At 70.2% G+C, this 56,670-nt stretch carries 54 protein-coding genes and 1 tRNA gene (2 of these 55 cut by a window edge); 26 read left to right on the top strand and 29 right to left on the bottom strand.

Going from position 1 to position 56,670, the window contains the following annotated elements; translation table 11 throughout:
- Both AB0M01_RS16185 and AB0M01_RS16180 read left to right on the top strand, forming a co-directional pair.
- On the top strand, window positions 1-13 hold the end of the coding sequence (locus AB0M01_RS16185) for an anhydro-N-acetylmuramic acid kinase (RefSeq protein WP_363669944.1). 1,151 nt of this gene lie to the left of the window's left edge; the window shows 13 of its 1,164 coding nt (coding positions 1,152-1,164); its start codon lies off the left edge, out of view; the stop codon is at window positions 11-13.
- 55 nt (window positions 14-68) lie between these two features.
- Entirely contained in the window at window positions 69-971 is a 903-nt protein-coding gene (locus AB0M01_RS16180; protein ID WP_363669942.1) for an alpha/beta hydrolase, read from the top strand.
- Here the strand turns inward: AB0M01_RS16180 and AB0M01_RS16175 are convergent, their stop codons facing one another.
- Window positions 972-1,445: an AAA family ATPase gene (locus tag AB0M01_RS16175; RefSeq protein WP_363669940.1), complete on the bottom strand. Its 474-nt coding sequence runs from the start codon at window positions 1,443-1,445 to the stop codon at window positions 972-974.
- 52 nt (window positions 1,446-1,497) lie between these two features.
- Between AB0M01_RS16175 and AB0M01_RS16170 the strand changes: the two genes are divergently transcribed.
- Window positions 1,498-2,535: a MerR family transcriptional regulator gene (locus AB0M01_RS16170; RefSeq protein ID WP_363669938.1), complete on the top strand. Its 1,038-nt coding sequence runs from the start codon at window positions 1,498-1,500 to the stop codon at window positions 2,533-2,535.
- Here the strand turns inward: AB0M01_RS16170 and AB0M01_RS16165 are convergent.
- Together AB0M01_RS16165 and AB0M01_RS16160 are read right to left on the bottom strand one after the other, a co-directional pair.
- Window positions 2,532-3,281: a type II CAAX endopeptidase family protein gene (locus AB0M01_RS16165; RefSeq protein ID WP_363669936.1), complete on the bottom strand. Its 750-nt coding sequence runs from the start codon at window positions 3,279-3,281 to the stop codon at window positions 2,532-2,534. The two genes, AB0M01_RS16170 and AB0M01_RS16165, sit on opposite strands and share 4 nt — an antisense overlap.
- 1 nt (window position 3,282) lies before the next feature.
- The gene (locus AB0M01_RS16160; protein WP_363669934.1) at window positions 3,283-3,873 is read right to left on the bottom strand and encodes a TetR family transcriptional regulator; all 591 of its coding nucleotides are present in this window, start codon (window positions 3,871-3,873) and stop codon (window positions 3,283-3,285) included.
- Between the two features lie 171 nt (window positions 3,874-4,044).
- Here AB0M01_RS16160 and AB0M01_RS16155 point away from each other — a divergent pair, with 171 nt between their 5' ends.
- Both AB0M01_RS16155 and AB0M01_RS16150 read left to right on the top strand, forming a co-directional pair.
- Window positions 4,045-5,880 (top strand): hypothetical protein, encoded by a 1,836-nt coding sequence (locus AB0M01_RS16155; RefSeq protein WP_363669932.1) that lies wholly within the window; start codon window positions 4,045-4,047, stop codon window positions 5,878-5,880.
- A 54-nt stretch (window positions 5,881-5,934) separates the two neighbouring features.
- The gene (locus AB0M01_RS16150; protein WP_363669930.1) at window positions 5,935-6,357 is read left to right on the top strand and encodes a hypothetical protein; all 423 of its coding nucleotides are present in this window, start codon (window positions 5,935-5,937) and stop codon (window positions 6,355-6,357) included.
- Here the strand turns inward: AB0M01_RS16150 and AB0M01_RS16145 are convergent.
- On the bottom strand, window positions 6,354-8,849 hold the full coding sequence (locus AB0M01_RS16145; protein WP_363669928.1) for a polysaccharide lyase family 8 super-sandwich domain-containing protein: 2,496 nt from the start codon (window positions 8,847-8,849) through the stop codon (window positions 6,354-6,356). The two genes, AB0M01_RS16150 and AB0M01_RS16145, sit on opposite strands and share 4 nt — an antisense overlap.
- A gap of 180 nt (window positions 8,850-9,029) precedes the next feature.
- Here AB0M01_RS16145 and AB0M01_RS16140 point away from each other — a divergent pair, with 180 nt between their 5' ends.
- The gene (locus AB0M01_RS16140; protein ID WP_363669926.1) at window positions 9,030-9,716 is read left to right on the top strand and encodes an SDR family oxidoreductase; all 687 of its coding nucleotides are present in this window, start codon (window positions 9,030-9,032) and stop codon (window positions 9,714-9,716) included.
- On the opposite strand, the gene AB0M01_RS16135 is transcribed toward AB0M01_RS16140, so the two are convergent.
- Window positions 9,713-10,942 (bottom strand): DUF6652 family protein, encoded by a 1,230-nt coding sequence (locus AB0M01_RS16135; protein ID WP_363669924.1) that lies wholly within the window; start codon window positions 10,940-10,942, stop codon window positions 9,713-9,715. The genes AB0M01_RS16140 and AB0M01_RS16135 overlap by 4 nt on opposite strands.
- A gap of 225 nt (window positions 10,943-11,167) precedes the next feature.
- Window positions 11,168-11,241 (bottom strand) — tRNA-Gly (locus AB0M01_RS16130).
- A gap of 224 nt (window positions 11,242-11,465) precedes the next feature.
- On the opposite strand from AB0M01_RS16130, the gene AB0M01_RS16125 reads away from it, so the two are divergent.
- Both AB0M01_RS16125 and dcd read left to right on the top strand, forming a co-directional pair.
- Window positions 11,466-11,903, top strand: a complete 438-nt coding sequence (locus AB0M01_RS16125) for a MarR family transcriptional regulator (protein WP_237771578.1) — start codon at window positions 11,466-11,468, stop codon at window positions 11,901-11,903.
- A 214-nt stretch (window positions 11,904-12,117) separates the two neighbouring features.
- Entirely contained in the window at window positions 12,118-12,693 is a 576-nt protein-coding gene (gene dcd, locus AB0M01_RS16120) for a dCTP deaminase (RefSeq protein WP_363669922.1), read from the top strand.
- Between the two features lie 141 nt (window positions 12,694-12,834).
- On the opposite strand, the gene AB0M01_RS16115 is transcribed toward dcd, so the two are convergent.
- From AB0M01_RS16115 to AB0M01_RS16090, 6 genes are all read right to left on the bottom strand, one after another.
- Entirely contained in the window at window positions 12,835-14,310 is a 1,476-nt protein-coding gene (locus tag AB0M01_RS16115) for a hypothetical protein (protein WP_363669920.1), read from the bottom strand.
- Between the two features lie 20 nt (window positions 14,311-14,330).
- Entirely contained in the window at window positions 14,331-15,848 is a 1,518-nt protein-coding gene (locus AB0M01_RS16110; protein WP_363669918.1) for a hypothetical protein, read from the bottom strand.
- Between the two features lie 104 nt (window positions 15,849-15,952).
- A complete protein-coding gene (locus tag AB0M01_RS16105; protein ID WP_363669916.1) occupies window positions 15,953-16,306 on the bottom strand; it encodes a HopJ type III effector protein in 354 nt (117 codons plus the stop codon).
- 4 nt (window positions 16,307-16,310) lie between these two features.
- Entirely contained in the window at window positions 16,311-16,529 is a 219-nt protein-coding gene (locus AB0M01_RS16100; RefSeq protein ID WP_363669914.1) for a hypothetical protein, read from the bottom strand.
- Window positions 16,530-16,572: 43 nt separating this feature from the next.
- Window positions 16,573-17,403, bottom strand: a complete 831-nt coding sequence (locus AB0M01_RS16095) for a DUF4097 family beta strand repeat-containing protein (protein WP_363669912.1) — start codon at window positions 17,401-17,403, stop codon at window positions 16,573-16,575.
- Window positions 17,400-18,179 carry a hypothetical protein gene (locus AB0M01_RS16090; RefSeq protein WP_363669910.1) on the bottom strand — a complete coding sequence of 260 codons (780 nt, stop codon included), beginning with the start codon at window positions 18,177-18,179 and terminating at the stop codon, window positions 17,400-17,402. Before AB0M01_RS16090 ends, AB0M01_RS16095 begins: the two co-directional genes overlap by 4 nt.
- A 111-nt stretch (window positions 18,180-18,290) precedes the next feature.
- Between AB0M01_RS16090 and AB0M01_RS16085 the strand changes: the two genes are divergently transcribed.
- Complete coding sequence (locus tag AB0M01_RS16085; protein ID WP_363669908.1) at window positions 18,291-19,085, top strand: SDR family oxidoreductase; 795 nt, start codon at window positions 18,291-18,293, stop codon at window positions 19,083-19,085.
- A 165-nt stretch (window positions 19,086-19,250) separates the two neighbouring features.
- On the opposite strand, the gene AB0M01_RS16080 is transcribed toward AB0M01_RS16085, so the two are convergent.
- The 5 genes from AB0M01_RS16080 to AB0M01_RS16060 form a co-directional block, all read right to left on the bottom strand.
- Window positions 19,251-20,060 carry a hypothetical protein gene (locus AB0M01_RS16080; RefSeq protein ID WP_363669906.1) on the bottom strand — a complete coding sequence of 270 codons (810 nt, stop codon included), beginning with the start codon at window positions 20,058-20,060 and terminating at the stop codon, window positions 19,251-19,253.
- Window positions 20,061-20,191: 131 nt separating this feature from the next.
- Window positions 20,192-22,342 carry a (Fe-S)-binding protein gene (locus tag AB0M01_RS16075; protein WP_363669904.1) on the bottom strand — a complete coding sequence of 717 codons (2,151 nt, stop codon included), beginning with the start codon at window positions 22,340-22,342 and terminating at the stop codon, window positions 20,192-20,194.
- 72 nt (window positions 22,343-22,414) lie between these two features.
- Entirely contained in the window at window positions 22,415-22,753 is a 339-nt protein-coding gene (locus AB0M01_RS16070) for a DUF6204 family protein (protein WP_363669902.1), read from the bottom strand.
- Window positions 22,754-22,983: 230 nt separating this feature from the next.
- Window positions 22,984-25,845, bottom strand: a complete 2,862-nt coding sequence (locus AB0M01_RS16065) for a M36 family metallopeptidase (RefSeq protein ID WP_363669900.1) — start codon at window positions 25,843-25,845, stop codon at window positions 22,984-22,986.
- Between the two features lie 149 nt (window positions 25,846-25,994).
- On the bottom strand, window positions 25,995-26,978 hold the full coding sequence (locus AB0M01_RS16060) for a hypothetical protein (RefSeq protein ID WP_363669898.1): 984 nt from the start codon (window positions 26,976-26,978) through the stop codon (window positions 25,995-25,997).
- A gap of 126 nt (window positions 26,979-27,104) precedes the next feature.
- Here AB0M01_RS16060 and AB0M01_RS16055 point away from each other — a divergent pair, with 126 nt between their 5' ends.
- Window positions 27,105-27,518 (top strand): RbsD/FucU family protein, encoded by a 414-nt coding sequence (locus AB0M01_RS16055; protein ID WP_363669896.1) that lies wholly within the window; start codon window positions 27,105-27,107, stop codon window positions 27,516-27,518.
- A 45-nt stretch (window positions 27,519-27,563) separates the two neighbouring features.
- On the opposite strand, the gene AB0M01_RS16050 is transcribed toward AB0M01_RS16055, so the two are convergent.
- Together AB0M01_RS16050 and adh are read right to left on the bottom strand one after the other, a co-directional pair.
- A complete protein-coding gene (locus AB0M01_RS16050; RefSeq protein ID WP_363669894.1) occupies window positions 27,564-27,941 on the bottom strand; it encodes a DUF779 domain-containing protein in 378 nt (125 codons plus the stop codon).
- Between the two features lie 3 nt (window positions 27,942-27,944).
- Window positions 27,945-29,468 (bottom strand): aldehyde dehydrogenase, encoded by a 1,524-nt coding sequence (adh, locus tag AB0M01_RS16045; protein WP_363669892.1) that lies wholly within the window; start codon window positions 29,466-29,468, stop codon window positions 27,945-27,947.
- Between the two features lie 108 nt (window positions 29,469-29,576).
- Between adh and AB0M01_RS16040 the strand changes: the two genes are divergently transcribed.
- Complete coding sequence (locus AB0M01_RS16040; RefSeq protein WP_363669890.1) at window positions 29,577-31,022, top strand: GAF domain-containing protein; 1,446 nt, start codon at window positions 29,577-29,579, stop codon at window positions 31,020-31,022.
- A gap of 114 nt (window positions 31,023-31,136) precedes the next feature.
- Here AB0M01_RS16040 and AB0M01_RS16035 read toward each other — a convergent pair whose 3' ends face one another.
- Window positions 31,137-32,150: a LacI family DNA-binding transcriptional regulator gene (locus tag AB0M01_RS16035; RefSeq protein WP_363669888.1), complete on the bottom strand. Its 1,014-nt coding sequence runs from the start codon at window positions 32,148-32,150 to the stop codon at window positions 31,137-31,139.
- A gap of 125 nt (window positions 32,151-32,275) precedes the next feature.
- Here AB0M01_RS16035 and AB0M01_RS16030 point away from each other — a divergent pair, with 125 nt between their 5' ends.
- The gene (locus AB0M01_RS16030; RefSeq protein ID WP_363669886.1) at window positions 32,276-33,253 is read left to right on the top strand and encodes an amidohydrolase; all 978 of its coding nucleotides are present in this window, start codon (window positions 32,276-32,278) and stop codon (window positions 33,251-33,253) included.
- 118 nt (window positions 33,254-33,371) lie between these two features.
- Window positions 33,372-33,935, top strand: a complete 564-nt coding sequence (locus AB0M01_RS16025; RefSeq protein WP_363669884.1) for a cysteine dioxygenase family protein — start codon at window positions 33,372-33,374, stop codon at window positions 33,933-33,935.
- A gap of 134 nt (window positions 33,936-34,069) precedes the next feature.
- Here the strand turns inward: AB0M01_RS16025 and AB0M01_RS16020 are convergent, their stop codons facing one another.
- Entirely contained in the window at window positions 34,070-35,182 is a 1,113-nt protein-coding gene (locus tag AB0M01_RS16020) for a TIGR03118 family protein (protein WP_363669882.1), read from the bottom strand.
- 88 nt (window positions 35,183-35,270) lie between these two features.
- Here AB0M01_RS16020 and AB0M01_RS16015 point away from each other — a divergent pair, with 88 nt between their 5' ends.
- Window positions 35,271-35,666 (top strand): RidA family protein, encoded by a 396-nt coding sequence (locus tag AB0M01_RS16015; protein ID WP_363669880.1) that lies wholly within the window; start codon window positions 35,271-35,273, stop codon window positions 35,664-35,666.
- Window positions 35,667-35,824: 158 nt separating this feature from the next.
- Here AB0M01_RS16015 and AB0M01_RS16010 read toward each other — a convergent pair whose 3' ends face one another.
- Window positions 35,825-36,463 carry a hypothetical protein gene (locus AB0M01_RS16010; protein WP_363669878.1) on the bottom strand — a complete coding sequence of 213 codons (639 nt, stop codon included), beginning with the start codon at window positions 36,461-36,463 and terminating at the stop codon, window positions 35,825-35,827.
- Window positions 36,464-36,742: 279 nt separating this feature from the next.
- Between AB0M01_RS16010 and kdpF the strand changes: the two genes are divergently transcribed.
- The 8 genes from kdpF to AB0M01_RS15970 are packed head-to-tail and all read left to right on the top strand — an operon-like array spanning window position 36,743 to window position 46,619.
- Entirely contained in the window at window positions 36,743-36,832 is a 90-nt protein-coding gene (kdpF, locus tag AB0M01_RS16005; RefSeq protein WP_363669876.1) for a K(+)-transporting ATPase subunit F, read from the top strand.
- On the top strand, window positions 36,832-38,493 hold the full coding sequence (kdpA, locus tag AB0M01_RS16000) for a potassium-transporting ATPase subunit KdpA (protein WP_363669874.1): 1,662 nt from the start codon (window positions 36,832-36,834) through the stop codon (window positions 38,491-38,493). Before kdpF ends, kdpA begins: the two co-directional genes overlap by 1 nt.
- 38 nt (window positions 38,494-38,531) lie before the next feature.
- The gene (gene kdpB / locus AB0M01_RS15995) at window positions 38,532-40,571 is read left to right on the top strand and encodes a potassium-transporting ATPase subunit KdpB (protein WP_363670572.1); all 2,040 of its coding nucleotides are present in this window, start codon (window positions 38,532-38,534) and stop codon (window positions 40,569-40,571) included.
- A 12-nt stretch (window positions 40,572-40,583) separates the two neighbouring features.
- Window positions 40,584-41,204 carry a potassium-transporting ATPase subunit KdpC gene (kdpC, locus tag AB0M01_RS15990; protein ID WP_363669871.1) on the top strand — a complete coding sequence of 207 codons (621 nt, stop codon included), beginning with the start codon at window positions 40,584-40,586 and terminating at the stop codon, window positions 41,202-41,204.
- A gap of 13 nt (window positions 41,205-41,217) precedes the next feature.
- Window positions 41,218-43,761 (top strand): DUF4118 domain-containing protein, encoded by a 2,544-nt coding sequence (locus tag AB0M01_RS15985; RefSeq protein WP_363669869.1) that lies wholly within the window; start codon window positions 41,218-41,220, stop codon window positions 43,759-43,761.
- Window positions 43,758-44,435, top strand: coding sequence for a response regulator (locus AB0M01_RS15980; RefSeq protein WP_363669867.1), 678 nt, complete (start codon window positions 43,758-43,760; stop codon window positions 44,433-44,435). Before AB0M01_RS15985 ends, AB0M01_RS15980 begins: the two co-directional genes overlap by 4 nt.
- Window positions 44,436-44,481: 46 nt before the next feature.
- Window positions 44,482-45,333 (top strand): hypothetical protein, encoded by an 852-nt coding sequence (locus tag AB0M01_RS15975; RefSeq protein WP_363669865.1) that lies wholly within the window; start codon window positions 44,482-44,484, stop codon window positions 45,331-45,333.
- 50 nt (window positions 45,334-45,383) lie between these two features.
- Window positions 45,384-46,619: an SGNH/GDSL hydrolase family protein gene (locus tag AB0M01_RS15970; RefSeq protein WP_363669863.1), complete on the top strand. Its 1,236-nt coding sequence runs from the start codon at window positions 45,384-45,386 to the stop codon at window positions 46,617-46,619.
- 6 nt (window positions 46,620-46,625) lie between these two features.
- Here AB0M01_RS15970 and AB0M01_RS15965 read toward each other — a convergent pair whose 3' ends face one another.
- The 3 genes from AB0M01_RS15965 to AB0M01_RS15955 all read right to left on the bottom strand — a co-directional run bounded on the left by AB0M01_RS15965 (window position 46,626) and on the right by AB0M01_RS15955 (window position 49,568).
- Window positions 46,626-48,047, bottom strand: coding sequence for an aromatic amino acid lyase (locus AB0M01_RS15965; RefSeq protein ID WP_363669861.1), 1,422 nt, complete (start codon window positions 48,045-48,047; stop codon window positions 46,626-46,628).
- A gap of 175 nt (window positions 48,048-48,222) precedes the next feature.
- On the bottom strand, window positions 48,223-48,468 hold the full coding sequence (locus tag AB0M01_RS15960) for a type B 50S ribosomal protein L31 (RefSeq protein ID WP_077018606.1): 246 nt from the start codon (window positions 48,466-48,468) through the stop codon (window positions 48,223-48,225).
- Window positions 48,465-49,568, bottom strand: coding sequence for a GTP-binding protein (locus AB0M01_RS15955; protein ID WP_363669859.1), 1,104 nt, complete (start codon window positions 49,566-49,568; stop codon window positions 48,465-48,467). The genes AB0M01_RS15960 and AB0M01_RS15955 overlap by 4 nt, the downstream gene beginning before the upstream one ends.
- A gap of 139 nt (window positions 49,569-49,707) precedes the next feature.
- Between AB0M01_RS15955 and rpmG the strand changes: the two genes are divergently transcribed.
- Together rpmG and rpsN are read left to right on the top strand one after the other, a co-directional pair.
- The gene (gene rpmG, locus AB0M01_RS15950) at window positions 49,708-49,875 is read left to right on the top strand and encodes a 50S ribosomal protein L33 (protein ID WP_184800145.1); all 168 of its coding nucleotides are present in this window, start codon (window positions 49,708-49,710) and stop codon (window positions 49,873-49,875) included.
- A 4-nt stretch (window positions 49,876-49,879) separates the two neighbouring features.
- The gene (rpsN, locus tag AB0M01_RS15945) at window positions 49,880-50,185 is read left to right on the top strand and encodes a 30S ribosomal protein S14 (RefSeq protein WP_363669856.1); all 306 of its coding nucleotides are present in this window, start codon (window positions 49,880-49,882) and stop codon (window positions 50,183-50,185) included.
- A 57-nt stretch (window positions 50,186-50,242) separates the two neighbouring features.
- Here rpsN and AB0M01_RS15940 read toward each other — a convergent pair whose 3' ends face one another.
- The 4 genes from AB0M01_RS15940 to AB0M01_RS15925 form a co-directional block, all read right to left on the bottom strand.
- On the bottom strand, window positions 50,243-51,730 hold the full coding sequence (locus AB0M01_RS15940) for a carboxylesterase family protein (protein ID WP_363669854.1): 1,488 nt from the start codon (window positions 51,728-51,730) through the stop codon (window positions 50,243-50,245).
- 93 nt (window positions 51,731-51,823) lie between these two features.
- A complete protein-coding gene (locus tag AB0M01_RS15935; RefSeq protein ID WP_363669852.1) occupies window positions 51,824-52,582 on the bottom strand; it encodes an IclR family transcriptional regulator in 759 nt (252 codons plus the stop codon).
- Window positions 52,583-52,606: 24 nt separating this feature from the next.
- A complete protein-coding gene (locus AB0M01_RS15930) occupies window positions 52,607-52,804 on the bottom strand; it encodes a hypothetical protein (RefSeq protein WP_363669849.1) in 198 nt (65 codons plus the stop codon).
- Complete coding sequence (locus tag AB0M01_RS15925; protein WP_363669847.1) at window positions 52,801-53,694, bottom strand: GNAT family N-acetyltransferase; 894 nt, start codon at window positions 53,692-53,694, stop codon at window positions 52,801-52,803. The genes AB0M01_RS15930 and AB0M01_RS15925 overlap by 4 nt, the downstream gene beginning before the upstream one ends.
- A gap of 106 nt (window positions 53,695-53,800) precedes the next feature.
- On the opposite strand from AB0M01_RS15925, the gene hutH reads away from it, so the two are divergent.
- Window positions 53,801-55,345: a histidine ammonia-lyase gene (gene hutH, locus AB0M01_RS15920; protein ID WP_363669845.1), complete on the top strand. Its 1,545-nt coding sequence runs from the start codon at window positions 53,801-53,803 to the stop codon at window positions 55,343-55,345.
- A gap of 16 nt (window positions 55,346-55,361) precedes the next feature.
- On the top strand, window positions 55,362-56,670 hold the 5' portion of the coding sequence (gene hutU / locus AB0M01_RS15915) for a urocanate hydratase (protein WP_363669843.1). It continues 347 nt past the right edge of the window; the window shows 1,309 of its 1,656 coding nt (coding positions 1-1,309); it begins with the start codon at window positions 55,362-55,364; its stop codon lies beyond the right edge, outside the window.

Raw genomic sequence — 56,670 nt, 5'->3', positions numbered from 1 at the left:
GCGGCTGACCTGAGCCGCCGCCGACGGCTGCCCTGCGCTTGACCTGAGCGCGTGTGATCATCCGGCGCATGATCGTGTCGTCGGAGGTCGAGGTGGACGGTCGGCGCGGGTTGCTGACTGTTCCTGGTGATCAGGTGGTCCGCGGCGGGGTGGTCGCGCTGCACGGGTCGAGCAGTTCGTCGTACCGGCAGGTGATCTTCGAGCACCTCGCCGCGACGGTCGCGCCGCTCGGGATCGCGGTCCTGAGCTTCGAGCGAGCCGCTTGGCCGCGGGACGACGTGGACATCCCGTTCAGCGTTCAGGCTTCCGGCGCGGTGGCGGCGTACGACGTGCTGCGCGGTCTGTACGACGTACCGATCGCGTTCTGGGGCGTCAGCCAGGGGACGTGGATCGCCGCGCTGGCCGCGCAGGAGCGCGTCGCGGAGTCGCTGGTGCTGCTCGGGTGCTCGGGGGTGAGTCCGGCTGAGCAGATGCGGCACGCGACGGCGGAGGCGGTGCGACGGGCCGGGTACGGCGAGGAGGCGGTGGGGCAGGCCGTCAGGATTCGCGACGCCGTGGCCGACCTGCTGCGCAGCAGCGCAGAGCCGGAGGCGCCGGCGAGCGCGGAGCGAGCTGCGGTGGTGGAGTTGCTGCAGCGGTCCGCGGGAGAGCCGTGGTTCGACCTGGTCGGACTGACCGCCGACGACCTCACCGGCGACCTCCCCGTCTGGCACGAGCTCGACTTCGCCTCCGAACCCCTCTACGCGACCGTCCGCTGCCCGGTCCTCCTCATCCACGGCGCCGACGAGGCCAACCTCCCGGTCCCGCAGACCCTCGAGGTCTGGCGCCGAGCCGCCGCCACCGCGGGCAACGACCGCGTCGAGCACGTCCTCGTCCCCGACGCCGGCCACTGGCCCGGCACCCCCGACCGCACCCTGGACGGCATCAGCCCGGCGTACACGGAAATCCTCCGCGACTGGTTCCGCGCCTGACTACTCCTGGACCCAGGTGAGGATCTCGTTGGCGGAGTCCTCCGGGGTGCCGTCGCCGGTGACGGAGCGGGGGACGAGCTTGCGGATCTCGACGGCGTCCAGGAGGGCGTCGTCGATCTCGTCCGCGGACCAGCCGCGGGCGGCCAGGCGTTCGCGGCGTACGGCGTCCGGGCAGTCGAGGTGGAGCCAGCGGCCTTCGGGGAGCTGGCTGGGGGTGATCGGGCCGAGGAGGAGCACCGAGACGCCCGAGCGGCGGATGAGTTCGGTGATGCGGAGCCAGAGCGCGTTGTACGCCGGCCAGTGCGGCGCCGCGGCCTGCTCGTCGATCTTGATGCCGAGCAGGCGGCCCTCGTCGTCGAGCAGCTCGTCCATGTCGAGGACGACCAGCCGCTCGCCGCTGAGCCGGAGCAGCTCGGGCACGACGGTGGACTTCCCTGCCCCGGGCGCACCGGTCACGACGTACAACCTGGTCACGGAACCATTGTCCCCGCCGGGGCCCGGCGGCGCGCGTTGACCTTCGAGTGGGGTGAAGGTGTTGGATCAGGGGGTGGTGGACGACCTGCTGAGCATCAGCGCCTTCGCGCGGCGCGTCGGCCTGACCCCGAGCGCGCTGCGCTTCTACGACGACTGCGCGGTACTGCGGCCGGCCGTGGTCGACGAGGGGAACGGGTACCGGTACTACGCGCCCTCGCAGGAGCCGCGCGCCCGGTTGTTGCGCGACCTTCGGGAGATCGACCTGCCGCTGCCCGAGGTGCGCCGGGTGCTCGACGGTGCGCCCGAGGCCGCGGCGGCGGTAGTCGAGGCGCATCTTCGGACGGTCGAACAGAAGGCGGTCAGCACCCGCCAGGCGGCCCAGAGAATCCTCGCCGACCTCACCAGCGCGCCGCCGCGCGTCACCCTCGGTGGCCCGGAGTTGGCGAGCGCAATCCGCCAGGTCACGCCCTCAGCGGCAACTGATCAACTCCTGCCGGCTCTGACCTGCGTACGGATCGAGCTCACCGAAACCGAAGTCACCCTCGTTGCCACCGACCGCTACCGGCTCGCCGTCCGCAAGCTCCATCCCCAGTCCTTCGAAGGCACCCCGGCCGCGATCCTCGTCCCCGCCCCCGACCTCACCAACCTCTCCCGTTGGCTCGCCGCCGCCGACACCGTCGACCTGCAGGCCGGCGCCGCCCTCACCCTCACCACGCCCACCGAGTCCCGCAGCCTCACAGCGGTCGACGCCGAGTACCCCGCCTACCAAGCAATTCTGGAGGGCCTCGAACCACCCGTCACCCGCGTCATCGTCGACCGCACCAGCCTCGCCGACCACCTCGGCACGGATGAGACAGTTGCCCTGAGCATCAACCCTCAGGCCCTCAGCATCGACACCACGTCGATAGACGCGATCACCACCGGCCCTGCGCTCGAGATCACCTTCACCACCCGCCTGCTCGCCGAGGCCCTCGCCACCGGCGTCGGCCCCGACGTCCTGCTCGAGATCCACGCCCCCGACCGCCCCGTCGTCATCCGCTCCGCCGACCAGGGCACCTTCACCACCCTCGTGATGCCCCACGCCCGCTAACCCGGCAGCGTGGTCAGCGGGCGGGCGACCGGCGCCGGGCGCAGCGCCCGGTGCGTGACGACCGCGGCCGCCGCCCAGGCGAGGCCCATCACGACCATCGGGAAAGCATGGCCCGTCTCCTCGTCGAACAGCGCGAACATGGCGAGGTTGACCGCGGTGTGGGCAACCGTCGCGATCGCGAGGTTCGTGCCGCGGGCGGTCTGCAGGACGGCGCCGAGGACGACCGACAGCGAGATCGTCATCAGCAGGAACGCGCCCATGAAGACCGGGCCGTTCGCGAAGCCGCCGACGTGCCAGACGCCCCAGAGGACGCCGACGGTCAGCGACGAGCGCAGTACGCCGTACCGGGTCTGCAGGTAGGGCTGCAGGTACGCGCGCCAGCCGAGCTCCTCCCCGGCGGAGCCGATCAGCATGGTCAGGGTCAGGGCCCAGAACGGGTACTTCTGCTCGTCGAAGTGCAGCGGCTGCCCGGCGATCACGTGGACGAGGACCGAGACGGCGATCGCCGCGGCCACGATGCCGACCACCAGCGCCGACTTCCGCGCGACCACGGCGGCCGGGGTGAAGCGCGCCGCGACGGACGTCGTACGGCGGAACAGCAGGAACATCACCCCGACACCCAGCGCCGGCGCGAACTGCACCAGCTCCAGCAGGTCGGGATCGAGTCCGACGCCGCCCTGGAGCGCGATCATCACGCCGGACAGCAGCAGCGTGGCGACGTAGAACACGGTGACGCGTAGGAACATCTCACTCCTCGTTCAGGTACGGCGCGAGCAGCAGATCGAGCTGGTCGCGCAGGAAATCGGTCAGCGTGCCCCACCCGTTCACGGCCCAGACCTGCAGCGCGCCGTTGAAGCAGACCAGCGTCAGCCGGGCCAGCGCGTCGACGTCGGCGGCCGAAACCAGCTCCCCGGCCTCCTGGGCGGCGCTGAGCATCCGGCGCGTGGTGTCGATGATCGCCGTCGAGTGTGCGAGCGCGTGCGCGCGGAACTCGGGGTCGGCGACGTCGAGCTGGACGAAGCCGAGTCCGTTGCCGAGCTGCTCGCGGCGCTCGATGTGGGCGACGCTCGACAGCGCGAAGTCGCGCAGCGCGGCCAGCGGCGACGTGTTGCGCGCCTCGGCCTCCTCGGCCGCCCGGAGCACCATCAGCGGCGACCGCGCCGCGGACGCGAGCAGCAGCCCGCGCTTGGAGCCGAACCGCTGGATCAGCGTCGGCGCGGACAGCCCGGCCCGCGCTCCGACGGCCGCCAGGGTCAGCTTCAGCGGGCCGAGCTCGGCCAGGACGACGCGGGTCGCGTCGAGGACGGCGTCGTCGTCGATCAGGCGCGGGCGGGCCACGGCGTACTCCCCGGGTAGTTTGTAAACGGCGATTCACTAACTCGGAGACAGTAACAGATCGCTGCCCGATCAGTTATTCGTCAACGACGGCCGACCTCCGCCCTGTGGTTGGGTCTGTGCCGGTCGGTCCTCCGCCCTGGACCTGACATGTCGTCAACGGGAGCCCCACTCATGCGTTTCGCCCGCGTCACCCTCGGCCTGCCGCTCGCCCTGGTGGGGGTGGTCGCCACGCTCGCCGGGGCCGCCTCCGCGTTCTGGCTGGTCGGCCCGGACAGCACCGTCGAGACCGGTGAGCAGCGGCTGGCCGGTCCCGGTCTCGCCGTCGCCACCGCGCCCGACCTGCTCGACCGGCACGGCTTCACGCTGCACGTGACCGCGTCGGGGGAGCGGCCGGTGTTCGTCGGGGTCGGGCACGACCTGGACGTCAGCAGCTACCTCGGCGGGTCGGCGTACACGCGGGTGGTGCGCTTCGACCTGCCGTCGAAGCTCGGGACGCAGGAGATGAAGGGCGGCGTCGAGCGGCTGAACGCGCCGACCGGGCTGGACTGGTGGGTCGCGGACGCGAGCGGCGCCGGGAAGCAGACCGCCGAGTGGGAGACGCAGGACGGCCGGTACGACGTGGTGGTGATGAACGCGGACGGGACGCCCGGGGTGGATGCGGTGGTGACGTTCGGGGTCGAGGTGAAGGGGCTGTTCGGGATCTGTCTGGTGGTGCTGGGGGTCGGGCTGATTCTGGTGTTCCTGGGGGTTTGGTTGCTGATGCCGCGCAGGCGGAAGCCCGAGATCGTCGAGGAACCTCGGGTCGTACCGGCGCCGTTTGTCGTTCCGCCGCTTCCTGCGCGTTCTGCGCCTGCTCCTGAACCTGAAGAGGTCCCCGAAGCGGAGCCCGAGCCTGAACCGGCCCCGACGCCCGCGCCGGCCTCGAAGCCTGCGCCGGCTCCTGAGCCCGAGCCAGAGCCCGAGAAGCGTCCGGCGCCCGTGCCGGGGATCCCCCCGCAGTACCAGGCCCCGGCGTACTCCCCGCCCCGGCTGAAGCGTACGGCGACCGCCCTCACCGGTGGCCTGTTGTTGCTCACAGCAACCAGTTGTGTCGCCGTACCGGAGCAGAACACCAGCACCGGCCCCGCGACCCGCGCCGCCGTCACCGTCGCGGACGGCGTGGCCGTCGTCGAGCACTACAACACCGTCAACAACCAGGCGAACCAGGCCCGCAACGAGAAACTCTCCGAGTCGATCGAGGCCGACCCCACCCTCGCGATGACCCGCGCCGGCTACCAGATCGCCCGCAAGACCGAAGATCCCGGCCAGGCCAAGCCGTTCACCTACACGGATCCCGCGATCGCCGCCCCGCAGTACGGCACGTACCCCATGCGCTTCGTCGTGGCCTCCGGCGTCTCCAACAGCCCGGAAAGCAAGCAGCTGGGCGTCTGGGAACGCACCACCGCAGGCGACCCGTGGGTCCTCAAGTACTCCGTCTACCCCCGGGCATCGGTCAAACTCCCATCCCTGGAAGGCCTCCGGGCTCCCACCAAGACCGACATGAACAAGCTCGCCAGCCTCCCCCAGTCAGCCGCCGCGAACCTCGCCGACTACCTCACCGCCGGCCCCACGTCCCCCAAGGCCGCCCTCTTCACCCCGTCCCCCGGCACGACGGCCCTCCTCACCCAACGCGCCAAGGACAAGATCACCGACACCAAGAAGCCCTACATCGCCACCGCCACCGACACCTTCCGTCCGTCGGGCGACCCCCTCACCTTCATCACCACCGACGGCCACGCCCTGGTCTTCCTGGCCCTCACCGAGCAGTACCTCCAACACATCGAGCCCGGCTCCAACGCCTACTGGACCAGCGGCCCACCCACCGCCTTCAGCAGCTACGTCAAGTACACCCAAACCCTCCACCAGGACTACCTGCACCAGCTCGCGATAGTCATCCCGCCGAAGGGCCAAGGCAAACTCCAAATCCTCTCCCTGGACGGCCAACTCGTCGGAGCCGGCGGCAGCTGAGATCTCGGGTCGCGAGGTCTTGTGGCCCCCGCACCGCAGGACGAAGGTGTGGGGATGGGTGGGAGATGGATCGTTGGACTGGTGGGATTGGCGCTCGCGGTCGGGGGATGCGCGAGCGAGGGGACGCAGAAGGCCGGGACGATGGCGCCGATCGGCGGCCCGGTGAGCCGGGCGCCGGTGAGTGGAGCTCCGCCGAGTCAGACGCCGACCAGTACGCCGTCGACCGCGCCTACGCAGCCGGTGCGGGTGACGCCGGTGACCGAGGTGACGGCGGTCGGGACGAAGACCGCTGAGCAGGACGACGGTGGGTGCGACCCGAACTACAGCGGTGCCTGCGTGCCGATCGCCAGCGACGTGGACTGCTCCAGCGGGAAGGGCAACGGGCCCGAGTATGTGGTCGGGCCCGTTCAGGTCGTCGGCGAGGACATCTACGGGCTCGACGCCAACAATGACGGTGTGGGCTGCGAGAACGGCTAGCGCAGGTCGGCTCGCACCGTTGCGCCGTGCAAGTGGTGGGTGGTGAACGTCAGGCGGGTGCCCAGCAGCGTGTGGGTCAGGCGGACGGCTGGGTTGGGGGTTGTCAGCGTGAGCCAGCGGCCGGGGACCAGCACAGGGATTGTTGTGCGGGTGAAGGTGGGGTCGGAGACGGCGACGGTGAGTTGGCGGCCGTGTGAGCGGGTCAGGACGGAGGTCGGGCCGTCGAGGATCAGGCCGGGGAGTAGGTGGGGGCCTGACGCGAAGGTGTTGGCGGCGGTGAGGGTGCCGGACTGGATCGCCTGGGCTCGGCGGGTGTTGGTGAGGATGCGCACCGGGCGGTGGCCGGCGAGTTGGGTGCGGGTGGCGTTGGGGAGGAGCGAGTAGGCGTGCGACGTCAGCTCGCCGGCGGCGTGGTCGAGGGTCAGGGAGAAGACGTTGCGGGTGACCGCGGTGTCCGGGTTCGAGGTACGGATGACTCGGCGGCTGCGGGTGATCTGGTCCTGGGCGACGCGGGTCCTCAGAGAACCGTGGAAGTAGTAGCCGACTGACTGGGTGCCGTTGGAGTAGTGGAGCCAGCGCAGGTCGGCAACCCCGGGGCCCGTCCAGCGGCGGCCGTTGCGGAGGACGCCTTCGACAGCCGCCGGTACGACGGAAGGCCGCGCGTCAACAGTCGTCGTCGCCGCCCGCGAAGCGTCACCGACGCCCGCGGCGAGGACGACGATCTGGTCGTCGAGCAGGAACCACGACTTCGTCGCGGACGCGTTCCGGTAGGTCACGAAGTCGTCGGGCAGCTCGGCGCGGTGCGCGTACGCGTAGTCGTCGGACTGCACCCACCCGACCGCCCCCAGCGCGTCCAGCGTCGCGCCGCCGGAGTGCCGGTTCGTGCCGACCGGGAAGTACACGTAGGTGTTCTGCGACTCCGACGACGCGGTGAAGTTCAGCGGGTGCGTCGGGTTGTCGTAGTACGCCGTCCCGTACAGCGCCGGCACCGACTGGCGCATCTCGACCGGCGCGGTCACACCCGCGAGCCCGTACGGCGACACGGTGGTGAAGTAGTCGACGCCGTACGCCTGCGTCTGGTCCTGCCCGCTCAGGTAGAGGTAGTACGCGCCGTCGCCCTGGAACCACGGCAGCAGGTTCTCGCCGCTCATGTACTCGTACTTGCTGATCCGCTCCGAGCTCCGCGCCAGCGCGAACGCGTAGCCGGGTCGCCGGTGCACCGTCTTGTCCATCGCGTTGAACGCCACCGACGACGCCGCCGGGTTGAGGTCCGCGGCCACGATCGAAGAATCTGCGACGATCTCCGCGAACCGCCCGACGCTGACCGGTGACACGAAGCTGTTCGGGTTCAGCGTCGGCCGCGCGGTGAACTTCACGTACGACCGCAGTCGCGCAGCATCCGCCGCCGAGGCGTAGTCGGCGAGGTCGACGACCGCCTCGATCACCACCGCGACGTCGTCGTACCCGGTCCCGGGCCGCGAGACCGCGCGGCCCTTGACGATCTCCATCATCCAGCCCTCGAAGATCAGCGGCGCGAACCCGGTCTCGACCCAGCCCTGCACGACCTTCACCAGGTCCCCACTCGTCGCGTACGCCGTACCGTCGAGCAGCTTGACGGTCTGGACGACGCGGCTGAGCAGGCCCTTGCCGTACGAGCCGGTGTACGCGACCGAGCTGTGCTGGATGAACGACCCGTCCGCGTAGTACCCGTCGGTGACCCCGTGCCGCAGGTCGTACGGATCGATCGTCGCGAACACGGTGAACTGGTCCTGCAGCGCCTTCCGGATCCGCGCGTCGTCGCCGAGCAGCGCGCCCTGGACGATCCGGTTGGTGGTGATGTCGGCGAGGTTGGCGCCGGTGTGGAAGCGCGAGTCGAGGTTCACGTCGCCGTTGGTGCCGTTGCGCAGGTACGCGTCCATCGAGGCGACGTACGTCGTGACCAGGTCCTGCGGCGCGTCGAGCAGCGCGAGGGTCTTGCCGGCGAAGCCGGAGATGCCGATCTCCCAGGTGAACCAGTTGCCGTAGTACCCCTTCGCCTGGTCGCCGTAGTAGTTCGCGTGCAGCCAGGTCAGCTTTTCGAGCACCCTGGCCCGGATCGCCGCGTTGCCCTGCAGCTCGGAGGCCGGCCCGGGGCGGCGTACGGCGAGCGCGATCTCGTACAGGTGCTGGTACGACGCGCTGAGGTTCGGGTCGCTGGTCCCGAGCGGGAGCCCGGCGAACGCCTCGGTCGCGCCCGCGCGGTCCATCGCGGACAGCCAGGTGCGGGCGGTCTGGTCCATCGCGGCGAGCTTCGCGGCGACCGCGGGCCGGGCGTTGGACTCGGCGGTCCCGGTGAAGATGCCGGCCAGGTTGGTCAGCAACTGCTCCGGACCGGCGTCGGCAGCCTCACCGGCGACGACGGGATCAGCTGCGGACGCGACCGCGGGATGGACCGCGGTCAGCAGCGTGGCGGCGGGGACGAACGACAGCAGGCGGCGGCGACTGAGTTCCACAACGACTCCCGGGCGAAAGGGAAGAACCTCACGCGCTGAGTCAACCAGCCGAAACTATCTTCCGGCAACCGTTTACCGCCGACTTTCCGCCGCAGTGGAACACATTCGTCGTACCGGAGGTTGCTGTTGGGCGGAAGCCGAGGCGATGGGCGCCGCGGCGACAGAGCGAAGGTGGGCGCAGTGGCCGAGGTGCTGGTGGTCGGGGGCAGCGGGGGACTGGGGTTGGCGATCGCCCGGAAGTACGCCGGGCAGGGCGACTCCGTGGTGGTGACGAGCCGGACCAAGACCGGTGCCGACGAGGCGGCCGCGCTGGTCGGTGGCGCGACCCGCGGGATCGCGGTCGACCTGGCGCAGCCGGAGACGATCGAGTCGGCGCTGGCCGAGATCACCGCGGTCGACCACCTGGTCGTCACCGCGATCGCGCAGAGCGGCAACACGCTGGCCGCCTTCGACCTCACCGACGCGGTGACGGCGGCCACGGTCAAGCTCGTCGGGTACGCCGAGGTGGTGCGGGTGCTCACCGACCGGTTCCGGCCGGGCGCGTCCGTCGTGCTGCTCGGTGGGCTCGCGAAGTACCGGCCCTACCCGGGGTCGACGATGGTGACCGCGACCAACGGCGGTGTCTCCGCGCTGGCCCGCACGCTGGCCGTCGAGGCCGCGCCGGTGCGAGTCAACGTGCTGCACCCGGGGGTCGTCGGCGACAGCCCGAAGTGGAGCGGCACGGACACGGCGCACGTCGCGGCCCGGACGCCGATCGGCCGCACGGTCACGGTCGAGGAGGTCGTCGACGCCGTCGACTTCCTGCTCCGCAACGGCGCCGTCAACGCGGTCGACCTGGAGCTCGACGGCGGGATGCGGGTTCTCTAGACCCGAGAAGGAACAGTGGCGGCCGCACGGCCGCCACTGAAGACGGCCAGCGCACTCACGATGTCCGCCACGAACACCAGATGCAGCACCGTGTTCACCACGCCGTACCGCGGACTCACTGCGCGCCGCCGGATCATCAGCGCCAGACAAGCGATCCCGAAGATCGACGTCGGCAGCAACATCAGGTAGGTCCCGATCACCGTCGGCACCAGCCCGGCCGATGTGAACGCCGCGACGAACGCGATCCCGCCCGGCCCGCCGAAGAAGATGATCGCCCCGCGCGTCACCACGATCGGCAGCAACGTCAGCCCGAGCACGAGCACCGCGCTCAGGACGAAGTTCTGCACGAACAGCGGGATCATCACCAGCTTCACCGTCCGCGCCGACCGCCGCAGCGCCTCGAGATCCCCGGCCAGGAATTGCCGCACAGCAGTCCGGAACGCGATCAGCGGAACCACCGGCAGCACCACGAGCAGCACGAACTCGGCCGGCGGAACGAGCGCCAGCCAGAACACCCCGGCCGCGAAGAACGTCCCCGGCGGATTCCACAGATAGATCACCGCGACGAACAGCAACCACACCGTCGCCAGCCCCGAGCCGACAGCGAGGACCCCGGTCAAAAGATTCCGCGAAACCCTGCCCGGCTCCCGCGCGACCCCGAGGAAATGCCGCGCCGTCTCGACCACGACGATCGTGCCCAGCACGTCGACGACGAAAAGAAACTGCAGCGTCAGATTGACTCCGAAGAACACCGGCCCGGCCGCGTCGTTCTTCCGCAGCACCGCCAAACACCCGACGCCGTACGCCGACGTCGGCAGGAACGCCAGATACGTCAGGACGACGAACAGCACCGCCAGCACGAACCCGTCGAGCCCGAGCCGGTCCAGGTCGTCGGCGCCCTGCACGACCACCGCCCCGGCGAGCGCGACGAAGTTCAGCAGAAAGAACGGCACCGACACGAGCTTCACGAAGTTCGCGGCGCGCTGCAGCGCGTCCAGGTCGCGCTGCCGGGTCAGCCGGGAGGCGTCGGCGACGACGACGATGCCGAGCACCAGGTGCACCGCGAGCCAGCACCCCAGTACGGCGTACGCGACGTGCAGGTCACCAGGATCGGAGATCCGGAACGGCCGCTTCAGCACGATGCCCGCGGCCACGACGCCGGTCAGGATCGCGCCGAGAACCAGCCATCCGCCGAGCACCCGGGCCGGCCCGGTCGTCCGCGTCATCTTCTCGCCCCCAGTGGTCGCGGCCGGTGCGCCGCCTGGACATCCTCGCGCCGGCGTGGGTCATCACCCGGGTGGTTGCCGGGGGCTACCCGCTGTGGGTGTGATCAAACCCGGTGGTCAGTTGATGTTCGAATAGGCCGTGTCGCGGGCCACCGGCAAAGTGAAAAGGCGCCTCCCGGATTCGGGAAGCGCCTGGAGGTGCTGGTCAGGACATGAGCCCTGGGATGGAGCGGGTGACGGGAATCGAACCCGCACTGTCAGCTTGGGAAGCTGATGTTCTGCCATTGAACTACACCCGCACGCCTGCAACGCAGTGGATCATACCCGGTTCCCAGGGCGGTTTGCACAGGGGGTGGGTTGGGGAGTTTTCCACAAAGCAGTGCCCAAGGGCTGGGCAGAGCGCCCGAACTCTGGCAGATTAGAACGCGTTGCCGGGGGCAACAATGGACGCAACGTGAGGATGCGGTCCTGACCAGGACCGGACAAGATGGTTGCGGGGCAACTGCAAAGAAGGGGTGAAGAGGTGGCAACTGACACTAACGACGCACTGGACAACCTGGAACGGGAGCTCGTCACGATGGCGCGCCGGCTGCGAGGTCTGCAGCGGACGCTGTCCGACGAGGCACACCCGGACCTGGAGCCGGCCCAGTACGCGTTGCTGAACCACGTCGAGGAACTGGCACCGGTGCGGATGGCCGACCTGGTGGCAGCACTCGAGGTGGACAAGGGGCCGGTCAGCCGGGCCTGCGCACGGCTGGAGGAGGAAGGCCTGCTCAAGCGGGCGGCGGACAAGTCCGACGCGCGTGCGACGCTGCTGACGCTGACCGCGAGTGGCAAGCGCAAGCTCGCCGCGGCCCGCAAGAAGCGGCACAAGGTGATCGAGGACCTGCTCAAGGACTGGTCCCCGACGCAGGTGAAGACCTTCGCCAACCAGGTCTCGAAGTTCAACAAGCTGGCCTGAGGCCGGTCCGACGAGCCGCCCGGCCCACCAGGTCGTGGCGGAGGCTGTTGCCGACGGCCCGTTCGGGTGCCGTGTTCCGGAGAGCTGAGGGGTCCGGACCGGGGTGTACCCGAGTCGACGGGGAGCGACCAGGGCCGTCGCCAGTACGTTGTTGTGAGCGGCACGGAGGTGTCCGGCCTGCCCTGTCCGGGCCGGCCTGCGCTACTGTGCCTGCGTGCTGCTCTCCGACCGCGACATCCTGGCCGAGCTCGAGGCGAAGCGGGTCCAGCTGGACCCGTTCGACGCTGCGATGGTCCAGCCGTCCAGCGTCGACGTACGCCTGGACCGGTACTTCCGGGTCTTCGAGAACCACAAGTACCCGCACATCGACCCGGCCGAGGAACAGCCCGACCTGACCCGCACGGTCGAGCCGATCGGCGACGAGCCGTTCATCCTGCACCCGGGCGAGTTCGTGCTCGGTTCGACGTACGAGCTGGTCACGCTGCCCGACGACGTCGCCGCGCGGCTGGAGGGCAAGTCCTCGCTGGGCCGCCTCGGCCTGCTCACGCACTCCACGGCGGGCTTCATCGACCCGGGCTTCTCCGGGCACGTCACGCTGGAGCTGTCGAACGTCGCGACGCTGCCGATCAAGCTCTGGCCGGGGATGAAGATCGGCCAGCTGTGCTTCTTCCGGCTCTCCTCACCGGCCGAGCACCCGTACGGCTCCACGAAGTACGGCTCGCGCTACCAGGGGCAACGCGGGCCGACACCTTCGCGGTCACACCAGAATTTCCATCGAACCGAGATCTGAGTTTTTGGCGTCGACTTCGTCGCCGCGGGTTTTGGGGCTTGATCGCCCGGTCTTCCCTCGTCGGTCGGTCGCTGCGCTCCCTCCCTCCTCAGTCCAGACCGGGCGGCCCCAAAACCTTTCCCGCCAGCCCTGTCTCAGCCGTCAGCCCACGGCCTTCGAGACGACCAGCACCTTCTCGGTGTTCCGCGGGGCCTTGTTGCCGGGGTCCAGCAGATAGACGCTGCCGTACTTCGAGACCATCGCCGGTGACTTCGGCTCGCCGTAGATCAGCGAGGTGTCACCCCAGCCGCCGAGGTTCCCGGACCCGTACGTCGGGGCGCCGCTGTCGGTCGGCGTCGACCCCTCGGTCGGCGTCGACCCCTCGGTCGGCGTCGCACCCTCGCTCGGTGTCGCGCTCGGGACGGCGACGTCCTGGCCGGTCTTCGCGTCCAGCAGGATCGCCTGCTCGTCGGCCGTCCCGTAGACCATCCCGTTGTAGATCGCGGTCACCTCGGGGACGATCCGGTTCGCGGTGGCGTCGTACTTCCACGCCACCTGGCCGGTGCTGTCGTCGAAGCCGACGATGCCCTTCTGGCCGTTGATCGGGCGGTTGCAGACCACCGCGGCGACGTGGTCCGAGAAGCATGCACCGCCGTCGGTCCGCTCCTTGGAGTCCGGCAGCTTCGACTCGACCACCGCACCGGTCGCGATGTCGACGGCGTAGAACGAGCTGATGTAGTGGTCCTTCACGTACCCGGTGCCTGTGAAGTAGGCGTGCTTGCCCCCCGACCCCTGCCCGCTCAGGTAGTTGATCGCCGGCACCGGCACGGTCTTCTTGACCGCCCCGGTGAGCGCGTCGACCTGGACGATCTGGTTGGTGCTGACGCCCTCGCCGACCTGGCCCTTCGCGGCCACGATCGTGCCGTTCAGGACCCCCGCCGCCCGGATGTCCGGGATCGTGGTCGCCTTCTTCGTCGCCGGGTCGGCGAACACGGTGAACTCGCGGATCTTCGCCGACCGGTCCGGTGACGACACCGTGACCCCGACCGCGATCTGCCCGGTCGCCGCGTCGTACGCCGGCCGGTAGAAGTCGGCGCCGCTGTTGCCCGGCCCGAGCAGCGTGCTCAGGTCGGCGACCGCGGTGGCGAGCACGTCACCCTCGGACGGGTCGATCCACTGGACCGTCACCTGCCCGTGCGACTTCTGCGTCCCGCTGCCCTGCACGATCTGCGTGTACGCCGTGGCGACGGCCTCCTTGCCGTTCACCTGCACGGCCAGCGGCGCGATGAAGTCGTTGGTCGTCGTGGTCGGTACGTCGGACGCCGGGACCTCCCAGCTGTTCGCGCTCAGCGTCCGCGCGGTCAGGCCGCTGCGCAGCGCGTACAGGGACGCCTCGCCGACCATGCCGGCCGCGATGCTGAACATGTTCGACTGGCCGGTGTTGCCCTGCGCCAGCGCCGACACCGGCGCGAACGCCTTCGGCGGGTCGAAGGTGGCCAGGTCCGGGCCGGTCGGCGTCGACGAGGCGGACGGCGTACCGTCGCTCGCGGAGGGCTGGTCGGTGGACTTGGAGTCGCCGCCGCTGCAGCCGGCCAGCAGCGTGGCGGCAACAGTTGCCATGATCAACGGACGCAACATTCGCTTGTCTCCCATGGCGTTCAGCCGATCGCTTTCAGGATCTGCAGGGTGCCGGCGATGTCGCTCGACAGCTCGCCCTCGCGCAGGTAGGCGGCGCCGTACTCGGAGACGCCGACCGGCGACATCAGCTCGAGGTCAGGAGTGGCCGGGAGCAAGCCCGCGCCCGGCGTGGCCGACGGGGTGTCGGTGGGCGTCGGCGTGTCGGTGGGCGTATGGTCGCCGCCCGGGGTGCTGCTGGCGTCGGGGGAGGCGGTGTCGCTCGGCGTACCGGTCGGGGTCGGCAGCGCGACGTCCTGGCCGGTAAGGGCGTTGATCAGGATCGGCTTCTGCTGGACGGTCGCGTAGACCATCCCGTGGAAGGCCGCGGTGACCTGCGGGACGACCCGGCCGGGGCTCTTCGCCGTGTAGCCCCACGTCTTCTTGCCGGTGCTGTCGTCGAAGCCGACGATCTCTTCCTCGCTCGCGCCGTCCTCGGTGTCGCAGACGACCGCGCTCCGGCCGTCGGCGTGGCAGTCGTAGCCGTACAGGTAGCGGGTCTCCTTCACCGCGGACTTGCTCTGTACGACGGTCCCGGTGGCCGGGTCGACCGCGTAGATGCTGCCGACGTACTCACCGAGGCCGTAGGCGCCGATGCCCTTGGTGTACTTCTGCCCGTACAGGTAGGCGTACTTGCTGCCCAGGGCGCCGGTCGGTTCGAGGCCCTCCAGCCCGGGCAGCAGCCCGGACTTGGTCACCTTGCCGGTGGCGGCGTCGACCAGGGCGAGCGTCCGCCGGGTGTTGTCCTTGCCCTGGGCACCGACCAGGACGCCCTTGCCGAGCCCGGCCGGCTTCATGAACGGGACCGCGACGCCCTTCTTCGTGCCCGGGTCGGCGATCACCGTGATCACGCCGGACTTGGCGCCGATCAGGCTGGCCGGGGCGACGCCGACCGCGACCTGCCCGGTGGTCGCGTCGACCGCCAGGTCGGTGAAGCCGCCGGGAAGGTTGCTGTTCACCTCGGCGTCGCCGAGCAGCGGGGTCACGTCGACGGTGGCCTCGGAGATCGGCTTGCCGTCGGCCGGGTCGAGCCAGCGGAACAGCGCCTGGACGCTGGGCTTCTGCGTCCCGCCGCCCTTCACCCGCTGGTAGTACGCGACCGCGACGGCGGACTTGCCGTCCAGCTGGACGGCGGCCGGCTCGGTGGCGTCGTTGGTGAGGACGCTCTCGTCGGTGGTCTCGCTGGTCGGCGTCTGCCAGGGCTTCTCGCCGGTGTTCAGGCTCTGGCCGTACGCCGCGCTGAGGCTGTTCGCGACGGCCGTCGTACCGATCATCGCGACCTGCGGAGCGAACGAGCTGCGGCCCTTCTCCTCGGCCAGCGACGAGGCCGCGACGGCCTGGAAGGCCTTCGGCGGGTCGAACGCCGTGGGGGCCGGCGGCGTCGGCGTACCAGTGGTCTGTCCGCCGCCGTCCTGCGGGGTGTCGGTCGACTTGTCGTCACCGCCGCTGCACCCGGCCAGCAGTGCGGCTGCGGCTGTGACGGCGAATACCTGACGCAACATCTTTCGTTCTCCCCGGGCCGTTACCGGCGGAACGCGAGTGTCCCGCCGCGCTCACGGAACGCTAGCAGCGCGACCGGTTCCCCGGAGGGGGTGCAGCGCACCGATCAGATTGCATCTTCCTGCAACCTGCGCAGCGGCAGCTCCTCGAACGCCACCGCCGCCAGCCCGCTGACCATCAGCCGCCGGATGTTCCCGTGCGCTTCACCTCCGGAATCGGCCAGCACGTCCCGGTAGTGCTCCCCGAAGGCCAGCAACGCCTGCTCGTCGCTGAGCCCTTCGAGCTTCGCCAGACCGAGCACCTTGCACGATCCCTCGTTCTGCCCCGCGGCGTTGTGCAGGTCGGCGTTGGTGAACGCCTGGGGCCGGTAGTCGTAGTGCTGGGCAACGAAGTCCAGCGTGCCGGCGAACTCGTGCTCGCCCGACTCGACACTGTTCAGGAAGTCCTTCAGGTTCGTCATGGGGTCAGCGGACCACAGACAGACCGGGCCTGCGGTGGCGGGGCTGGGGTTCGAGACGGTCGGCCAGCCGGCGCAGGGCGCCGGCCAGCTCGCGTCGCGGGGCGTTGACGCCGTACTGGCGCTCGTGGTCGGCGCGGTTCTGCTTGCGCAGGGCCCGCAGTTCGGCCTGACGGAGCTGTTCGGCGACCTGGTGGCGCGCGATTTCCTGGTGCTCGGTGATCATCGTGCTTGTCCCCTCGGTAGTCCCCGTGTGTCGATTTGTTGCCTCAGGCCCGTACGACGGTGATGTCGCCGGACACGGTGCGGGCTCGCAGGACCAGCGAGCGCTCTCCCTCGGCCGGCTGCTCGCTCGGCTCCAGGTCGCACTGGATCTGGCCGGTGACCGTCTTCAGGTCCAGGTACGTCGGCACGCCGTCCGGTACGCCGATCTGCACGTCCCCGCGGGCGGTCTCGGCCCGGACGCTCGGCCCGTCGGCCAGCTCGACCCGGACGTCACCGGAGCCGGAGGTGGCGACCGAGTGGTCGCGGATCCGCTCGATGGTGATGTCGCCCGAGCCGACCTTCACGGTGGTCGGAGCGGCCGCGTCACCGACCCGGACGTCACCGGACCCGGTGGACAGCGCGAGCTGGCCGTCGGCCTGCTCGATGTCGATCGACCCCGACCCGGTGTTCGCCCGGACGGCGCCCGCCGCCTGCTCGATCCGGATCTCGCCGCTGCCGGTGCCGGCCGCGAGCGTGCCCTCGACCCGCTCCAGCCGGATGTCACCCGACCCCGTCGACAGCCGGGACTCGCCCAGCGCCGCGCGGGCCGTGATGTCGCCCGACCCGGTCTTGATCCGCGCCGCCAGCACGTCCGGGGTCTGGATCACCACGTGCACCTCCGGCCCGCGCCGGTGGTTCTTGGTGGTCTCGACGACCAGCTCGCTGCCGGACAGCTTGTAGCGGATGTCGTCCTCGGTGCCGTGCTCGACGTCGATCTGGACCTGGGTCCGGTCACCGTCGACGGGCACGATCTCGACCCGTCCGGCCCCGATCTCGATCCGGACCCGGTCGACCTCGCCGGGCTCACCGACCAGTTGCGTGCTGAAGTCGCTCACTGCGCCCACCCCGTCATCCGCTGTCCCGGTCCGCGCCCACCGCGGCCCTGGTGGTTGCCCCGGCCCCGGTCACCGCGGTCGCGGCGGTCGCCACGCTCGCCGCGACGCTCACCGCGGTCGCCGCGCCGTCCGTCGCCGAACACGCCGTCCGGGCCGAACGGTCCGTCCGGACCGAGCACGCCGTCGGGGCCGAAGACCCCGTCCGGACCCAGCGGTCCGTCGGGCCCGAGCGGGCCGTCGGGTCCGAAGATCCCGCCGCGCGGTGCCCGCGGGGGCCGGGGCGGCCGGGGGCCACCGCGGCGGCCGCGGTCGCCGGTCAGGGCGGTCATCACGGTCCGCATCAGCCACGCGTTCGAGGAGATGCCCTCGGCGGTCGCGGCCTCGTCGACCTTGTTCTTCACCGACATCGGCAGCCGCAGGGTGATCCGCGCGGTCGGCTCGTCGGCGTCCAGGGCGAGGTCGGTCGCCGTGGACTGGTTGTCGTTGTCGTCGGTCTCGTCGTCCAGGTCGTCGTCCGCGCCGGTCAGCTGACTCGGGGCGGGGGTGACGACGAACTCGGGACGGCCGCCGGCCATCCGGAGCTCCACCGAACCGGGGGACAGCTCGCGGCTGATCTCCCCGGCGGCGTCGGACAGGGCTGAGATGAGGGCCAGGCGGCCCGCGTCATCCAGCGTGGCTCCGAGGCGCTGGGCCACGGAGCGGGTCTGGTCGTCGGCCAACGCGGTGGCGTTCTCCACGCTACGGCGGACCGACTCGAGGTAGTGGTCAAGTTCCATGACACAAGAGTGACGTCAAAGTGACGTCACTGTCAACCCCCTCTGATGTCACCCTGTCGTCGTGATGGCGTCGCGGGCAGAATGAGGGCCTGCCAACGAGAGGGGACCAGGGTGTCCAGAGGAGTGCTCGTCACCGGGGCGTCACGCGGCGTCGGGGCCGAGGTGGCCAAGGTGTTCGCAGCGGCCGGCGACCGGGTCGTGCTGCACTGCCGCGGCGCGGTCGACCAGGCTCGGGCGATCCTCGAGCAGCTGCCCGGCGAGGGTCATGGCGTGGTGGTGGCCGACCTCGGCGACCCGGCCGCGATCCCTGCCCTGGTTGAGGAATCGGCCGCCGTCCTGGGCCGGATCGACGTCCTGGTGAACAACGCCGCCCTGTACGTCGAGGAGCCGGTCGCCGGCTCCCGGCGGATCGGGCACCCGATCGCGGAGACGCCGTACGACGAGTGGGTCGCGGCCTGGCGGCGGACCCTCGCGGTCAACCTGGAAGGGGCCGCGCACCTGACCTGGTGCGTGGCGCGGCAGATGATCGACACCGGGCCCGCGGACGGCGTCCGGCGGGGCGCGATCGTGAACGTCGGCTCCCGCGGCGCGTCGCGCGGCGAGCCCGACGTACCGGCGTACGGGGCCTCGAAGGCGGGATTGCAGGCCTTCGGTCAGTCGATGGCGGTCGCGCTGGCGCCGCATGACATCACCGTGACGTCAATCGCGCCCGGTTTCATCGGGACCGACATGGTCGCGCAGCGCCTGAACGGCGCCGAGGGCGACGCGCTCCGGGCGCAGAGCCCGTTCAACCGGATCGCGACCGCCGAAGAGGTGGCCGCGGCGGTGCACTGGCTGGCGTCGCCCGGAGCGGGCTGGTCCTCAGGCGCCGTCCTCGACTTCAACGGCGCCTCGTACCTGCATTAGGGCGTGTCTCCCGATTCCCGCCTACTGCGCGGCACTCGGCACGGCACCTCGGAGCACTGGAGCAAAGACCACGATGGAAAAACATCGAGGCCTTCACTCCAGCACTCCGAGCTACCGCACCGAGCACCTGCTCGCTACGGCGGGAATCGGGAGACACGCCCTCGATCAGTTGACGATGTTCTTCTTGGCCGGCGCCTTGATCGTGACCGGGGCGCTGGTCGGGTCCATCGTCATCAGCATGCTGACACCCTGGAGATCGAACGAGAACCGGCGGGCCATCTTGCCGGCATCCAGCCACATCGAGTAGATCATCGTCTTCGGTACTCCGGCAGGGATCTTCTTCTTCTGCGCCTTGAGGACCGCGACGGTGTCGACGGTCAGGTCGTACCGGTCCAGCTTCAGCCCGCCGAGCGTCTCGGACTTCACGAACTTCACCTGGTGCAGCGCGCTCCCGAACGCCTTGAACGTCCTGGTCGGATCGCCGGTGCTGGCCAGTTCGCTGAGCTGCCCCATCGACGCGTCGGAGGCGTCGAGCTTGCGGTACTTGCCGGCCGGCATCGCCCCCGGGACCGACACGTACAGCTTCTCGCCGACCAGGACGATCTTCGCCGTCTTGCCCTGGAACGCCAGACCGGTCATCGACATCGACATCGCCAGCGGCTTGGTCTGCTGGACCGCGGTGATCGACATCAGCACCTCACCGCCCGCCGTCATCTTGCCCGAGGTGCGGTAACTGGTTTGCTTGGCCAGGGCGCTGTTCATCGCCGGCAGGAACGTGGCGCGGTTCAGGTGAGCGACGGCCGGCGCCTTGAGCGGAGCCGGCGTCGGCGTACTGGCCGGTGTGTTCGACGTGGTCGACGTCGTGGTGGACGGCTGGTCGCCGGCCTTCGGCTCCTCGCCGCCACCGCAGGCGGCGACCCCCAGAACCAGCGGTACCACGGCGAGCGCGGCAGCCGCTCGTGTACGAACCCTCACAGTGCGTTTCCCCTCCCAGGTGGATCGAACGCCGGATCCTATGGGCCCGGAGCCCTGCCTGGGAAGGGAAATTGCAGCTTGTTGCAACGCGCCCGGCGCGTCGTCCGCGCCGGGGCGTCAGTTCAGCGTGATCAGCTCTCGCCGCGCTTGACCGACGCGAGCAGCAGCTGCGCGACGTCGGAGACCTCGACCTCCTCGCGGGCCGAGCCGTCGGCCTGCTTCGCGGTCAGCCCGTCGGACAGCATCACCCGGCAGAACGGGCAGCCGGTGGCGATCTTGTCCGCGCCGGTCTCGACGGCCTCCGTGGTCCGGTTCACGTTGATCCGGGAGCCGATCTTCTCCTCCATCCACATCCGCGCACCGCCCGCGCCGCAGCAGAACGACTTCGTCTTGTTGCGCGGCATCTCGGCGTACTCGGCACCGGGGATGATCTCGAGCAGCTCGCGCGGGGCGTCGTACACCTGGTTGTGGCGACCGAGGTAGCAGGGGTCGTGGTAGGTGATCTTCTGCCCGTTCAGCGTGCTGTCCGCGGGAGCGACCGGGGTCAGCTTCTTCTCCCGGACCAGGCGGTTCAGCAGCTGGGTGTGGTGGATGACGTCGAGCTCGACACCGAGCTGGGAGTACTCGTTCTTCAGCGTGTTGAAGCAGTGCGCGCAGGTCGAGACGACCTTCTTCGCGCCGGTCTCCTTGAACACCTCGGCGTTCTGCATCGCCAGCTGCTGGAAGACGAACTCGTTACCGGCGCGCCGCGCCGGGTCGCCGGTGCAGGTCTCGCCGTCACCCAGTACGGCGAAGCTGACGCCCGCGATGTTCAGCAGCTCCGCGACCGCCTGCGTGGTCTTCTTCGCGCGGTCCTCGAAGGCGCCGGCGCAACCGACCCAGAACAGGTACTCGACCTCGGCCAGCGTCTCGACGTCGGTGCCGACCTGCTTCACCTCGAACGGCAGGTCCTTGGCCCAGTCCATCCGGCCGGACGGGTTCATGTTCCACGGGTTGCCCTTGTTCTCCAGGCCCTTGAACAGCCCGTTGAGCTCGGACGGGAACGACGACTCGATCAGCACCTGGTAGCGGCGCATGTCCATGATCGCGTCCACGTGCTCGATGTCGACCGGGCACTGCTGCACGCACGCGCCGCACGACGTACAGGCCCACAGCGCCTCCTCGTCGATGACGGCGACGTCGGCCGCGCCGACCAACGGCTTCTCCTGCTCGTCGAGCACCAGCTGCGACAGCGACTTGCGGTCGTCCTCGGCCGCCAGCAGGTACGGCGCCTTGGCGTACGCGTGCTCGCGCAGGTTCATCATGATCAGCTTCGGCGACAGCGGCTTCTCGGTGTTCCAGGCCGGGCACTGCGACTGGCACCGGCCGCACTCGGTGCAGGTGGTGAAGTCGAGCAGCCCCTTCCAGGTGAAGTCCTCGACCTTGCCGACGCCGAGCGCGGCGTCCTCGTCGAGCTCCTCGATGTTCTCGAAGTCGATCGGCGCGCCGTTGACCATGATCGGCTGCAGCGCGCCCAGCGCCGTACCGCCGTCGGCCTTGCGCTTGAACCAGATGTTCGGCCACGCGGTGAACCGGTGCCAGGCGACACCCATGGTCGCGTTCAGCGAGATGGTGATCATCCACGCGAACGAGATCAGGATCTTCACCATCGCGACCAGGTAGACGGTGTTCTCGAGCTGGTGCTCGGAGAGGTTCCCGAACAGGCCTTGGCCGACGAAGAACGTGCTCGGGAAGTGGAACTTGCTGCCCGCGCCGAGCTGGTACTCCAGCCCCCGCAGCAGCAGGATGCAGACCAGCACCCCGAGGATCGTGTACTCCACGTAGTACGCCTGCCAGGCCCGCGACCCGAAGAACCGGCTGTACCGCCCCTTCTCACCCTTCGGCAGGTTCGCCAGCCGGATCGCCATCAGCCCGATGATCGACACCAGCCCGGTCCAGGTCAGGAACTCACTGACCCACTCGAACACGAACCAGTGCCCGATCACCGGCAACGCGAAGTGCGCGTCGAACAGCTGCCCGAACGCCGTCACCAGACTCAGGAACAACCCGATGAACCCGAACGCCACGAACCAGTGCAGCACCCCGATGTGACTCCACTGCAGCATCCGCGTGTGCAGCAACGACTCCTTGGCCAGCGTCACCGTCCGCTGCCCCGGCGCATCCGTCCGCCGCACCGGCTGCCCGAGCCGAACCACCGACACCATGTGCCCGATCGTCTTGCCGAACAAGGCAACCCCGACCAGCGCCACCACCAGCGAAACCACGACCGCAAAGATCTGCATACCAGCGATGCTATTGGCTGGTTACCGACCAGTCATGTCGATGAGCCCCGCATCACGCTGGCGTGTTGTGTCTCACTTCCCGCGGCGGTTGATCTTCACGTCCTCGAGACAGCTGGCGGTGGTCCGCAGCCGATGGTGGTCCAGACCAGCCGCGTCCAGCAGCTCCAGCGCCACCAACGCACCGGTATCAGCAGCCTCCTGGTCAGCCCGACCGGCCGGCTGCACCACCAAGCACCGAATGGTGAAGGGCCGCAGCTCGGCGTCGTAGCTGAGGGTCCCGGTCTCGGTGTAGGCCGCGAGCAGAAGGTCGTGCTGGTCGAGCTCGTCGCGGAGCTTGGTCCGCTGGTCGTCCGACAGGTTCTGGAACTCGCCACGGGTGACGACGCGGTAGGTGCGGACCTCTGAACTCATGCCCGGGACCCTAGCCGGACGGACTGCTCAGCGCCTCTGAATTCACCACAGGCGACGGTCAGCTCAGAACCGGCCTTAGCCAGCCGCCGACCTCACTATATTTTCTGTTCTCTGTCTTTCTTTCTCTTGTTTCTTCTTGCTCTTGTCTGTCTGTCCTTCCCTGCTTTTGTCCCTGTACGACGAAGGGCCCGGCCGATGGATCGGCCGGGCCCTTCGGTTCTAGCTTGCTGTTACTTCGTGCCGAAGACCTGGAGTTCGGTCATGTCGGTGAACTGGCAGCCGCCGAAGGCGCCGGCCGGGCAGTTCGTCGCGAAGTCGGGGACCTGGGGGCTGAGCATCCAGAAGCGCACGTACTGGACGTTCGCCGTCGCCGCCGACGGGGTGAGCTCGGTGTACTTGCCGCGGTTCGCGGCGGTGAACTCGCCCTCCTGGGCGGTCGCCCAGGTGGTGCCGTCGGTGGACGTCTCGATCCGGTACTTGCCGGTCGAGCTGCTGCCCGGGTCACCACAGGTGTTCGACGGGTCGACCGAGAACTTCGACACCGTGACCGGGTTCGGCAGCTTGATGTCGATGTGCTTCGGGATCATCACACCGGCCGGCGTGCCGTTGTCGTCGCCGGTGGTGCTGCCCCAGCCGGTGCCCTGGCTGGAGTCGATCGCGTACGCCGGCCCGCACTGCGGGCTGAAGTCCGGACCGTTGAAGTCGACCACGGAGCCGCCGCCGGAGGCCGCGGCCCAGTTGCGCCGCGGCGCGAAGTTCGCCGTGGTGCCGCCGGCCTTGACCTTCAGCGCGTTGCCGAGGATCTCGTAGCCCGCGCCGGAGACCACGAACTTGCCGTAGGTCCCGGGGAAGACGTTGTCGATCGAGTAGGTGCCGTCGGCCTTGGTGACGGCCGAGTAGTCACCGGCGTACCCGGAGGCGTGACCGCCGATGAAGACCAGCGCGCCCGCGACCGGAGCCTTGGTGTCGGAGTCGGTCACCTTGCCGCTGATCGTCGTGGTGGCGCCGGTCGGCGGGATGTGGAAGTCCTCGACCGGGGTGGAGTCGCCGCCGTCCAGGACACCGGCGTACCAGCCCATGCCGCGGTTGGCGAAGACCTGCCAGATGATGCCGGCGTTCTTGCCGCCGGAGGCGACCAGGTCGGCCTGCACGATCGCGTTGCGCATGTCGAGCATGGTCGGGTCGGCCGCGGACAGCTCCATCGCGCGGGTGATGATGCTGACGGCGTACGACCGGCCGAAGCGCTCACGCAGGTCCCAGAGGGTCTGCGCCCAGACCTCGCCGGAGGAGTGCACCTCGGGCGCGCCGCCGATGGTCGGGAAGTCGCCGTAGGTGTAGCCGCCCTGCGAGCCGTCGATGCCGACGCAGGCCGCTTCCTTGGCCTTGACCCGGCAGTCGTTCGGCATCGTCCGGATGGTGCCGCCGGCGGTGTCGTACTTGCCGATCCGCATCTCGCCGTTGGCGGTGGTGTCCTTCTCCAGGTTGTGCGAGGCCAGGTAGTCGAGCGCGTAGAAGTCGCTCCACGCCTCACCCATCGAGCCGGCCTGGATGCTGTTCAGCGTCGAGTTGCCGGTCGCGTCGACGACGAGCCGGTTCGACAGGCCGTGGGTGTACTCGTGGTACAGGATCTCGGCCGAGTTCGACGAGCTGCTCGGGACGGTGGCGTCGTCACCGGGCGAGCCGAACAGGTACATCTGCATGGTCGGCGGGGTGCCGTCCGGCGGGGTGTTCATGTTCGCGTTGTTGATGTGGTTCGCGTCCGGGCCGCCGTTGGCCGCGGTCGCGGCGCCGTCCAGCGCGTTCAGCAGGACCGGGTCGCCGCCGTCGGCGTCGAACGAGCCGGCCGCCTTGGTGAAGCTGATCGGCGGCTTGGCCAGCCAGTCGTGGAAGTTGCTGGCCAGGTAGAACCCGTTGGTGACGTCCTGGTTCATGTTCGTCTTCCAGGAGTCCGGCTTGGCCGGGTCCCAGGTGCAGACGAAGCTCGCGGAGCACAGCGGGTTCGACTGGAACGGAACCAGCTTGTACTGCGAGGAGGTGGCGGTGCCCGGCGCGTTGACGGTCTCGCCGGGGTTCGGCTGGTTGTCGTCGTTGACGTCGGCGAACGCCGCCACCGACGTGCCCTCGAGCAGCGTCTTGGCCTTCTTCGGCAGCCACTTGTTGTAGATCAGGTTCTCGGTGCGCTGCACGCCGCCCATCGGGGCGCCCGGGTAGTTGTCCTGGACGAGCGCGTCGCCGATGCCCTCGGTCGCCTTGCTGGACAGGTCGCGCCGGTACAGCAGCGCGCCGGTCTGGGCGTCGATGACGTGGGTGTAGATCAGCGAGCCGCCGCCGTTGGTGTACGTCGACCAGCCCTTGCGCAGCCCGTCGGCGGTGTGGAACCAGACCTCCTTGGCCCAGTCGCCGTTGGTCCAGGTGGTCGTCGTACCGGCGGTCTTCGCGGTCGCGTTCTTCGCGGCGCCGCCGACGTCCTCGGTCGCGGCGCTGCGCGCGGCGGCCGGGCTCAGCTTGGCGGCCGCCGTCCGGGCCTTGGCCAGGCCGACCAGGCCGGCCACCGGCGCACCCTGGACGGAGATCAGCTTGCCGTCCTTGGTGACGTTGGCCTTGACGCCGTTGCCGAAGACCTCGAGGCCGTCCACGACCTGCACCCACGAGATGTGGTGCGTGCCGAGGTCGTCGACGTAGTCCTTGCGGAGCTTGAGGGTGCCCAGGTCGGAGTCGGTCAGCTTGAAGACCTCGGGGTGCGCCTTGATGTAGTCGAGCGCGACCTGGGTGGCCTTCTTGGTGCTCGCGGCGGTGAGGAAGCCGTTGAGCTTGGTCACCTGCGCCGGGGTCCCGGTGTTCTCGTCCATGCCGACGATGCCCTGCGGGCCGAGGGAGTCGCGGAACTTCTCCGCGGCCGCGGTGTCCTTGCCGACCACCTTCGCGGCCCGGGCGAAGCTGGTCCGGGCGCTCGGGGTGCGGGCGTCGAAGTTGCCCTTGCGCTCCTTCGCGCCGACCGACGGGCTGTGCTCGCCGCCGGCGTCCGGAGTGGCTGCTACGGCGGCCGAAGCTCCACCGCCGGCAGCTACGGCCAGTAGGGCGGTCGCGGACACGGCAGAGACTGCCAGGAGCCCCCGCCCTTTGCCTGAAACTTTCACAAACGCTCCATGAAGTTGTGTGCGCGAGTCGCCCTCCACGACCCGTCCGGGCCGACACTAAGCCTGCGTCCGGCCCGGCGGAAGAGAATTCGGCACAAATATGTCTAGTCGAGGGTTGTCCTTCGTGCACGCTGGAAAACGGTCAGTGACAGCACTATGGTCGCGCTGAGCAACGATCCGAACGCGATCAGTGTCGCGCCGCCGGGGTGAACGAGCGACTCGCCGCGCTGGGCCTGCCAGGTGACCAGCCAGATCAACCCCGCGTACGCCGCGGCGCCGATCGTCACCAGGGCGGTCCGCGGCCCTTCGGCGCGCAGTACGGCGTACCGGCGGGCGAGCAGAACGAGGCCGAGGGCAAGCAACGGGATCAGCTGCAGGGCGTGGATGCCGAGGAAGTGGCCGATCCGCAGGTCGCCGCCCTCGGTGCTCCAGCCGGTGATCGGCATCCCGGGTCCGCCGTCCTCGACGCCGACCGAGTGCGAGCCGAAGAATTCCTCGCGACCGGTCGCGTCGATCGCCTGCTGCTGGGCCGGCGTCGCGCGGAACATCAGGCTGCCGAGCAGCATGCCGCCGAGCGTCGTACCGAGGGCGAGCCGGATGCTCCAGCGCAGCGCGCGGTCGCCGGGCTTGTCGAACAGGAGCTGGATCGCGACCACCAGGACGGCGATCCAGATGACGTAGACGGTGCCGGCCATGATGTCGTGGATCAGCGTGTCGCGCGGTGTCGACATGTTGAAGTGCAGCTGCCGGCCGCGGACGACGACCTGGCCGACGATCAGCACCATCTCGGCCGCGACACCGGCAGCGACGATCGTGCCCATCCACCAGCCGAGCCGGCGCGCCTTGGTCTGCAGCGACAGCATCCAGGCGAGCGTCACGCAGTAGAGGGCGAAGCTGATCATGAACTTGAGCGGCTTCATCCAGATCGGATGGCCGAGCAGGTCGCGGTCGTCGAACAGCGCGCCGCCGATTCCGACGAGCGTCAGTACGGCGAGCGCGATCGACACGGCGACGAGTGGCCGGTGCAGCCGGTGCGGGCTGCTCGGCAGAGCGGGTACCTTCGGCTGGACGGTTGTCGAGGTGGTCATGGCATCGATCGTCGGTTTCGCCCGGCCGTGAGACAGGAGCGCCAGCTTCCCCCGCCGCGGTGGGCCTGGACCTACCCTGAGTCCACCCTGATCCAGTGTTGGCCGCCGAACTCCTGGAGGACCCTGGTGCTGCGCTACCCGCTGATCCACCCGCCGCTGCTCGGAGCACTCGCCCGCGCCGGCCACGGCTCCGTCGTACTGCTTGCTGACGGCAACTACCCGTACGCGACCGCGGTCGCCCCCGGCGCCGAGACGATCTGGCTCAACCTCCGCCCCGGCCAGATCCCGGTCGACGACGTCCTCGAAACCCTGCTGGGCGTCGTACCGGTCGAGTCGGCCCGCGTGATGGCCACCGACACCGGCGAGGAACCAGCCATCTACACCCGCTTCCGCGAGCTCCTCCCCGACACCCCGCTGCAACCCCTCCAGCGCGAAGCGTTCTACACCACAGCCCGCGGCCCAGAACTCGCCGTAGCCGTAGCCACCGGCGAACAGCGCCTGTACGCCAACATCCTGCTGACCCTCGGCGTGGTCACATGAGAGTGCCGGCCGTCCGGCAACGCCACCGGACGGTCGGCACTCGCTCTAGAGGAGGCCCAGCTCCATGGACTCCTGGTCGCTGAACAGGCGGGATCTGATCAGGAACCGGACGCCCTCGGGGGCCTCGACGGAGAAGCCGCTGCCGCGGCCTTTGACGACGTCGACGGTCAGGTGGGTGTGCTTCCAGTACTCGTACTGGTTCGCCGACATCCAGAAGCCGACCGGTTTGTCGAGGCCGTCGATCGCCAGGTCACCGAGGTGCACGTCCGCCGCGCCGGTCTTGAACTCGCCGTCCGGGTAGCACATCGGTGAGCTGCCGTCGCAGCAGCCGCCGGACTGGTGGAACATCAGCGGCCCGTGCAGCTCGGTGAGACGGCGGAGCAGCTCCGCCGCCGCCTCCGTGTACGACACCCTGTCCGTCATGGCCTAGAAGAATCCGGCCCGGTCGGGCGAGTAGCTGACCAGCAGGTTCTTGGTCTGCTGGTAGTGGTCGAGCATCATCTTGTGGTTCTCCCGCCCGATGCCCGAGTTCTTGTAGCCGCCGAACGCCGCGTGCGCCGGGTAGGCGTGGTAGCAGTTGGTCCAGACCCGGCCGGCCTGGATCTCCCGCCCGGCCCGGTACGCCGTGTTGATGTCGCGCGACCAGACCCCGGCGCCCAGCCCGTACAGGGTGTCGTTGGCGATCTTGAGCGCGTCGGCGTAGTCGTCGAACCGGGTCACCGACACGACCGGGCCGAAGATCTCCTCCTGGAAGATCCGCATCTTGTTCTCGCCCTCGAAGATCGTCGGCCGGATGTAGTAGCCGCCGCTCAGGTCGCCGCCGAGGTCGGCCTTCTCGCCGCCGGTGATCACCTTGGCACCCTCGGCCTTGCCGATGTCGATGTAGGACAGGATCTTCTCGTACTGGTCGTTGCTGGCCTGGGCGCCCATCATCGTCTCGGTGTCCAGCGGGTTGCCCTGCTTGACCGCCTCGGTGCGGGCCTTCGCGTCGGCCAGGAACTCGTCGTAGATCCCGGCCTGGATCAGCGCCCGGGACGGGCAGGTGCAGACCTCGCCCTGGTTCAGCGCGAACATCGTGAAGCCCTCGAGCGCCTTGTCGTAGAAGGCGTCCTTGCTGCTGGCGACGTCGTCGAAGAAGATGTTCGGGCTCTTGCCGCCGAGCTCCAGCGTCACCGGGATGATGTTCTCCGAGGCGTACTGCATGATCAGCCGGCCGGTCGTGGTCTCACCAGTGAACGCGACCTTGGCGACTCTGTTGCTGGAGGCAAGCGGTTTGCCGGCCTCGACGCCGAACCCGTTGACGATGTTCAGTACGCCGGGCGGCAGCAGGTCCGCGATCAGCTCCATCAGCACGTGGATCGAGGCGGGCGTCTGCTCGGCCGGCTTCAGGACGACGGCGTTGCCGGCGGCGAGCGCCGGGGCCAGCTTCCAGGTCGCCATCAGGATCGGGAAGTTCCATGGGATGATCTGCGCGACGACGCCGAGCGGCTCGTGGAAGTGGTAGGCGACGGTGTCGTCGTCGACCTGCGAGATCGAGCCCTCCTGGGCGCGCAGCGCGCCGGCGAAGTACCGGAAGTGGTCGATCGCGAGCGGCATGTCGGCGGCCAGCGTCTCCCGGACGGCCTTGCCGTTGTCCCAGGTCTCGGCGACCGCGAGCAGTTCGAGGTTGGACTCGATCCGGTCGGCGATCTTGTTCAGGATGTTCGCGCGTTCGCCGGCCGAGGTGCGGCCCCAGCCGGGGGCGGCGCCGTGCGCGGCGTCCAGCGCGGCCTCGACGTCGTCGGAGGTGCCGCGGGCGATCTCGGTGAAGTTCTCACCGGTCACCGGCGTCGGGTTCTCGAAGTACTGGCCCTTGGCCGGCGGGACCCATTCGCCACCGATGAAGTGGTCGTAGCGGGACTTGTAGGTGACCGGGCTGCCTTCGTGCCCGGGAGCGGCGTAGATCGTCATTGGTCCTCCTGCTCGTTCCGGTGCTTGTGCAACCTAGGGCGCCGGACGTTGCATCAACGTTGCACGCCCGGCCCTTGAACGGCGTCCCGATCCGGGCGAGGGTTGGGTGTGGACGCACCGGACCAGGCGCGGCGGCTGAGCGAGCTCTACGACGAGGTGCTCAGCGGAGGCCGCGTACCCGGAGCGCCCCGCGCGCTGGTCGCGGAGTCGTGGCAGCGGTCGCTGGCCGCGCTGGTCGACCCGGAGCTGGACGCACCGCCGGTCGTCGTCTCGGGCGAGGAGCTGGAGGAGATCCGCGCCGGCCACCCGCTGCACGCCGTCCTGCCGGTACTGCGCCAGACGCTGACGACGATCGCCGACGAGGCGTCGCACATCATGATCGTCACCGACGCGCGCGGGCTGATCCTGTGGCGTGAGGGCGCGGCCGACGTACGCCGTCAGGCCGACCGGATCGCGCTGTCGGAGGGCGCGATCTGGTCCGAGGACGCGATCGGCACGAACGGGATGGGGACGGCGCTGGCGGCCGACCAGCCGGTGCAGATCCACTCCGCGGAACACCTCGTACGCCGGATTCACGCGTGGACGTGCGCGGCCGCGCCGGTGCACGACCCCGACACCGGACGGCTGATCGGCGCGGTCGATGTCTCGGGTCCGCTGCGGACCGTGCATCCCGCGATGATGGCTCTGGTGACCGCTGCGGCCGGGTTGGCCGAGGGGCAGTTGCGGGTCCGGATGGCGGCGGCGGACGAGGTGCTGCGGGCGCGGAACATGCGGCACCTGATCGCGTTGGGGGATGCGCCGGGCGCGTTGCTGACGCCGACCGGGCGGGTGCTCGCCGTACAGCCGCTGGCGTGGTTGCCGGATCGGCTCGCCGTACCGGACGGCGCTGATCGGATCGACCTCGGCGACGGGCGTGAGGGCGTGATCGAGCAGCTCGACGAGGGGTATCTGCTGCGGATCCCGGGCGCCGCTCGGCGGCGGATCTCGCTGCGGCTGGAGCTGCTCGGCTCCCGCCAGCCGGTCGCGATCGTGGGCGGGCGGGAGATCCCGCTGACGCTGCGGCGGGCCGAGGTGCTCGCGCTGCTCCTGCTGCACCGCTCGGGCCTCACCGCCGAGCAGTTGATGCTGCAGCTGTACGGCGACGAGGGGAATCCGACGACTGTTCGCGCCGAGATGCACCGCCTCCGGAACCTGCTCGGCGCCGGCGTACTGGACACGAAGCCGTACCGCATCCTGGCCAATGTCACCGGCGACGTCACCGACGTCCAGGCACTGCTCCGCCGCGGAGAGGTCTCGCAGGCCCTCGACCTGTACGCCGGCCCGCTGCTCGAGCGCTCGGACGCTCCGGCGTTGCGCGCGGAACGCGACGAGCTGGACGCGACGCTGCGCCGGGCTGTTCTGGACTCCAGCGACCCCGATCTGCTCTGGCGCTACGCCGAGACCTCGCTCGGAGCGGAGGACCTGGAGGTTTTCGAGGTGCTCGCCCGGGCGCTGCCGCCGGAGGACCACCGGCGGCCCGCGGTCGCTGCGCGGATCCGGCGCCTGCACACCTAGTCGTTCGCCGTCCACCAGCAGGTGGGCCGCGGTCTCAGATCCTGAGAACGGCTTTTAAGTCCACTGAATTAGTCTAGTTTCGATCCTGTGGATGCAGGGGCTCGAAGGTCGTCGTCACGCCGGTGCGGGCGGGGCGGCGACCGAGCCGCGCTCGATCAGGGTCGGGACGACCGTCGTACGGCGGACCCGGCGGTTGGTGTCGACCGCGGAGGTCACCCGGGCGACCACATCGGCGACCAGCTCGTCGAGCGGCCAGCGGAAGGTGGACAGCGGTGGCGTCAGCAGCTGGGACATCGGCTGGTCGTCGTACCCGAGCAGGGACAGGTCGTCCGGGACGCGGATGCCGAGCTCGCTCGCAGCGGCGTACACGCCGAAGGCCATCGAGTCGGCGAGCGCGAGAATCCCGGTCGGGCGAGGCGTCCGGCGCAGGATCGCGCAGGCGACCTCGGTCGCGCCGGTCAGGTCGTGCGGGCAGGAGGTGATCGTCGCGTTCAGCTTCAGCTCGCCGGCGACCCGTTCGGCGATCGCCTTGGCCGGACTGTCGATCTCGATCCGGCGCGACGGCGTCAGGACGGCGACGTCGCGGTGCCCGGCCTCGGCCAGGCGGCGGAGCGCCGTACTGATGCCGAGCTCGTTGTCGAACAGGACCTCGGACTTGGCCTTGGCGGCCGGCAGCGCGTCGCCGATCGCGATCACCGGCGCCTGCTGGGCGATCGGAGCCCAGCCCTTGGCGGCCGGGTCGATCGGGATCACCACGATCGCGTCGGCGCGGTGGTCGACCAGGTGCTGGGCCAGCTCCAGCTGCCGGTCGGCGTCACCGGCCGAGTCGATGATCCAGGCGTTCCGGTCGGGCGCCAGCAGCTCGCGGCCGAGCGCGGCGGCGAGGCGCTGCTGCCACAGGTCTTCCAGCGAGGCGCACAGCACGCCGACGGAACCGCTGCGGCCCGACGCGAGCGCGCGGGCGACCGGGTCGGCCTGGTAACCGAGCCGTTCGGCGGCCTCCTGCACCCGCTGGCGGGTCTCGGGCGTGCCGTGCAGACCTCGCAGCGCGTAGGAGACGGCGGCCATCGAGAGACCGGTGTCAGCCGCGATGTCCTTGAGGGTCGGCCTGCGGCCAGTACCGGACATGAGGTCGAGCCTAGGCGCTCCCGTGGACAGAAACTTGACAAGAACTGCTTTGAAGCGCTTCACTCTTCACATCTTGAAGCGCTTCAAACAGGCTTCGGTTCTCGTGAGGAGAGGAGGATGAGCCGATGATCGACGTCCATCAGCACCTGTGGCCGGCCGAGTTCGTCGACCACCTCCGCGCCCGCCGCGAACCGCCGTACCTGGACGGCTGGACCCTGCACACGCACGGCGAACCGGCGTACGACGTGGACCCGGCGGCGCACGCCGTCGACAAGCGCGTCGCGCTGGAGCTGGACACCGGTACGACGCTCGCCGCGGTCTCGCTGTCGAGCCCGCTGGGGATCGAGGAGCTCGACGACCCGGCGCTGCTGGACGCGTGGCACGCCGGCGCGGCCGCGCTGCCGTCGCCGTTTCGGGCTTGGGCGTCGGTGAATCTTCTGGAGCCTGATCTGGCGGGTCTTGCCGAGCTGTTCGCTGCGGGCTTCGTCGGGCTTCAGCTTCCGGCGCACGTGCTGGCAGTTCCTGCTGCGTGGGACGTGTTCGGTGAGATCCTGGCGGTCGCCGAGCAGGCCAACAAGCCGATCCTGATCCACCCCGGCCCGGCGCCTCACGCCGGTATCCACGCCGGTCCCGCGGCTTCGGCTTCGGCTTCGGCTTCGGCCGATCATCCCGGCTGGTGGGCCCCGGTCGTCGACTACTCCGCCCAGCTCCAGTCAGCCTGGTGGTCGTGGCACGCCTACGCCGGCCGCCAGTACTTCCCCGCACTCCGCCTCTGCTTCGTCGCGGCGGCAGGCCTAGCGCCCGTCCACCACGAACGCCTCTCGGCCCGCGGCGGCCGCCTCGGCACCATCGACCCGAACCTCTTCGTCGACACCTCCAGCTACGGCCCCCAGGGCATCGACGCCGTCGCCCGCGTCCTCGGCATCGACCAGGTCGTCCACGGCACCGACCGCCCGTACGCCGGAATCACCGAGCTCCGCCAGGGTGAGGCCGCCACCACGGTGATCCAGTACGACAACCCGCACCGGTTGCTGTTCGGCACCTCCCCACCCCGCAACGACCCCGGCCGCATCGGCTTCGGGCGCGGCGCCCCGTCGTACTAGCTCTTCCGGCGTCCACCATCCTCCGACGTCCAGTACGCCGGCCAACCACTCGCTGCGGACCAGCGGCGAGCCCAACCATCCGCCGACCCTGTCGGCGTTCCCTAGAGAGGGGAGTGCAGTGACTGCTCAGCCCGTTTCCGACGCACCCGTCGTTCCCGCGCGCCAAGCCACCCGGCTCGTGGAGCTCAACGGCTGTCTGTCACTCGACAGCCTCCCTGGCCGCGACCTGGACCCCGAGGAGCTCGCCGAACTGGCCGGCGGCCTCGCCGCTCAACCCCACCTCTGGGAAGACAAGGTCGCCTACTCCGACGAGGAGAGGGTCTTCGCCTCCCTCCACCGAGACGCCAACGTAGACGTCTGGCTGATCTGCTGGACCCCGGTGAACGACACCGGCTGGCACGACCACGACGTCTCCTCCGGCGCAGTAGCCGTAGCCCAAGGCCGCCTGGTCGAACACAACCTCGCCCTCGGCACCGCCCCCCTCGAAACCGAAATCACCGCCGGCGACGTCTTCAGCTTCGGCCCCGACCACATCCACCGCGTCGTAGGCCTCGACAAGGGCTCCGTCACCATCCACGCCTACAGCCCCCCGCTGTGGCGCATGGGCCAGTACTCAGCCAAGGACGGCGTCCTCAAGCGCACCTCAGTCTCCTACGCCGACGAACTCCGCCCGATCGACTGACCACAGACAGCAGAAGACAGCCCGAAACGCACTGGCTACAAAGGAACTCAGGGGGGTGTGAACACCTCCCCGGGCCCGCGGACAGGGTGTGAGTTGTCTGCGGGGCCCGGTTGGTGTTCACGGTCACTACGGGACTACGGGTGACGCAGTACGCCCAACAGCCCGTGGGTCTCGTTGGCGATGCCTGCGGAGAACCACAGGGCGTCGGTGCCTCCGGTGGTGGCGGTGCCCTGGGTCAGGGCCCACAGGCCGGGGATCACCAGCGTCTTGCCGTGGGTGGTCTTGAGTTGGCCGGTGTAGGTGTAGCGGTGGTGGGGCTTCGGGGTGAGGACGTTGACTCGGCCGTCGCCGAAGTTGCCGATCAGGAGGGAGCCGGCCAGCGAACCCCACGAGGCGGGAGCGAAGGCCACGCCCCAGGGGGCGTTGAGGTTGCCTCGGGAGGCGATGCGGGTGACGTAGCGGCCGTCGGGGGTGAACTCGGTGACGTAGCCGTCGCCGCGGTGGTTGATGCTGCGGCCGGTCTTCGGGTCGACCTTGGCGTAGGTGACGAAGACGCGGGAGCCGAGGGTCTGGACGTTGAAGGGGGCGAAGCCGCGCGGGATGCCGAGGTCCTTGAAGGACCACCAGGGGGTCTTCACGCGGGCGAACGTGGGGCCGAAGACGTCGACGCGGTTCTGGGCGAAGTTGGCGGCGTACAGGCGGTCGTTGGTCGGGGAGATCGCCAGACCCGAGTACGCCGCACCCGGTGTGGTGGCCTTGATCTGGGCGGCGCCGATCAGCGGGGTGACCGGTGGGCCCCAGGCGGCGATCGAGCCGGTCAGGGTGGCGAAGATGAAGCGGGCCGGGGCGCTCGCGGTGCCGTCGGTGAGGACGAAGTTGGTGCCGGCGTTCGCGACCTGGCCGGAGGGAGCAGGGACGTCCACCCGGACGGTCGGGACCTTCGTCGCCGTGGTGGCGGCGGGGGCCGAGGAGTAGAGCGTCGAGGACGACGTACCGGCGTTGGAGACCCACAGTGGCGAGGTTGCGCCAAGGGCTAGGCCCCAGGGGTTCACGAGGTCGGGGTCGTGCAGGGCGGCCTTGCCGGGGAGGTCGGAGACCAGGTTCACCTGCTGTACGGCGAGGCGGTCGCGCGAGGGGTGGTGCGCGCTGGCGGTGGTGGGGGCGATCACGGCCAGGCCCGCGGTGACGGCGGTGGCGAGTGCGATGGTGCCCGTCCGAGCGAATCGGCGGGGTCGGCGCAGCGACATGTCACAGTCCTTCGGGTAGGGAGTGGATCACCTCCCACACGTGCGGTTGCGCTGGCCGGTTCAGGGGTCGGCAGGGTAAGAATTTGCCATGACCGAGCTTGCGATCACTCCGCTCAATCCCCCGATCCTGCCGGCGGCCACCGGGAACTACACGCACGGGGTCGAGGTGAGCGGCGGGCAGCGGATGGTGTTCGTCAGCGGGCAGGTGCCCTGGGGGGACGAGCAGGGGCGGATCCCGGAGGACTTCGAGGACCAGTGCCGGATGGTGTGGCGCAACGTGCTCGCGGTGCTCGAGCAGGCGGGGATGTCGGTCGAGAACCTGGTGAAGGTGACGACGCATCTGTCTGATCGGCAGTACCGGGCGGCCAACTCGAAGATCCGTGAAGAGGTGCTCGGGGATCATGCGCCGGCGCTGACGGTGTTCATCTGCGACATCTACGCGGAGGAGTGGTTGCTGGAGATCGACGCGATCGCCGTCGGTTAGGTTCTCGTACGGCGGGTTGGTGGCTGGGCGTCGCTTGCCCGCCGGGTGACGTTGTTCGAGCTTCTCGCCGCTGCCGGCAGAAATACGTTGGAAAGTCGGCAGCAGTCGTAGGCGGAGGTGGGCGAGGCCCGATCGGCCCCGCCCACCCCGGCGTTCTGCTACGCCCAGGTCTCCGCGTGGGTGACCACGCCGTTCGGCGCGCTGATCTCGGTGATCACGTCGTCGGCGTCGGCCTCGAGGGGCTCGAACGGGTACTCCGGTACGACGTACGCCCGCGCGCCCGCGACCAGGTCGACGCCCGGCAGCTCGAACCAGGCCTCACCCGTTTCGCGGCTGATCTCGTAGATGGCCTGCTCGGCGGTGTCGACGGGGTCGCGGTCGCCGGACTCGTCGAGCTCGACCGGGTGCCGCTCCTGGGCCGCGCGGCCGGCGTCGAGCAGGGCCTCCAGGTCGACCACCTTCAGGTCGAACCGGGAGACCACGCTGATCAGGTGGTCCTGCTCCTCGGGCTCCTCGTCGTCGGCCTCGACGATCTCGTCGTCGAGCAGCAGCGGCGTCGTACCGGTGTGCTCGAACACGGCGTCGTTCCAGCCCTCGACGAGCTCCTCGAGCTGGGCGTTGTGCTCGTCGAGCACCGCCTGCTCCTCGTCGCCGGTCATCGCCAGCAGGGCCTCGGTGTGGGCCTGCAGGCGTTCGGCGAGCAGCCGGCTGGCCTCGGCCAGCGCCTTGCGGGACTCGTCGGAGAAGAACTGCTCGGAACCCTGGGCGGGGAACTGCTGGTCGTCCACTTCAGTCACTGCGTTCTTCCCTAACTCTGCGAAGACTTCTCATTGCCAGGCGTAAGTATGTGGGCTCGGCGCGCAACCACGAAGTCCGGTGCCCGTGAGAGCGCCGTGAGAGCTCGGGAGGCGCCTGTGAGAGAGCTGCGAGAACTCTCCTGACGGCGCAGTCAGCGGCGTTCAGTGAAGACATGAGGACAACAAACGGGTGGGCCCGATGAAGGACCTGCTGTACCTGGCCGTGTGCGTGGCCGTTTTCGCGACCGTCTGGTTCGCGCTGCGTGGGGTGGAGAAGCTGTGAGCGCCGAGCACGTCGCCGGTCTGGTGATCGGCGCGGCACTGGTCGTCTACCTCGTCGCCGCCTTGATCTTCCCCGAGAGGTTCTGATGTCCGACACCGCCGCCGGCCTGCTCCAGGCCGGCCTGCTGGTCCTGCTCCTGGCGGCCGCCTACCGGCCGCTCGGCGGGTACCTGGCCAAGGTCTACACGGCCACCAAGGACACCAGGTTCGAGCGTACGACGTACAAGCTGCTCGGCGTCGACGCGAAGGCCGACCAGACCTGGGCGGTCTACGCCCGGTCGGTGCTGGCCTTCTCCGTCGCCGGGCTGATCCTGCTCTACCTGCTGCAGCGGCTGCAGAGCCACCTGCCGCTCTCGCTCGGCCTGCCGGGCGTCGAGCCGAGCCTGGCCTTCAACACCGCCGCGTCGTTCGTGGCGAACACCAACTGGCAGTCGTACTCGCCCGAGGTGACGATGGGCCATCTGGTCCAGTTCGCCGGCCTCGCGGTGCAGAACTTCGTCTCCGCGGCCGTCGGCATCGCCGTCGCGGTCGCGCTGATCCGCGGCTTCGCGCGCTCGAAGACCGAGCGTCTCGGCAACTTCTGGGTCGACCTGACCCGGACGGTGGTCCGGGTGCTGCTGCCGATGGCGATCCTCGGCGGCCTGATCCTGGTCGCCACCGGGGTGGTCCAGAACCTGTCCGGCCCGCACGAGATCACCACGATCGCCGGCCAGACCCAGTCGATCCCGGGCGGTCCGGTCGCGAGCCAGGAGGTGATCAAGGAGCTCGGCACGAACGGCGGTGGTTTCTTCAACGCCAACTCCGCGCACCCCTTCGAGAACCCGAACGGGATCTCGAACCTGTTCGAGATCTTCCTGATGCTGGTGATCCCGGTCGCGCTGACCCGCACCTTCGGCCTGATGGTCAAGGACAAGCGCCAGGGCTACGCGATCCTCGGCGTGATGACCACCCTCTGGGTCGCCTTCACCGCCGCCGCGACCGCGTTCGAGGTCAACGGCTCCGGTACGGCGACGCAGGCCGCGGGCGCCGCGATGGAGGGCAAGGAGACCCGCTTCGGCGAGTGGGCGTCGACGCTGTTCACGTCGACCACCACCGGTACGTCGACCGGCGCGGTGAACGCCGCGCACGACTCCTACACGCCGCTCGGCGGCGGCACCGCGATGTTCCACATGATGCTCGGCGAGGTGACTCCGGGCGGGACGGGCTCCGGCCTGTACGGGATGCTCGTGCTCGCGGTCCTGGCCGTCTTCGTGGCCGGGCTGATGGTCGGCCGGACGCCGGAGTACCTGCGCAAGAAGATCACCGCGCGCGAGATGAAGCTGGTCTCGCTGTACATCCTGGCCACCCCCAGCCTGGTGCTGGCCGGGTCGGCGGTCGCGATGGGCCTGGCGAGCGCGCGGGCCTCGATCTTCAACACCGACAGCCCGCACGGCTTCTCCGAGGTGCTCTACGCGTTCACCTCGGCGGCCAACAACAACGGCAGCGCCTTCGGCGGCCTGAGCGCGAACACGACCTTCTACAACACCGCGCTCGGCATCGTGATGCTGCTCGGCCGGTTCGTCCCGATCGTGCTGGTGCTCGCGCTGGCCGGCTCGTTCGCCCGGCAGCAGCCGGTCCCGGTGACCACCGGGACGCTGCCCACCCACAAGGCCCTGTTCGTCACGATGCTCGTCGGCGTCGTCCTGATCGTGACCGGCCTGACGTACTTCCCCGCACTCACCCTCGGACCCCTCGCGGAGGGACTGTGACCACGCAAACCCTGACCCCGGCTCCGCACCAGGAGCCGGTGGTCGAGAAGAAGGCGCCGTCGGGTCTGTTCGACCCGAAGATGCTGCTCACCTCGCTGCCGGACGCGCTGCGCAAGCTCGACCCGCGGCTGATGGTGAAGAACCCGGTGATGTTCGTCGTCGAGGTCGGCGCGGTCGCGTCGACGGTGCTGGCCTTCACCGACTCCAGCGCGTTCGTCTGGTGGATCGTGGTCTGGCTGTGGCTGACGGTCGTCTTCGCCAACCTGGCCGAGGCGGTCGCCGAAGGCCGCGGCAAGGCCCAGGCGGCGACGCTGCGCCGGGCCAAGACCGAGACCACCGCGCGCCGGCTCACCGAGGGCGGCGAGGAGGAGGTCCCGGCGACCGAGCTCCGGCTCGGCGACCGCGTCGTCGTCGAGGCCGGCCAGATCATCCCCGGCGACGGTGACGTCGTCGAGGGCGTGGCCAGTGTCGACGAGTCGGCGATCACCGGTGAGTCCGCGCCCGTCATCCGGGAGTCCGGCGGTGACCGCAGCGCGGTGACCGGCGGGACCCGGGTGCTCTCGGACCGGATCGTCGTCAAGATCACCACCAAGCCCGGCGAGAGCTTCATCGACCGGATGATCGCACTGGTCGAGGGCGCGTCGCGGCAGAAGACGCCGAACGAGATCGCGCTGAACATCCTGCTGGCCAGCCTGACCATCGTGTTCCTGATGGCCACTCTGACGCTGCAGCCGTTCGCCCGGTACGCCGGGGTGGACCTGAGCCTGGTCGTCCTGGTCGCGCTGCTGGTCTGCCTGATCCCGACCACGATCGGCGCGCTGCTGTCGGCGATCGGGATCGCGGGCATGGACCGGCTGGTCCAGCGCAACGTGCTCGCGATGTCCGGCCGGGCCGTCGAGGCGGCCGGTGACGTGAACACGCTGCTGCTCGACAAGACCGGAACCATCACCCTGGGCAACCGGCAGGCCGCCGAGTTCATCCCGCTCGCCGGGGTGTCCGAGGCGGAGCTGGCCGACGCGGCCCAGCTGTCCAGCCTGGCCGACGAGACGCCGGAGGGCCGGTCGATCGTCGTACTGGCCAAGACCCGGTACGGACTGCGCGAGCGGCACACCGGTGAGTTGCCGCACGCGACCTTCGTCGAGTTCACCGCGCAGACCCGGATGAGCGGTGTCGACGTCGACGGCCGGCAGATCCGCAAGGGCGCGGCCGGGGCCGTGACGGCCTGGATCCACGACCAGGGCGGCACCGTGGTCGCCGAGCTGGGCGACCTGGTCGACGGCATCTCGGCCTCCGGCGGTACGCCGCTGGTCGTTGCCGTGAGCAAGGAAGAGGTGGCCCGGCCGCTCGGCGTCATCCACCTCAAGGACGTGGTGAAGGCGGGGATGCGGGAGCGTTTCGACCAGATGCGCGCGATGGGCATCCGGACGGTGATGATCACCGGTGACAACCCGCTGACCGCGAAGGCGATCGCGCAGGAGGCCGGGGTCGACGACTTCCTGGCCGAGGCGACGCCCGAGGACAAGATGGCGCTGATCAAGAAGGAGCAGGAGGGCGGCCGGCTGGTCGCGATGACCGGTGACGGCACCAACGACGCGCCGGCGCTGGCCCAGGCCGACGTCGGGGTCGCGATGAACTCCGGGACGTCGGCGGCCAAGGAGGCCGGCAACATGGTCGACCTGGACTCCAACCCGACCAAGCTGATCGAGATCGTCGAGATCGGCAAGCAGCTGCTGATCACCCGGGGCTCGCTGACCACGTTCTCGATCGCCAACGACGTGGCCAAGTACTTCGCGATCCTGCCGGCGCTGTTCGCCGCGGCGTACCCGGGGCTGGAGAAGCTGAACGTGATGCGGCTGGACTCGGCCGAGTCGGCGATCCTGTCCGCGGTCATCTTCAACGCGCTGGTGATCGTCGTCCTGGTGCCGCTGGCCCTGCGCGGCGTCCGGTACAAGCCGTCGTCGGCCTCGGCGATGCTGCGCCGCAACCTGCTGGTCTACGGCGTCGGCGGCCTGATCACCCCGTTCATCGGCATCAAACTCATCGATCTGCTGATCTCGGTCATCCCGGGTATCGGCTAAAGGAAAGCAGAGATGGCAACCAGAAGAAGCCCGTTCGGCCAGTTCGGGGTCGCGGTCCGCGCGATGCTCGTGCTCACCGTCCTGCTCGGCGTGCTCTACCCGCTGGCGATGACCGGCGCGGCGCAGGCGCTGTTCCACGGCAACGCGAACGGCTCGGTGATCAAGGTCGACGGCAAGGAGGCCGGGTCGGACCTGATCGGCCAGTCGTTCAGCCTCGACACCGGGCAGAAGGATGCCGACGGCAACGCCGTGCTGGCGCCCGACCCGAAGTGGTTCCAGCCCCGGCCGTCCGCGGTCGACTACGACGGCGCCGGCAGCTCGGCGTCGCAGTACGGGCCGAACAACCCCGACCTGCTGAAGCTGATCGAGCAGCGCCGCGCGGACGTGGCGAAGTTCGAGGGCGTCGACCCGGCCCAGGTGCCGCCGGACGCGGTCACCACGAGCGGGAGCGGCCTCGACCCGCACATCAGCCCGGCGTACGCCGAACTGCAGGTGCAGCGGGTCGCGCGCGAGCGCGGGCTGGACGTGGCGAAGGTCGAGCAGCTGGTGAAGGACAACACCAAGGGCCGGACGCTCGGTTTCCTCGGCGAGCCCACGGTCAACGTGGTGACGCTGAACGCGGAGCTGAACTGACACTATGGGAGGTATGGCAGGTCGCGGGCGGCTGAGGATCTACCTCGGGGCCGCGCCCGGTGTCGGCAAGACGTACAAGATGCTGGGCGAGGCGCAACGGCGGCGGGAGCGCGGAACCGACGTGGTGGTCGGTTTCGTCGAGACCCACGGGCGGGAGCAGACCGCCGCCATGCTCGACGGCCTGGAGGTGGTGCCGCGGCGGATCGTCGACCACCGCGGCGCCAGTTTCACCGAGCTCGACCTGGACGCGCTGCTGGCCCGGCGGCCGGGCGTCGCGCTGGTCGACGAGCTGGCCCACACCAACGTCCCGGGCAGCCGGAACGCCAAGCGCTGGCAGGACGTCGACGAGCTGCTCTCGGCCGGGATCGACGTGATCTCCACGGTGAACATCCAGCACCTGGAGTCGATCAACGACGTGGTCGAGAAGATCACCGGCGTCCCGCAGCGCGAGACCGTCCCGGACCGGGTGGTCCGGGCGGCGAACCAGATCGAGCTGGTCGACATGGCGCCGGAGGCGCTGCGGCGCCGGATGGCCCACGGCAACGTGTACGCCGCCGACAAGGTCGACGCCGCGCTCGGCAACTACTTCCGGATCGGCAACCTGTCCGCCCTGCGCGAGCTGGCGCTGCTCTGGCTGGCCGACCGGGTCGACGCCGGGCTTCAGCAGTACCGCGAGCAGCACGACATCGACTCGACCTGGGAGGCCCGCGAGCGGGTCGTCGTCGCCCTGACCGGCGGTCCCGAGGGCGAGACGCTGATCCGGCGCGCGGCCCGGATCGCCGCGCGGTCGGCGGGCGGCGACCTGCTCGCTGTACATGTCACGCGGTCGGACGGGTTAACCGGCGCTGACCCGGCGCGGCTCGCGCAGCAGCGGCAGCTCGTCGAGAGCCTGGGCGGCAGCTACCACCAGGTGGTCGGCGAGGACGTCCCGGACGCGCTGCTCGCGTTCGCCCGCGCGGAGAACGCGACGCAGCTGGTGCTCGGCGGCAGTCGCCGATCGTTCCTGTCGACGCTGCTGACCGGGCCGGGGATCGGCGCGACCTCGATCCGCGAGTCCGGCGACATCGATGTCCATATCGTCACCCACTCGCAGATGGGCCGCGGGCGGTTGCCGCGGCTGCAGGGCAGCCTGTCGCGGCGGCGGCTCGTGTACGGGTTCGCCCTCGCGATCCTGCTGCCACCGATCCTCGCGGTGCTGCTCGGGCCAGGTGGTGACACGCTCAACCTGACCAGCAACGTGCTGGCCTTCCTGTTCGCGGTCGTCGTGGTCGCGCTCGTCGGGGGCTTGTGGCCGGCGATGCTGGCGGCGATCGCGGGCACGCTGGTGCTGAACTGGTTCTTCACGCCGCCGACCCGGTCGTTCACGATCACCGAGCCGAACAACGCGCTCGCGCTCGGCATCTTCATCCTGGTCGCTGCGATGGTCTCGTCGGTCGTCGACCGGGCGGCCCGGCGTACAAGGCAGGCAGCGCGGGCGGCGGCGGAGTCCGAGACGCTGGCGACGCTCGCCGGGTCGGTGCTGCGCGGTGAGACCGCGTTGCCGGCGTTGCTCGAGCGGGTCCGGGAAGCGTTCGGGATGACGTCTGCCTGTCTGATGGAACGCATCGACACCGACGAGCTGACCGAGACCTGGCGGCCGATCGCCTCCGCCGGTACGCCGACCTGCCGCCGCCCCGAGGACGGTGACGCGGAGATCCCCGGCCGCGACGACCTCGTGCTGGTGCTGCAGGGCCGGTCGCTGGCCGCGGACGAGCGCCGCCTGGTCGGCGCGTTCGCGGCGCACGCGGCCGCGCTGGTCGACCGGGCCCGGCTGACCGAGGCCGCCGCCGAGGCGAAGCCGCTGGCCGAGGCCGACAAGCTCCGTACGGCGTTGCTGCGCGCGGTCGGGCACGACCTGCGCTCACCGCTGGCGTCGGCGAAAGCGTCGGTGACGAGCCTGCGCAGCTCCGACGTCGAGTGGACTCCGGCCGAGCGGGACGAGCTGCTGGAGACCGCCGACGAGTCGCTCGACCGGTTGAGCCGACTTGTCGACAACCTGCTCGACCTGAGCCGGTTGCAGGCCGGCGTGCTGCCGGTGTTCACGCGACCGATGGCGCTGGACGAGATCCTGCCCGGCGTACTGGAGGAGGACTCGAAGGTCACCGTCGACCTGCCGTCGAGCCTGCCGCTGGTCGAGGCGGACCCGGCGCTGCTGGAGCGCGTGGTCGCGAACCTGCTGGCCAACGCGGTCCGGTACTCGCCGCCGGGGCAGGGGCCGTTGCTGACCGGGAGCTCGCTGGGCGACCTGGTGGAGATCCGCGTGGTCGACCGCGGCCCGGGGCTGCCGGTCGAGGACCGGGACCGGATGTTCGCGCCGTTCCAGCGGCTCGGCGACACCGACAACACGACCGGCGTCGGCCTCGGGCTCGCGCTGGCCCGCGGGCTGGCCGAGGCGATGGGCGGGACGCTGCGGCCCGAGGACACGCCGGGTGGCGGACTGACCATGGTGGTCTCGATGCCTTCGGCAACAATGAGGGACGTGCCGGTGCCGGGCCGTCTGGAGCGAGGAGCCCTGTGACCAGAGTGCTGGTGGTCGACGACGAGCCGCAGATCGTGCGGGCGTTGCAGATCAACCTGAAGGCTCGCCGGTACGAGGTACACGTGGCCGGGAGCGGTACGGCGGCGCTGAAGGTGGCCGCGCAGCACCCGCCCGACCTGGTGATCCTCGACCTCGGGCTGCCGGACTTCGACGGTGTCGAGGTGATCCGCGGGCTGCGCGGGTGGACCGAGGCTCCGATCCTGGTGCTGTCCGGTCGGACGGACAGCACCGACAAGGTCGAGGCGCTGGACGCCGGCGCCGACGACTACGTGACGAAGCCGTTCGGGATCGACGAGCTGCTCGCGCGGATGCGCGCCGTACTGCGCAGGAGCAACGCGGGCGTCGAGCAGCCGGTCGTCACCGTCGGCGACGCCGAGGTCGACCTGTCGGCGAAGCGGGTCACCAAGGCGGGCGGCGAGGAGGTCCGGCTGACGCCGACCGAGTGGCACCTGCTCGAAGTCCTGGTCCGGCATCCGGGCAAGCTGATGTCGCAACGCCAGCTGCTGACCGAGGTCTGGGGGCCGGGCTACGAGAACGCCGGCGGCAACCTGCGCTTCTACATGGGTCAGCTGCGCCGCAAGCTCGAGGCCGACCCGGCCCGCCCGAAGCACCTGCGCACCGAGCCCGGCATGGGCTACCGCTTCGAACCCTGACCGATTTCTGTAAGACAGCCGGGCGCGAACTTGGCAGGCTGTCGGTATGGAGATCTTCGTGAGGGGCCGGGAGTTTGTCAGGCGCGACGCACGGCTGCTGGAGCGGCGGCTGTTCAGCGTGCTGTTCGAGGACGGTGACCCGGCCGGGGTCGTGGACGCGCTGCGCGGGTACCGGAACGCCGACGGCGGGTTCGGGCACGGCCTGGAGCCGGACAAGCGCTGCCCGGACAGTACGGCGCTCGACGTGGAGACCGCGTTCGACGCGATGATCGCGGCCGGCGTCCGCGACGAGGAACTGATCGGCGGTGCCTGCGACTGGCTGCAGTCGGTCGCGACGCCGGAGGGTGCGGTGTCGCTGTGCAACCCGGCGATCGAGGGCTACCCGCGGGCCGACCACATGTCCGAGTGGACGTACGTACCGTCGCTCAACCCGACGGCCGGGCTGGTCGGACGGCTGCACCAGCTCGAGTTCGAGCACCCGTGGCGTGACCAGGCGACCGCGTGGTGCCAGGCCGAGCTGGCCAACGGGCTCCCGGGGGAGGGGCACAGCATGCTGGAGGTGCTGCGGTTCCTGGAGCACCAGCCGGACCCCGGCGTGGACGCGGTCCGGGCCTGGCTGCCGAAGCTCTCGATGTTCCGCGCGAACGCCGACGACCCGACGTACGGCGTGACGCCGCTGCACTTCGCGCCGACGCCGGACAGCGTGTGGCGGCAGCTCTTCACGCAGGAGCAGATCGACGGGCATCTCGACCGGTTGGTCGCCGACCAGGACGCCGACGGCGGGTGGGCGCTGACCTGGGAACCGCCGGGGCCGATGGCGACGCTGGAGTACCGCGGGGTCGTCACTGTGGCGGCGCTGGACAGCCTTCGGCGCAACGGGCGCTTGTCAATCGACTGAATGAACTCACGCCCCGGCTGTGGAAGAATACGGCCGGTGAGGCCGCCCCGATGATGCTCGCCGAGAGCTGGATGCAGTCGCTGATCGCGGCCGTCGCCATGGTCGCTTCGTCGCTGCCCGGCGCACCGGCGCCGGAGGCACCCGCGCGGGTCACCGCTCCGCCGGACGGCTGGGTCGCGAGCTGGGGCGTCGCGGTCACGCAGGCCGGTCCGACCGGGCCGTCCGCGACCGGCGTCCGGAACACCACGATCCGCCAGGTCGCGCACCTCTCGCTCGGCGGCGGCTCGATCCGGATCCGGCTGTCGAACCGCTTCGGCAAGCAGCCGCTGGTCGTCGGCGCCAGCTCGGTCGCACCTCGCAAGGGCGGTGCCGGGACGCCGAATCTCGAGCTGCTGAAGAGCGTCCCGGTCACGTACGGCGGCCGCGCGGCGGTCACGATCCCGGTCGGCGCGGAGTCGGTGTCGGACCCGATCGACCTGCCGATCGGCAACGACAGCGACGTCGTGATCAGCACGTACTTCCCGGGCCCGACCGGGCCGCTCACGCAGCACCCGGCCGGGTACGCGTCGGCGTTCAGCGCCGCCGGGAACCAGACGCGGGCGGGCGGTGCGCCGTACAAGAAGATCCCGGGGATGGCGCGGTTCGTGCTGTCCGGGGTGGACGTGAAGACGTCGTCCGAAGGCGCGATCGTGCTGTTCGGCGACTCGATCACCGACGGTGCTTCCTCGCCGGTCGACGGCAACCTGCGGTACCCGGACCAGCTCGCGGACCGCTTGACCAAACGCCGGTACGCCGTCGTGAACGCGGGCATCGGCGGCAACCGGCTGCTGGTCAACGGCGGTGTCTCCGGCGAGGCCGCGATCGCGCGGTTCGAGCGGGACGTGGTCCGGCGCAGCGGGGTGCGCGCGGTGGTGATCCTCGAAGGCATCAACGACATCCGCGCCGGCAAGGGCTCGATCTCCGGCGCCCAGCTGATCAACGCGCACCGGCAGCTGATCGCGCGGGCGCACGCGGCGGGTCTGCGGGTGTACGGCGCGACGCTCACGCCGTACTGGGCGGCGGACCACTACACCGTCGGGGGCGAGGTCGCGCGGCAGGCGCTGAACCAGTGGATCCGGACCTCCGGCGAGTACGACGGGTACCTCGAGTTCGAGCACGCGGTCCGCGATCCGTACCAGCCGCTGCGGCTCGCGCCCGGTTACGACGGCGGCGACCACCTGCACCCGAACGCCAGGGGTTTCAAGGCGATGGCCTACGCGGCCGACCTGAACCTGCTGACCAGCTAGCGCCGGCTATCCCGACTCGGCCGGGTGCTCGACCTGCCGGTCGCCCCACTGCGTCATCAGCCCGCGCGCGATCTCCAGGTCGTCACGCAGCGAGCGATCGGCCAGCGCCGGCGGAAGCGCCACGAACGCGTCGGCCAGCCAGGGCGCCACGGCGGACGGCGTCAGGTCCTCGGGGGTGAAGCCGGCCAGCCGAATGGCCCGGACGGCGGTGACGAGCTCGCAGGCCAGGACCTCCCGCAGCGCGTCCAGGAGGTGGGTGGTGAGAACCGCGGCCTGGGGAGCGAAGCTGGCGTGGTGCTCGGCGCCCCGGGACAACGTCGCGGTCCCCAGGGTGGCGGGCTGCGCGGTGGAACGGACCGCGGCGAGGGCGTCGTGCGCGACGTACTCGATCATCATCACGCCCGAGCTGGCCTCGGCGCCGCTGGCCAGGAAGCGGGACAGGCCGGTGAAGTCGGGGTCGACCAGGTTCGCGACGCGGGACGTCGAGAGCGTCGCGACGCTGTGCAGGCTGAGCCGCAGCGAGTCCAGGGCCAGGGCGATCGGCATCGCGTGCCAGTTGCCGTTGTGCAGCACGGTGCCGCCGGCCACCAGCGGGTTCTCGGCCGAGGCGTTGATGTCGATCTTCAGAGCGTTGCCCAAGGCATCGACATGGTCGACCGCCGGGCCGAGCACCTGGGCGAACGCGCGCAGGCCGAACGGGTCCTGGATCCGCGCCGCGGTCAGCGGGAGACCGGCCAGCAGGGTGCGCATCCGGGTGGCGACCCGGACCTGGCCGGGCTGCGGGCGAGCCTCGTGCACGCGGACGTCGTACACCTCGCCGTTGCCGCGCATCGCGACGTGCGACAGGGCGCCGACCAGCGGGACGACGTTGATCAGCGTGGCCGCCTCGACGTACGCGAGGCAGCACTCGGCCAGCGTGATCGCGTTGCTGGACAGCAGCGGAAGCGCGCTGGTGCCGTCGATGACGTCGCCGAGCGCCAGCCCGAGCTCGGCGAGGGGCCCGAGGTCTCCGGTGCCGATCGCGCCGCCGCGGTGCAGGTCGGGGAGCTCGTCGTCGTTGAGCAGCCGCACGATCGCGTCGGCGACCTCGGGGTCGAGCCCGGAGCCGCCGGCCGCGAGCTGGTTGACGCGGATCAGCAGCCCGAGCCGCACGACGTCCCGCGGGTACGGCGTGGTGCCGGTCGTGGAGTGCGACAGCAGCAGGCGGGTGCCGTGCTCGGGGTCGCTGGTGAGCACGTCCCGGTTCGCGCCGACGCCGGTGGTGCGCCCGTAGACCGGCTGGTGCCGGGCGATCTCGGTGACGGCCGCGGCCGAGTCGGCCATCCGCTTGCGGGCGACCTCGCCCAGGCGGACCGGCGTACGGCGCTGGCCGAGACCGACGGCGGTCAACGGCGTCAGCCCGGCCCCGGACAGCTCGATCGGCTCCACAGCCACAGTGTGGGACCTGCCCACCCACCGGCTGAAGCACCACGCCCGAACCATCGTCTCGGATCCGAGACGATGGTTCGGGCAAGAAGAAGGCCCGCCGATCCGTGGGGGGAGGGATCAGCGGGCCGGGTGGCAGCAGCCGCCGGGTGGAAGGGCGACCGTGCCTGGTCTGTGGTTACTTCTGGCCGTAGCGCTTCTTGAACTTCTCGACCCGGCCCTGGGTGTCCATCACGCGCTGCTGGCCCGTGTAGAACGGGTGGCTCGCCGACGAGATCTCCACGTCCACCACCGGGTACGTGTTGCCGTCGTCCCAGACGACGGTCTCCGAGCTCTCCCGGGTGGAACCGGTCAGGAAGCTGAAGTTGCCCGACTTGTCGCGGAAGACGACCCGCCGGTACTCCGGGTGAATGTTCTGCTTCATGCAGCGGTACTTCCTTCCAGATAAGGGGCGAACGGATCGGTCAGGCTGCTGACCTCTTCATCCGCACGTAGGACACAACCGTTCAGGCGCCGTTCTAATTCCCAGATGTCGAGATCCACGCCGGTGAAGGACAGGTAGCTCGCCCGGTCCCCGTGCTCCGGGTGCCACTCGAACGCCGAGCGGGCCCGGTGACTGCTGCTCACCTCCGGCCAGCGGTCGGCCGGGAGGTCGGCGAGCCAGCGGCCCAGGACGCCGATCGAGATGTTGGTGCCGAAGCTGTCCCACCCGAGCCGCTCCCGCGGCCGGGTCGCCAGCCAGACCGTGCCCTTCCCGCGGGCGGTCTTGTCGACGAGGTCCTCCAACGCGTCGTACAACCGCTCGGGGTGGAACGGCTGGTCCGACGAGAACAAGAACGTCCGGACCGGGCCGTTTTCTTCCCGCAGCGGGGCGCTGATCGTGCCGGGCTCGACGCGGGCCCGCGCGGTCGCCGGATCGTGCAGTGGCCCGCCGGCCAGCTCGCGGACGTTCTCGATGTGCAGTGCCTGAGGATTCAGGGCCTTGGCCAGTGCTCGGGAATCAGTGCTGGAGCCGGCAACCAGTACGGCGTCCGCGTACTCGACCTGGTGCACGATCGCCTCGGCCAGCGCGCGGTTGTCCTCGGCGGCCGTCGGGATCCCGCGGTCGCGGACCAGCTCCTCGCCGGTCGCGTCCGCGACGAACGTGCTCGCCTCGACCACTGCCAACACCGCGCTGACCTGCAGCTCCCCGCTCGCGTCCCGGGTGATCTCCGCCGCCAGCGCCTCCGGGTCCCCGGCGGCCGGGATGTTCACCACCGCCGCGTCGTACCGGCCGACGGCCGCGATCCCGCGGAGCAGCTCGACCAGCGTGCCGCGCATCGCGCAGGACACGCAGGGATGCCCCATCGTGATCACCTCGCGGTCGATCACGCCGTTGGCCGTCCGCGCGATCCGGACCACCGAGCCGCCGGCCAGCCCGCGCACGTCGTACTCGACGAGCACGGTGCCGGGCAGCAGCAGCTCGGTGGCGGCGGTGTCGCGGGCCGGGGTGTCGACCCCGGTGACCAAGGTGACCGGCAGCATCCGTACTCTCTTCCTCGAGACGCTTGTTGAAAATGATTACCAATACAATCTACACTCCGAGGACCGGAATACGCACCCGGGTCCCAGGTGTTCACCGTACTGAGTCCTACGGCGCGCGAGCGCCCAGAAAGGTTGGTCGATGGCCAAGCACAACGACATCCGTCCGATCGTCAAGCTGCGGAGCACGGCCGGCACCGGGTTCACCTACGTGACCCGGAAGAACCGCCGCAACGACCCCGATCGGCTGATGATCCGCAAGTACGACCCGGTTCTGCGTCAGCACGTCGACTTCCGCGAGGAGCGGTAACGGCGTGGCGAAGACCAGCAAGATCGCCAAGAACGAGCAGCGCAAACGCATCGTCGCGCTGTACGCCGAGCGCCGGGCCGCGCTCAAGGCACTGATCGCCGACCCGGCGACCAGTTCCGACGAGCGCGGCGAGGCGCAGCTGAAGCTGCAGAAACTGCCGCGGGACGCGAGCCCGATCCGGGTCCGCAACCGCGACGCGGTCGACGGCCGCCCGCGCGGCTATGTCGGCAAGGCCGGCATCTCCCGAGTTCGCTTCCGCACGATGGCCCACCGTGGGGAGCTCCCGGGGATCACCAAATCGTCTTGGTGAACCTCTGCTGAGGCCCGGCGTGGAACCAGGTGGTTCCACGCCGGGCCTTCGCTCTGTCTAGCGCCAGAAGCCGAGCCGGTGCCCGGCGACGAAGTCGGTCCGGGTGACGCCGGCCGGGTCGAGCGACAGCACCTGCCGGTCGAACGGCGTCGCCCGCGGCCAGTACGCCGTACCGGCCGCGTTCGGCTGCCCGGTCCTGGCGAAGGTGCTCCACCGCTCGATCACCTCGGCGGACAGCTCCGCGTCAGCCGGCTCGAAGATCGCCAGGTCGAGCAGGTAGGTCAGATCGGTCATGTGGTGCGACCCGACCGGCCACTCCGGCCGCCCCAGCCCGAGGTACCAGGGCGCGTCCCCGGCGAACTCGAACGCGTACGTCGGCATCCGCAGCGACAGCAGCTGGTTCGTCCGGTACGCCGGTGCCGCCCACTGCGCGTCGGTCATCACCGTCGACAGCGCCAATCCGGCGGGCTCGAGGTCGTCGTACGTCGCCAGCACCTTCGGCGCCTTCGCACCGAACTGGGTTCGCACTGCCGTCTCGTACTCCGCCTGCGTGATCGCCACCCCCGTCGCTGCCTCCTGCGCGCCGTACCGGCCGTGCTCCTCGTCGTGGTTGATCCCGTGCAGCACCGGAACCCGGTTGACCCGCCCGCTGAGCAAGGCCTGAGTCGGGTGCAACGGCAGCACCTTGTCGCCGAGCACCGGACCGAACTCGTCCTCTGCTGTCGCTTCCAAGAGCCTCTCCGCCGAGACCTGGCGCAGGCAGTCGTCCGTCGTGCATCCCAACTCGGTCGTCAGGTCACGCCGGTACTTTTCCGCGACCGCCTTCGGCCGTGGCGCCGCGTAGTTGGTCTCCGAGTACTCCTGCGCACACGGTCCGCTCTGCACGATCGCCCGCTGGAACAACCCCGCTGCAGTCGGCGACGCGAGGTGGTCGCAGACGCTGTACGCCCCGGCCGACTCGCCCATGATCGTCACGTTCCGCGGGTCCCCGCCGAAGGCCGCGGCGTTCCGGCGTACCCAGCGCAACGCCTCCTGCTGGTCCTCGAGCCCGTAGTTCCCGCCGAGAAATCCCAGCGCCCCGAGCCGGTACTGCACCTGGACAACCACCAGATCGCCCTGCGCCGCGAGCCGCTTCGTGCCGTACACGCTGTTCGCCCCGTTGGTGAAGCTCCCGCCGTGGATCCAGACCACGACCGGCCGGTCACGGCCCGGCTGCTTCGGCGTCGTCACGTCGACGACCAGGCAGTCCTCGCTCGTGCTGGCCACCCCGATCGGATGCTCCAACTGAGCACAGGCCTTCCCGTACTCCGTGGCGTCCCGCACGCCCTTCCACCGCTGAGCGGGCTGCGGCGACCGCCACCGCAACGCGCCCACCGGCGGGGCAGCGTACGGAATGCCCCGGAATGTCGTCGTGCTGCCGTCGGTCACCCCGCGCACCTGACCGAGATCGGTCCGAACGACCGTGTCGGCCGGTGCGCTGAGTGGAGAAACTGCGCTGAGTGGAGAAACAAGAAGAGCGGAAGTCGCGAGAGCAGTCGCAAGCATGAGGTCCCTTTCCTGAGGAGCTCTCATCCTCGGGAAGACCGGGACGCCGGACACTGGGTGCAGAACCCCGCGCTGGGTAGGCCCAGCACCACTTCAGCCGCGCAGGCGGCGGGTCAACGCGTCGGCGGCCTGACGGACGCGGCGGGCCAGCAGCGAGCGTTCGCCGGGGGAGACCGCGTCGCTGCGGAACGAGATGCTGATCGAGGCGGCCGGATGCCCGGCGTGATCGACGGCGGCGCTGGCGACCGAGGTGACGCCGGCGGTCACGTGCGACTCCTCGACGGCGAAGCCCTGCTGGCGTTCGTCGGCGAGCAGGCGGCGGAGCTGGCTGAGCGTCTGCGGGCCTTGGTCGGTACGCCGTACGAAGGTCTCGGGCGTGGGAAACAGCGCGCGGACCTGGGCCGGCGGCAGCGCCGCGAGCAGGGCGCGGCCCGACGCGGTCAGCGTGGCGGGAAGGCGGACGCCGACGTCGGTGACGAGCGTCAGCGGCCGCGGAGGTTGCTCCTTGAGCAGGTAGACCAGCTCACGGCCGTGCAGGACGCCGAGGTGCGCGGTGTGGCCGACCTCGGCGACGAGCTGCGCGAGCAGCGGGCGGGCGAGCCGTTCGAGCGGGTCGTGGCGCAGGTAGGCACTGCCGATCTCGAACGCCGCGACGCCGAGGCCGTAGCGCTTGTCCTCGGGCAGGTGCACGACGAAGCCCTCGTCGATCATTGCCCGCAGCAAGTGGTAGGTCGACGAGCGTGGCAGGCCGACCGCGGAGGCGATGCGCTCCATCGGTACGGGTCCGGGCTGGGTGGCCAGGAAGGTCAGCACCCGCAAGGTCCGGGTCGAGGCGGGAACGTTGCCGCTCACAACTGTGAGGGTAGCGGCCCTGTCTCAGGTTGTGGACGATTGACGGTTCCGGGCGCGGCCGCGCCGGATCTTCAGCCGGATCAGCTCACCGGCCAGGGCGAACGCGAACAGCCCGCCGGCCAGCCGCCAGTCGAAGACCCGGGCCTCGCCGGAGAGCAGGAAGCCGACCGCCGCCGACAGTACGGCGAAGAAGGTCAGCGACCGGATCAGTTTCTTGTTCACAGCGCCTTCTCCGCGGTCCAGGCCGACCCGGCGAGCCGGTAGCCGAGCCAGTCGTTGACCGCGAGCATCGGCGCGTTCGCGGCGTCGTTCCCGGTCGAGGCCTTGGTCAGCCCGGCCAGGTGGGCGCGCCGCAGCGCGTGCGACTTCACCACCTTGGCCAGCCCACGTCCCCGGTACGCCGGGACGGTGCCGGTCAGGTTCGACCAGATCACGCCGCGGTCCGGGTCGGCCGCCGTACTGACCAGCGAGACCACCTGATCGCCGTCGAGCAGCACGAAGCTGAGGTCGGGGCGCAGGTCCGGGTTCTGCCAGCCCGAGGCCACCCACTCGTCGTACGGGCCGACGAACGACAGCCCGCTCGGGTCGCCGCCGATCACCGCCATCATCGCCTCCCAGACCGGCCGCGGCCCGACCTCCTCGTACGACGCCAGCCGCAGTCCCTCCGGCGGGTCGACCGGATCGGGCGTCGTGGCGAGCGCGACCTCGGAGTGGCTCATCTGCCGGTCGACCACGAACCCGCGTTCGCGCGCGAAGTGCAGCGAGCGGTCGTCGTCCTCGACCACGGTCAGCAGCGACACCGCGCCGGCCTCGGCGGCGACCCGCTCGACCTCGGTCAGCAGCGCCTGCCCGGCACCGCGGCCGCGATGCTCCGGCGCGACCTGGACGGCGATCCGGATCCGCGGCGACTTCTCGCCGGGGTCGGACAGGTACACGTTGCCGTAGCCAACGGGCTGCCCGTCGTCGAGAGCCAGCAGCACGACGCGTGCCTGGCTGGACCTCAGCTCGGACTCGAGCCCGCGGGCCGTCTTCACCAGCCGCGGCAGCGCGGCTGCGAGCACCGCCGCGATCGCTGCCCCGTCACCCGGGACCGCCCGGCGTACCTCGATCATGCCCGCAGCCTATTGCGCGCCGGGGTCGCACAACTGTCTCGCATCTGAGACAGCAACCGGGGTGGCGGTCCTGTCGGTCCGGCGGCGGGCGCGGTGCAATGGGCGGGTGGAGACAGCCGAGGTGGTAGTGGGGACCGGCCCGTTGAGCGCCGGTGACGTGGTCGCCGTGGCCCGGTACGGCGCGCCGGTGCGGATCGACGATCACGCGCTGGAGGAGATCGCCAAGTCCCGGGCCGCGATCGAGGCGCTGGCGCACGCCGACGTCCCGCACTACGGGGTGTCGACCGGGTTCGGCGCGCTGGCGACGCGGCACATCGCGCCGGAGCTGCGCGCCCAGCTGCAGCGCAGCCTGGTTCGCTCGCACGCCGCGGGCTCCGGTCCGGAGGTCGAGACCGAGGTCGTCCGCGCGCTCGTCCTGCTGCGGCTCTCGACGCTCGCCACCGGGCGGACCGGGGTCAAGGTCGAGACCGCCCAGGCCTACGCCGGACTGCTGAACGCCGGTCTCACGCCGGTCGTGCACGAGTACGGCAGCCTCGGCTGCTCCGGCGACCTCGCGCCGCTGTCGCACGTCGCGCTCGCGGTGATGGGCGAGGGCAAGGTCCGCGACCGCGACGGCAACCTGCTCGACGCCGGCGACGCGCTCGCCGCGCACGACCTGAAGCCTGTCGTCCTGGCCGAGAAGGAAGGCCTCGCGCTGATCAACGGGACCGACGGCATGCTCGGCATGCTGGTCCTCGCGCTGGCCGACCTGGACCGGCTGCTGAAGACCGCCGACATCGCCGCCGCGATGAGCGTCGAGGGCCAGCTCGGTACCGACCGCGTCTTCGCCGCCGACCTGCAGGCGCTGCGCCCGCACCCGGGCCAGGGCGCCGCCGCCGCGAACCTGCGCGCCGTACTGGCGGACAGCCCGATCGTCGCGAGCCACCGCGGCCCGGACTGCAACCGGGTCCAGGACGCGTACTCGCTGCGCTGCTCGCCGCAGGTGCACGGCGCCGCCCGCGACACCGTCGCGCACGCCGCGACCGTCGCCGGCCGCGAACTGGCCGCCGCGATCGACAACCCGGTCGTCCTGCCTGACGGCCGCGTCGAGTCCAACGGCAACTTCCACGGTGCGCCCGTCGGCTACGTGCTCGACTTCCTCGCGATCGCCGTCGCCGACGTCGCGAGCATCAGCGAACGGCGGACGGACCGCTTCCTCGACGTCGCCCGCAACCACGGGCTGAACGCGTTCCTGGCCGACGACCCCGGCGTCGACAGCGGGCACATGATCGCGCAGTACACGCAGGCCGCGATCGTGTCCGAGCTGAAGCGGCTCGCCGTCCCGGCCAGCGTCGACTCGATCCCGAGCAGCGCGATGCAGGAGGACCACGTGTCGATGGGCTGGTCCGCCGCCCGCAAGCTGCGCCGCTCCGTCGACGGCCTGGAGCGCGTGCTCGCCGTCGAGATCCTGACCGCCGCCCGCGCGCTCGACCTGCGCGCCCCGCTCGACCCGTCGCCCGCGACCTCCGCCGTACGGCGGGAGCTGCGCACCCACGTCGAGGGGCCGGGCACCGACCGGCACCTCGCCCCCGAGATCGAGCACTCCGTCCGGCTTGTTGCCGACGGCACCTACCTGTCCGCTGTCGAGGCCGTCACCGGCCCCCTCGCCTAGAAAGGCTGGATCACCCATGTCCGGACCCCGTCCCGTACGCGCCGCCCGCGGCACCACCCTGACCGCCCAGGGCTGGCAGCAGGAAGCCGCCCTGCGGATGCTGCAGAACAACCTCGACCCCGAGGTGGCCGAGCACCCCGACGAACTGGTCGTGTACGGCGGCTCCGGCAAGGCCGCGCGGGACTGGAACTCCTTCGACGCGATGGTCCGCACGCTGACCACGCTGAAGGACGACGAGACGATGCTCGTCCAGTCCGGCCGCCCGGTCGGCGTGATGCGGACCCACGAGTGGGCGCCGCGGGTGCTGCTGGCCAACTCCAACCTGGTCGGTGACTGGGCCAACTGGGAGGAGTTCCGCCGGCTGGAGGCGCTCGGGCTGACCATGTACGGCCAGATGACCGCCGGGTCGTGGATCTACATCGGCACCCAGGGCATCCTGCAGGGTACCTACGAGACGTTCGCCGCGGTCGCCGAGAAGAAGTTCGGCGGCACCCTGGCCGGGACGATCACGCTGACTGCCGGGCTCGGCGGCATGGGCGGCGCGCAGCCGCTGGCCGTCACGATGAACGACGGCGTCGCGATCTGCATCGACGTCGACGACTCCCGGATCCACCGGCGGATCGAGCACCGCTACCTCGACGTCCGCGCGGACTCGGTCGAGCACGCGCTGCAGCTGGCCGAGGAAGCCAAGAAGGCGCGCAAGCCGTTGTCGATCGGTGTCCTGGGCAACGCCGCGGTGATCGTGCCGCAGCTGCTCGAGCTCGGTGCCCCGATCGACATCGTCACCGACCAGACCTCCGCGCACGACCCGCTGATGTACCTGCCGGTCGGCGTCGACTTCGAGGACTGGGTGACCGAGCGGCAGAAGGACCCGGCCGGGTTCACCGAGCGCGCCCAGGCCTCGATGGCCCGGCACGTCGCGGCGATGGTCGGCTTCCAGGACGCGGGCGCCGAGGTGTTCGACTACGGCAACTCGATCCGGGACGAGGCGCGCAAGGCGGGCTTCGGGCGGGCGTTCGAGTTCCCGGGCTTCGTCCCGGCGTACATCCGGCCGCTGTTCTGCGAGGGCAAGGGCCCGTTCCGGTGGGCGGCGCTGTCCGGCAACCCGCGCGACATCGCGCGGACCGACCAGGCGATCCTCGACCTGTTTCCGGACAACGAGCACCTGACCCGGTGGATCAAGATGGCCGGCGAGCGGGTCGCCTTCCAGGGCCTGCCGGCCCGGATCTGCTGGCTCGGCCAGGGCGAGCGCGACAAGGCCGGCCTGCGGTTCAACGAGATGGTCGCCTCCGGCGAGCTGGAGGCGCCGATCGTGATCGGCCGCG

Source organism: Kribbella sp. NPDC051770, from assembly GCF_040681455.1.
Classification (GTDB): domain Bacteria; phylum Actinomycetota; class Actinomycetes; order Propionibacteriales; family Kribbellaceae; genus Kribbella.
Note: the sequence above shows the minus strand (reverse complement) of the source record. Positions and strands in the feature narration are given on the sequence as shown.

Bases quoted from the DNA above. Each gene is read 5' to 3' on its own strand.
- AB0M01_RS15985 (WP_363669869.1), top strand. From the start codon at position 41,218: ATGGCAGGTCGCGGGCGGCTGAGGATCTACCTCGGGGCCGCGCCCGGT.
- AB0M01_RS16060 (WP_363669898.1), bottom strand. From the start codon at position 26,978: ATGACCACCTCGACAACCGTCCAGCCGAAGGTACCCGCTCTGCCGAGC.
- AB0M01_RS16075 (WP_363669904.1), bottom strand. From the start codon at position 22,342: ATGCAGATCTTTGCGGTCGTGGTTTCGCTGGTGGTGGCGCTGGTCGGG.
- AB0M01_RS16030 (WP_363669886.1), top strand. From the start codon at position 32,276: ATGATCGACGTCCATCAGCACCTGTGGCCGGCCGAGTTCGTCGACCAC.
- AB0M01_RS15960 (WP_077018606.1), bottom strand. From the start codon at position 48,468: ATGAAGCAGAACATTCACCCGGAGTACCGGCGGGTCGTCTTCCGCGAC.
- AB0M01_RS16020 (WP_363669882.1), bottom strand. From the start codon at position 35,182: ATGTCGCTGCGCCGACCCCGCCGATTCGCTCGGACGGGCACCATCGCA.
- AB0M01_RS16110 (WP_363669918.1), bottom strand. From the start codon at position 15,848: ATGTTGCGTCAGGTATTCGCCGTCACAGCCGCAGCCGCACTGCTGGCC.
- AB0M01_RS15975 (WP_363669865.1), top strand. From the start codon at position 44,482: ATGGAGATCTTCGTGAGGGGCCGGGAGTTTGTCAGGCGCGACGCACGG.
- AB0M01_RS16150 (WP_363669930.1), top strand. From the start codon at position 5,935: ATGGGTGGGAGATGGATCGTTGGACTGGTGGGATTGGCGCTCGCGGTC.
- adh (WP_363669892.1), bottom strand. From the start codon at position 29,468: ATGACGATCTACGCCGCTCCCGGGCACGAAGGCAGCCCGGTCACCTAC.
- AB0M01_RS15970 (WP_363669863.1), top strand. From the start codon at position 45,384: ATGATGCTCGCCGAGAGCTGGATGCAGTCGCTGATCGCGGCCGTCGCC.
- AB0M01_RS16035 (WP_363669888.1), bottom strand. From the start codon at position 32,150: ATGTCCGGTACTGGCCGCAGGCCGACCCTCAAGGACATCGCGGCTGAC.
- AB0M01_RS16165 (WP_363669936.1), bottom strand. From the start codon at position 3,281: ATGTTCCTACGCGTCACCGTGTTCTACGTCGCCACGCTGCTGCTGTCC.
- AB0M01_RS16015 (WP_363669880.1), top strand. From the start codon at position 35,271: ATGACCGAGCTTGCGATCACTCCGCTCAATCCCCCGATCCTGCCGGCG.
- AB0M01_RS16090 (WP_363669910.1), bottom strand. From the start codon at position 18,179: ATGGAACTTGACCACTACCTCGAGTCGGTCCGCCGTAGCGTGGAGAAC.
- kdpA (WP_363669874.1), top strand. From the start codon at position 36,832: ATGTCCGACACCGCCGCCGGCCTGCTCCAGGCCGGCCTGCTGGTCCTG.
- AB0M01_RS16105 (WP_363669916.1), bottom strand. From the start codon at position 16,306: ATGACGAACCTGAAGGACTTCCTGAACAGTGTCGAGTCGGGCGAGCAC.
- AB0M01_RS16135 (WP_363669924.1), bottom strand. From the start codon at position 10,942: ATGACGCGGACGACCGGGCCGGCCCGGGTGCTCGGCGGATGGCTGGTT.
- AB0M01_RS15925 (WP_363669847.1), bottom strand. From the start codon at position 53,694: ATGATCGAGGTACGCCGGGCGGTCCCGGGTGACGGGGCAGCGATCGCG.
- AB0M01_RS16155 (WP_363669932.1), top strand. From the start codon at position 4,045: ATGCGTTTCGCCCGCGTCACCCTCGGCCTGCCGCTCGCCCTGGTGGGG.
- AB0M01_RS16050 (WP_363669894.1), bottom strand. From the start codon at position 27,941: ATGACGGACAGGGTGTCGTACACGGAGGCGGCGGCGGAGCTGCTCCGC.
- kdpC (WP_363669871.1), top strand. From the start codon at position 40,584: ATGGCAACCAGAAGAAGCCCGTTCGGCCAGTTCGGGGTCGCGGTCCGC.
- AB0M01_RS16100 (WP_363669914.1), bottom strand. From the start codon at position 16,529: ATGATCACCGAGCACCAGGAAATCGCGCGCCACCAGGTCGCCGAACAG.
- AB0M01_RS15955 (WP_363669859.1), bottom strand. From the start codon at position 49,568: ATGCTGCCGGTCACCTTGGTCACCGGGGTCGACACCCCGGCCCGCGAC.
- AB0M01_RS15940 (WP_363669854.1), bottom strand. From the start codon at position 51,730: ATGCTTGCGACTGCTCTCGCGACTTCCGCTCTTCTTGTTTCTCCACTC.
- AB0M01_RS16115 (WP_363669920.1), bottom strand. From the start codon at position 14,310: ATGTTGCGTCCGTTGATCATGGCAACTGTTGCCGCCACGCTGCTGGCC.
- AB0M01_RS16180 (WP_363669942.1), top strand. From the start codon at position 69: ATGATCGTGTCGTCGGAGGTCGAGGTGGACGGTCGGCGCGGGTTGCTG.
- rpmG (WP_184800145.1), top strand. From the start codon at position 49,708: ATGGCCAAGCACAACGACATCCGTCCGATCGTCAAGCTGCGGAGCACG.
- AB0M01_RS16070 (WP_363669902.1), bottom strand. From the start codon at position 22,753: ATGAGTTCAGAGGTCCGCACCTACCGCGTCGTCACCCGTGGCGAGTTC.